Raw genomic sequence first — 56,211 nt, 5'->3', positions numbered from 1 at the left:
GGTGAACTGGGGCGGCTTCTCCGGGCTCACCACCGTGCCGCTGCGTGGCGACGCGACCATGATCTCCGGCGCCTCCGGGGTGGGGAAGTCGACCATCCTCGACGCCTACACCGCCCTGATGATGCCCTCGGACACCAAGTTCAACGGCGCCTCCAACGACGCTGTCGCCGGGCGTGCCCGCAGTGCCGGCCAGCGCAACCTGCTGAGCTACCTGCGCGGTGCCGTCGACGTGATCGACGACCCGAAGACCGGGCGTCCGGTGGAGAAGCTGCTGCGCGGCAAGGGCACCGACACCTGGGGCGCGGTGGCGATGACGTTCGTCAACGACCAGGGCGGCCGGTTCACCGCGGTGCGGACCTACTACGTCCCGCGCCGGGCCTCGCGCTCGGCCGACGTCCAGATGCAGCTGGCGACCCACGAGGGGGCGCTCGCCCTGGACAGCCTCGAGGTGGCCGTCGCCGACCGGTTCCACGCCAACACCCTGAAGAAGCTCTACCCGGGCCTGCGGGTGCACCGCACGTACGCGGAGTTCTCCGCGGTGCTGCATGCTCGGCTCGGGATCGGCGCCAACGGTGACGGCGCCAAGGCACTGCGCCTGCTGGCCCGGATCCAGGCCGGCAACCAGGTCCGCAGTGTCGATGAGCTCTACAAGGAGATGGTGCTGGAGCGGCCCGCGACGTACGCGGCCGCCGACCGGGCTGTCGCCCACTTCGATGACCTCGACTCGGCCTACTCCGCGATGCGGACCGAGGAGGCCAAGCTCGACCTGCTGGAGCCGATCACCGACCTCCAGGAGCGCAAGATCACCGCCCAGCGCCGGCTGGGGGAGTTCGACGCGTTCGGGGTCACCGCCGGGGGTAACACCCCGCTGCGGCTGTGGCTGCTCAAGGCCCACCTGCGGCTGCTCGCCGGTGCCGTCACCGGCAACCGCGATGACCGCAAGGCCACCGCCGACGCGCTGGCGGCCACCACCGCGGCCGAGGCCGCCCTGCTGGGCGACCTGGAGGCGGCCAAGGACGCTCACCGTGCCGCCGGTGGCTCCACGTTGCAGTCGCTGGCCCTGGCGCTCGAGCAGGAGGCGGTGGTTCGCGAGGACCGTGCGGGTCGGCGTACGGCCTTGACCGAACGGCTGCTGCCGCTGATCGACGCCGCGGCCCATGCCGAGGGCGACGACGGCGTCGACGTCGAGACCGTGATGAGCTCGGCCGGGGAGTTCGCCGAGCTCCAGGGCCGCGCCCGGCGCTGGCTGGGCGAGTGGGCCGAGACCCGTGCCGCCCTGTCCGCCGAGCGCGACCAGGTCCGCGACACCCTGGTCCCGGCCAAGCAGCGCCAGGCCGAGCTGCGCGCGGAGCGGGACTCCCTGGAGTCGCGCGCGGGCCGGATGCCCTCGCGGATGCACGAGCTGCGTGCCGAGGTCGCCGCGGCCAGCGGACTGACCGTCGAGGAGCTGCCGTACGTGGCCGAGCTGATCGACATCGCCCCCGACGAGTCGCGCTGGCGGATCGCGGTGGAGACGGTGCTGGGCGCCTCGGCCCGGATGATGCTGGTGCCGCTGGACCGGCTCGAGGAGTTCTCCGCCGCCATCGACGGCCTGCACCTGCGCAGCCGTCTGGTCTTCGAGGGCGCCGAGCTGGACCTGCCCGGCCTGGGGGTCCAGGACCCCGAGACCATCGCCGGCAAGCTGGTGATCAAGGAGACGCCGTTCGCCGGCTGGGTGGCCGAGCACGTCACCGACCCGGGCCGCAACGCGCTCTGTGTCGAGGACGCCGCCGGGCTGGCCGGTGAGGGCTTCCGGGTGACGCTGTCGGGTCAGACCCGTAACGGTCGCCGTGGCGCCCACGGCCGCAACGAGCTGCGCAACATCATCGGCTTCTCCAACGAGGAGGCGCTGGCCGAGATCGACACCGAGCTGGCCGCGATCGAGGAGCAGCTGCTCGGCATCGACGCGGCCCTGGCCGAGATCGACCGGCGCTCCAGTGTGGTCGACCGGCTGCGCACGGCGTACGACGCCGTCGCGACCGCCCGGTTCGACGACGTCGACGTGGCGGGCTCGGACCAGCGGATCGCCGACCTGGAGCGGCGCCGGGGCGAGATCCTCGACTCCGACGACCAGCTGCAGGTGCTGGAGGAGCAGATCCGCGAGCTCACGGTGCGTCTCGACGACGCCCGCAAGCAGCGCTTCGAGCTGGACCGGCGTCAGCGTGAGCTGAACAACGCCCACGCCGAGCTGGTCGACTCCGAGGACGTGGTCAAGGACCGCCTGGACGCGATGGAGCGCTCGGGCAAGCTGGTGCTGAGCCCCGAGCAGGACGCGGCGCTGAGCGCCGAGTTCGCTGCCGCGGCGGCGCCGGCCGACCCCGAGGACCTCGACCGGTTCAACGAGAACTCCCAGCGTCTGGCCGACCGGCTGCGTGGCGCGGTCGGCGAGGCCGAGTCCGAGATCAGCAGGGTCGACGACGAGCTCGCGGGGATCTTCAGGGTCTACAAGCTGCAGTGGGACTCGCCCAACCTCGGCTCCGGGGCGGAGTCGTACGCCGACTACGCCCGGATCCTCGAGGAGATTAAGGCGACCGGGCTGGCCGCCCGCCGTTCGGAGTGGCGGCGTCGCCTCACCGAGTGGAGCGGCCAGGACCTGGTCCCGCTGGTCAGTGCGATGGCGGCCTCGATCGAGGAGATCGAGGACCGGCTCGAGCCGATCAACGCGATCCTGCGGCGACTGGAGTTCGGCTCCTCGGGCGACCGGCTGCGGATCCGGCTGCGCCGACTCGCCCCGGCGCACGTGCAGGTCTTCCTTCGCGACCTGCGGGCACTGTCGCGTGGTGGCACTGCCGAGCTGGACGAGGCGGCCCTGGAGGAGCGGTTCACCCAGCTGAGCCGGTTCATGAAACAGCTGCGGCGTCCCTCGCAGAACGGTGACGCTGCGGCCGGACCGTCCGATCGTGACCGTCTGCTCGACGTACGTCGGCACGTGGAGATCAGCGCGGAGCGCTACGACTTCCTCACCGGCGAGCTGCGTGCCACCTACCGGACGCTGGGGGAGAAGTCCGGTGGTGAGTCCCAGGAGCTGGTGGCGTTCATCGTCGGCTCGGCGCTGCGGTTCCGGCTCGGGGACGAGATGCGCTCGCGGCCGCGCTTCGCCCCGGTCTTCCTCGACGAGGGCTTCGTGAAGGCCGACTCGGAGTTCGCAGGCCGAGCGGTGCAGGCCTGGCGCGGGCTGGGCTTCCAGCTCATCATCGGCGTACCGCTGGACAAGGTCACCGGCCTGGAGCCGCACATGGACGACCTGCTGGCGATCACGAAGAACGCCAGCACGCACCAGTCCTGGATCACACCGATCACCGACGCCTCCCGCTGACGCGGGGACACCTCACCCCACCGGGGGTCTCCGGGTGGGGTGAGGTGTCGAGGGGCACTCAGGAGCGGCGCACCCGGCGGCTCGCGATCAGGCAGACCACGGCCGCCACCACCAGCAGCACGACGTTGGTGAGCATCGCGGAGCCGAACGCGTCGGCGGGGGTGGCCCCGGAGCCGAGCCGGCCGGCGTACACCGCACCGAGGATCGCCGGGCCGAGCGCGCTGCCGGTCTGACGGATCGCGGTGTTGGTCGCTGCGGCCATCCCGGCGTGGTGCAGCGGCGCGGAGCCGATCGCGGCGACGGTCACCGAGCTCAGCATCATCGCGGTGCCGACGCCGAAGATCGCCAGCCGCCAGCCGACGCTCCAGAGGCCAGAGCCGTCGTCGACGAAGCTGAGCGCGAGCATCCCGATCGCGCAGATCGCCAGGCCGGCGGTGAGCACGGGGACCGGGGTGTGGCGGTGGATCAGGCGGGCCACGATCGGCCCGATCACGGCGCTCACGCCGGTGCCGAACAGGAGCCGGACACCGATCTCGAGGGTGTCGAGGTGCTGCACGGTGCCGAGGTAGAGGCTGAGCAGGAACATCCCGCCCACGACCGAGAACATCGCCATCATGCCGGCGAAGTTGGCCGCCGAGAACGCCACCGACCGGAACAGGCTGAGGTCCATCAGCGGTGAGGCCGAGCGGGCCTCGGCGACCAGGAACGCGATCAGCGACAGGGCGCCGAGGACGAGGCCGATGATCGCGCGGGCCGAGGTCCACCCGACGGCGCTGCCCTCGATGATGCCGAAGATCAGGGCGGCGATGGCGACGGTGGCGGTGAGCTGGCCGGTCCAGTCCAGGGAGCGGCCGGCGACCGGTGCGGACTCGGGCAGCAGTCGGGCCGCGCCGAGGGCGGCGAGGAGGGCCAGCAGGGTCGGGAACGCGAAGATCCACGGCCAGTCGACCCCGCGCAGCACGGTGCCCGACACGATCGGGCCGAGTGCGAGGCCGCCGGTGAGGCCGGTGGACCACAGCCCGATGTACTTCCCGCGGGCGCGCAGGTCCGGCACCGCCTGGGCGATCAGGGCCAGGGTGGTGGGGATCAGCAGGCCGGCGCCGATGCCGGCGGCCGCCTGCCCGGTCCACAGCCAGTGCAAGGCGTTGGCGTCGTCCAGACCGCCGAGGACGCCCGACACGAGGCCGCCGAGGACGGTCAGCACCATGCCGAGCAGGTAGACCTTGCGGCGACCGTAGAGATCGCCGAAGACCCCTGCGGAGAGTACGGCGGCCGCCATCGGGATGACGTACGCGTCCGAGACCCACTGCAGGCCCGAGGTGCCGGCGTGGGTCGAGGCTCCGATGGTGGCCAGCGCGGCGCTGACCGAGGTGATCGGCACGTAGGTGACGAAGATGCCCAGGATCGCCAGTCCGATGGTGGCGGCAGCGCGGTCCGGGGAGGGGCCGGTCGAGGTGCCGGTCGAGGTGCCCGGGGTGGCGCCGGTCGGGGCGGGTGCTGCGGCGCTGGCCGCAGGCGGAGATGATGTCATCGAGAAGCCTTCCAAACTATTTGAGGGCTAAAGTAACAACAGCACTAAGATAAATGAAAGGCGGACCCCTGTGGGCGATGTTCAGCGCGACCGGGTCGACCCGATCCTCGACCACGTGCGGAGCTACCGCGACGACGTGGTCGACGCGGCGGCGGTGCACATCCGGCTGCGCCGACTCGCGCACCGGGTCGAGACCGAGACCCGCCGCCGGCTCGCCCCGCAGGGACTGGAGTTCTGGGAGATCCCGCTGCTCTCGGGGCTGATCCGGAACGACGGCACTCTCGGCATCGCGGTCCTCCAGGACATCGCCCAGGTGACCTCGGGGGCGATCACGCAGCGGATCGCGAAGATGGAGGAGGCTGGATCCGTGCGTCGCACCTTCGGCCTCCAGGACCGACGGCAGGTCAACGTCGAGATCACCGAGGCTGGTCGGGAACGGTTCGACCGCCTGGCGCGGGCGATGCAGGAGGCCGAGGCGGCGATCTACGGTGACGTCGACCCGGCCCTGCTCGCGTCACTGGCGCGGGATCTGCGGGTGCTGATGATCGCGATCGAGGGGCCGGAGCCGAGCGAGGACTGAGTCTGGGTGCCACCGTCGCGGCGGCGGTGCGTTCCTGAGCGCGTTGTTCACCTGATCGAGGGTGACAGGTCGTTTGCTGCCCACTAGAGTCTATTGCGATCTGATCGCAATAACGCCTGGGAGGCGAGCAGGGTGCACGTGCCCGACGGATTCTTCAACGCGCCGACCTCGGTGGCCACCGGAGTGGTGGCCGTGGCAGGGGTGGGCCTGGCGCTGCGTGGCGCCCGCAAGGAGCTCGACGAGCGGACCGCCCCGCTGGCCGGCCTCGTCGCCGCCTTCGTCTTCGCGACCCAGATGGTGAACTTCCCGGTCGGGGCCGGCACCAGCGGACACCTGCTCGGCGGCGCTCTGGCCGCGGCCCTGGTCGGACCGTGGACGGGCATCCTGGTGATCGCCTGCGTGCTGCTGGTCCAGGGGCTGCTCTTCGCCGACGGCGGACTGACCGCACTCGGCACCAACATCACCCTGATGGGTCTGGTCGGCGTCGGTGTCGGCTGGGTCGTCCTGGTCGGCGTCAGGACGCTGCTGCCCAAGCGGCCCTCGTCGATCCCGCTGGCCGCCGCGATCGGAGCCCTGGTCTCGGTGCCGATGGCGGCGCTCGCCTTCAGCCTGCTCTTCTCCGTCGGCAGCGTCGCCGACATCGCCACCGGCAAGGTCGTGGCCGCGATGGTCGGCTGGCACTGCCTGATCGGGGTCGGCGAGGCGCTGATCACCGGCCTGGTGATCAGCTCGGTGATCGCCACCCGCCCCGACCTCGTCTACGCCGCCCGCCCGGTGCTGGGCGAGCGCACCCTCACCGTCAGGACCGCAGGAGCCAACGTATGAGCTGGACCGCCCTGCGGCGTGACCGCCGCTTCTACCTCGCCCTCTTCGTGGTCGCCCTGGTGATCGCGGGCGTCGTCTCCTACTACGCCTCGGGCAGCCCCGACGGCCTGGAGCACGTCGCCTCCACCACCGGCTTCGCCGACTCCGCCGGCACCCACGCCAGCGACGGCAGCCCGCTGGCCGACTACGGCGTCAAGGGTGTCGACAACGCGCGCCTGTCCGGTGGCCTGGCCGGCATCATCGGCGTCCTGGTCACCCTGGCGCTGGCCAGCGGCGTGACCTTCGTGGTGCGTCGCCGCGCCCGCAGCAACGCCGCCGCCTGACGTGAGCGCCGAGAGGGTGCGCTGAGATGGGCGCCGGTCACGCACACGCCCTGCACTTCCACGGGCACTCACCCCTGCACCGGATGCAGGCGCACCACAAGGTGCTGGGGCTGCTCGGGTTCGTGCTGATCGTGGTCGCCACCCCGAGCCGGTGGTGGCCGGCGTACGTCGTCGAGGCGGTCGTCCTGCTCGGACTGGTCGTGCTCGCCCGGCTCCCGCTGGGCTATGTGCTCAAGCGGATGGTGGTGGAGGTCCCGTTCGTCGTCTTCGCGCTGCTGATGCCGTTCATCGCCCAGGGCCCCACGACGGAGTTCCTCGGCCTCACCGTCAGCGAGTCCGGGCTCACGGCGGCCTGGACGCTGCTGGTCAAGGCCACGCTCGGCGTCGTCGCCGGGATCTGCCTGGCCGCGACCACGGAGGCGCCCGACCTGCTCCGCGGACTGGCCCGGCTGCGGCTGCCGAACACGATGGTGCAGATCATGAGCTTCATGCTGCGCTACCTCGAGGTGGTGGTCGAGGAGTTCCGGCGCCAGCAGATCGCGCTGGCCTCACGTGGCTTCGTGGCGCGCAATCCGCGACACTGGCCTGTGCTGGCCACGTCGGCCGGCGCACTCTTCATCCGCTCCTACGAGCGCGGCGAGCGGGTCCACCTGGCGATGCTCTCGCGCGGCTACACCGGAAGGCTCCCATGAGCGTCCCCGTCCTCGACGTGCAGGGCCTGGCCTACGCCTACCCCGACGGCCATCAGGCGCTGTACGGCGTCAACCTGCACGTCCATGCCGGTGAGCGGGTCGCGCTGCTCGGGCCCAACGGTGCGGGCAAGACCACGCTCGTGCTGCACCTCAACGGCATCCTCGCCGCCGGAGCCGGCTCGGTCGCCGTCTCCGGGCTGGCCGTGGAGAAGAGGAACCTCGCCGAGATCCGGCGCCGCGTCGGGATCGTCTTCCAGGACCCCGACGACCAGCTCTTCATGCCGCGGGTGCGCGAGGACGTCGCCTTCGGCCCGGCCAACCTCGGGATGAAGGGTGCTGAGCTCGACCGCCGCGTGATGGAGGCCCTGGACAAGGTCGGGATGGCCGACTTCGCCGACCGGCCGCCGCACCACCTGAGCTTCGGCCAGCGGCGCCGTGTCGCGGTCGCGACGGTGCTGGCGATGGAGCCGGAGATCCTGGTGCTCGACGAGCCGTCGTCGAACCTCGACCCCGCCTCGCGCCGCGAGCTGGCCGACATCCTGCGCTCCCTGGACGTCACCGTGCTGATGGTCACCCACGACCTGCCCTACGCCCTGGAGCTCTGTGAGCGCTCGGTGGTGCTCTCCGACGGCGTGATCGTCGCCGACGGATCGACGTACGACGTGCTCACCGACGACGCCACGATGGCCGCCCACCGGCTTGAGTTGCCGTTCGGCTTCGACCCCCGGAGCCTGCGCGACAGGGCGTGAGTGAGGCCGTTTCGGCCTGAGGGCCCGTGGTTACGCTGACAGAGGCCTGTCCTGGCGACACCGAGGAGTGCACGTGCCTCAGTTCGATACTCCCGTCCACGACGGGGTCCTCACCACGCCGCTGATCCGGCTCGACCGACTCTGGGAGCCTCCCGCGCCGCAGGTGTGGGCGAAGCTGGAGAACCTCCAGCTCTCGGGCAGCATCAAGGAACGCTCGGCAGCATCCATGCTCGACGGACTGGTTGCCTCGGGGCGGTTGCGGCCCGGTGCGGTGGTGGTCGCCTCGACGTCAGGAAACCTCGGCGTCGGCCTGGCCCGGCAGTGCACGGTGCGTGGGTTCGCGCTGATCGCAGTCGTCGACGAACTCACCAACGTCGCCACGCGGCGCAGCATGGAGGCCTTCGGCGCCCGGATCGACGTGGTTGCACCGCCCGTGGGCGGCAACCGGCTGGCGGCACGGATCGCTCGCGTGGCGACCCTCGTGCGCCAGATCCCCGAGGCGGTCGAGATCGATCAGTACGCCAATCCCGACAATCCTGCCGCACACGCCAAGACCACGCTGCCCGAGCTCGTCGCGCAGCTCGGTCGGGTGCCGACCGATCTCTACGTCGCCACCAGCACCGCCGGCACCCTGCTGGGATGCCAGGACGCGCTCGCCGCGCACGGGTGGGGGACCCGGTTGGTGGCTGTCGATGCGGTCGGCTCAGCGCTCTTCGGGGGCACGCCGGGCGAGCGCACGCTTCCCGGGGTCGGCGCCGGCGTGGAGTCAGCCCACGCCCGCCGGGCTCACCCCGACGACGTCCGCCGCATCGACGAGGCCGACATGGTGCGCGGCGCGCGTGCTCTGGCCCGCCGCGAGGGGTTGCTGGCCGGAGCGTCCACCGGCGCCGTGATCGCCGCCATCGAGGCCGACCTGCCCCGGCTGGGCCCCGACCGCCTGGTCGCGATGCTGGTCCACGACGGAGGGATGCCGTATCTCGACACGCTCTACGACGACGACTGGGTGCTCCGCGAGATTGCTGATCCTGAACGGGCGCTCGGGCGCTCGAGCGGAGGGTCTGACATCGACGAGCCGACGCCCCGGGCGGTGGGGTGGTGAGCCGCGCCGATCTGGTCGTGGTCGGCGGGGGACCGCGGGCCTTGATGGCGCTGGTCGCCCTCGACGATGCGCTCGTCGGCCAGCAGGGCGGACCGGACACCCACCCGGGGGTGCTGCGCCGACCGCGGGTCGCGGTGGTTGAGCCCGGCTCGCCGGGCCCCGGTGCCGTCTGGGAGACCGGCCAACCCGACCATAGGCGGCTCAACGTCGATGCCGGGCTGCTCGATCTCCGTGGGGCAGCGGTGGCGTGCTCCTACGCCGAGTGGGCTCGCCGCGAAGGGGAACAGTCGGCCGGCTATCCGCCGCGGGCGGTGATCGGCCGCTACCTGGCCTGGGCCTGGCGCCAGCTGACAGCCTCGCCACGGCTGCAGCTGCGGCACCACCGTGCCCGTGCCGACGGCATCGAACGGACCGGAGACGACTGGACCGTGACGACCTCGGCCGGGGACCTGATCGCCCCTGAGGTGCTGCTCTGCACAGGGCACGCCGGTGGGATCGGGATCGACCATCGGGCGGTGTCGACGCGCACCGCCGGCCAGGTGGTGACGGTGCGCGGTGCTGCCTTGACCGCGATGGACGTCGCCTTCGACCTCACCGCGGGACGTGGCGGTGTCTGGACGACGACCCCGGCGACGCGCAGCGGGCTGACCTATCACCGCTCCGGTACCGAGCCGGAGTCGATGGTGTGGGTCTCTCGATCGGGTGCGTTGTTGGCGCCGAAGCCCCTGGTACGCGACGATGCGGCCGCTGCCGCCGTGCGTGCCCACACTGCTGCCCTGGGCGCCGGCTCCGACCCTGACGATGAGTGGTGGCAGGTGCTCATCGATGCGGCCTGCGCCGCCGCCGACCTGGCGGGGCGGCGACTTGATCCGGCGGCAGCGATCGCTGTGCTCGACGACGACGGGGGCCCCGCAGACCCGTGGCAGCGCTGGGCCGACGACCTCGCGCGCGCCTCAGGGCAGGTCGACGACGATCCGGCGTGGTGGCTGGGGCGGGCCTGGTCCTACGGCTACGCCGACGTCGTCGCGAGCCTGGAGCGTGCGCCTCGACACCGTGCGACGTGGGAGCGGTTCCGGGCGAGGGCAGCTCGGTTGGAACGGTGGTCCTTCGGCCCGCCGGCCATCTCGGTACGTCGTCTCCTGGCGCTCCGTGACGCTGGGATGCTCGATCTGGTGACCGACGGGCGACCTTCCCAGGTCGATGCCGTCACCATCGGCCCCGGGATCCTGACCGCCGCCCGGCCGTGGGATGTGGAGGCCCCGCTTCCACCGGCCCACGATGCGCTGTGGCAGGGCCTCCTGGACCGTGGCCTGGTGACGGTCCGCCCCGGCGAACGCGGAGTGTTCACCACACCCGCGGGCCTGTGCGTCGGTGCCGACGGTGTGGCGGGTGAGGGCCTGGCGGCACTGGGGCGGCCGACCGAGGACCCCGTGATCGGGCACGACACCCTCAGCCGCACGCTGCACCGCGACGCGGACCGATGGGCGGCTCGGGTCGCGGCGACGGTGTCGTCCGACCGGTCCGGTAACGGCACCAGCGATCCCGTGCTGGCGGTGACGCCATGACCATGCCCGACCCGAGGAGCGGGTCCGGCGCCCAGGTTCGGTGCGCCGGGGTGGCGCCGCTGCGGGGGCGCACCGAGCCCTGGATGGAGGAGGTTCTGGCGGCGCCCGATGCGCTGGCTGCGCTGGTGGCCGAGCACGGCTCGGCGTTGAACCTGCACGACTTCACCCCACTGGCCCGCAACGCGGCCGAGCTCGTCGACGCAGCAGCGGCACACGGCGTTGAGGCACGCGTCTTCGTGGCCCGCAAGGCGAACAAGACGTTCGGCCTGGTCGAGGCCGCCCGCGCGGCAGGCCTCGGTATCGACGTCGCCTCCTTCGCGGAGCTGGACCAGTGTCTCGACGCCGGGATGGCCGCGCGGGATCTGATCGTCTCGGCGGCGGTGAAGAGCGAGGCGCTGGCGCGTCGGGCGATCCGTGCCGACGTACCGCTCAGTCTGGACAACGCTGACGAGGCGGCAACGGCGGTCGGCATCGCCCGCGACGAGGGCCGGGTCGCACGCGTCGCGTTGCGGCTAGCGGTGGTGGCCGAGGGCATCGCGCCGACCCGCTTCGGGCTCACCCCGGCGGCCTGGCTGGCCCTGCTCGACACCGAGCTCGCGGCCGGCGGGCTCAGGATCGAGGGCGTGCACTTCCACCTCAACGGCTACAGCCCCGACGAGCGGGCCGAGGCGCTGCGACAGGCCTGCGGGATGGTCGACGCCCTGCGAGCGCGGAACATCGACGTCGCGTACATCGACATGGGCGGCGGCGTACCGATGCGCTACCTCGACGACCCGTCCCAGTGGCGGGCGTTCTGGGAGGGTGTGGCCGCCGGCGACGACCTCACCTGGCGTGGGGATCGGCTCGGCCTGGTCGATCCCGCCGCGCCACGGCCTTCGCCCGCGGTGTACCCGTACTGGCAGGCCGAAGTCCGGGCAGGGTGGCTGGGGCGGATACTGACCGCCCCTGGCTCCGACGGTGGCACCGTCGCGCAGATGCTGAACCGTCGCGGGCTGCGACTGCACTGCGAGCCGGGCCGGGCCGTCGTGGACGGCTGCGGGATGACGGTGGCGCGGGTGGCGTTCCGCAAGCAGACCAGCGACGGGATTGGGCTGGTGGGCCTGGAGATGAACCGAACCCAGGTGCGCTCCACCTCGGCTGACTTCCTGGTCGATCCGCGGTGGGTGCGGCCGCGCGTCAGCGGCGTACCGGGTCCGCCGACCACGGCCTTCGTCGTCGGCGCCTACTGCATCGAGGAGGAGCTGATCCTGCGTCGGCGTCTCTCCTTCCCCGACGGCGTGGCGGTGGGCGATCTGGCGGTCTTTCCGAACACCGGCGGCTACCTGATGCACATCCTGGAGAGCGCCTCCCACCAGCTGCCGTTGGCCCGCAATCTGGTCCGTGACCCTCGGACGGCGACGGGCTGGCGTCTGGACCGGATCGACGACCCCGGCCGCGCTCACCCGAGGTCTGGCTAGGCTCCTGGGGTGAGCAGGATCTTCACCACCTCGGTTGCCTCGGTCTACCCGCACTACGTCCGCAAGGTCACCTCCAAAGGCCGCACCGAGGCCGAGCTCGACCAGGTGATCTGCTGGCTGACCGGCTTCTCCAGCGAGGAGCTGCACGCCCACCTGGCCGCCGAGACCACCTTCGAGGAGTTCTTCGCCGCCGCCCACCTGACGCCGTACGCCGACCAGATCACGGGCGTCGTGTGCGGTGTCCGGGTAGAGAACGTCGAGGACCCGCTGATGCGGCGGATCAGGTACCTCGACAAGCTCGTCGAGGAGCTGGCCCGGGGCAAGGCGATGGAGAAGGTCCTGCGCGGACCAGCGGCCTGACTCAGGCCAGCCCCAGATAGCCCCCGAGGATCCGGCGCAGTCGCCCCAGCACCAGCTCCTCGTTGGAGTGGACGTGGCTGCCCGGGCCCTCGGCCGCCCCGGGCGCGGGGTCCGTGCCGCGCGAGGCCTGAACGATCATCGAATCGATCATGGCGGCCATCGCGTCGACCTCGGGCTCCCCGAAGTCGGCGAGCGCGGAGCGCAAGGGGATCTGCAGGTGAACGTGGAACTCCGAGACGGCGCCCTGGAGCACGGCGGGGTCGACGGCCCGCATCACGATGTTCGTCACCGTCTGCTCGGGGCTGCCCATCAGCTCCACGTTGGCGCGGACGTAGGCCCAGACCTGCTCGGCCGGGGTGGGGGCCGCGGCGACCGCATCGGCCACGTAGCCGCTCCACTCCGGCAGCACCTCTGCGAGCACCGCACGGACGAGGTCGTCGGCGCTCTCGACGTACTGGTAGAGGCTGGTCCGGGCCAGCCCGGCGCGGCGTCCGACCGCCGACATCGACGGGATCGCCCCGGTCTCGACGATCAGCTCGCGGACGGCCGAGAGGAGCGCCCGGCGTTGCTGGGCGTGGTGCTCGGCCACCGTGTCGGCGGCGATGCGCGGCATGGCGCTCCTCTCGCTCTGGTGGGTCGGGTAATCGGATCGGTCAGGCCTCGAAGAGGCTCAGCCGCCCGTCGACCATCTCATAGACCCGGTCGCAGTGGTGCAGCACCTCGTGGTCGTGGGTGACCATGATGGTGGCCACGCCGTGCTGGTGTGCCTCGGCGGCCAGCAGTCCGACGACCTCCTGGCTGCGCTGGCGGTCCAGCGCCGCGGTGGGCTCGTCGACCAGCAGCAGCTCGGGGTGGCTGGCCAGCGCCCGGGCGATGCCGATCCGCTGACGCTCGCCGCCGGAGAGCTGGTGCGGGCGCCGGTCGGCCTTGTGCTCCATCCCGACCTCGGCCAGCAGGGTGAGCGGGTCGCGCCGGTCGGCGCCGCGGCTGAACGTCGCCGGCAGCCGGATCTGGTCGGCCGCGGTCAGCGACGGGATCAGATTGGTGCTCTGGAAGACGAAGCCGACCCGGTCGCGGCGGATCGTCGTGCGCTGGCGGGGCGAGGCGGCCAGCAGGTCGGTCTCACCGAGCCGCACCGCACCCGAGGTCGGCGTGGTCAGGGCACCGGCGACGGCGAGCAGGCTGGACTTGCCCGATCCCGACGGGCCGACGATGCCGACCAGCTCGCCCGGCGCGACGCTCAGCGAGACGTGGTCGAGGGCGGTGACGGTCTCGTCGCCGTCGCCCAGGCTGAGGCAGACATCGGTGAAGGTGAGTGCGGCGGTCATCGGCTTCCTCCCAGGGCGGTGAGCGGGTCGACCCGGGTGATGCGCACCACCGCCGCGGCGGCGCCGAGCATGCCCAGCACGATCAGCAGGATGGCGGCGGCGAGCACGGGGCCCGCGGCCAGGGCGAACGGCATCGGGGTGGTGCTCAGCAGGGCGCCGAGCCCGACGCCGATCCCGATCCCGATCGCGGTCGAGGCCAGCAGCAGGGCGAAGGACTGCAGCAGGCTGTCGCGCAGCACGTAGCCGGTGCTGGCGCCGAGGGCCCGGAGCACGGCGATCTCGCCCTTGCGCTGGATGGTGAGGACGGTGAAGAAGGCGCCCACGACGAGTGCGGAGATGGCGTACAGGAACGCCTGGATCAGGGTCAGGGTGCTGGTCTCGGCGGTGAACCCGGGGGAGGCGCCGAAGGACTTCTTCAGGGTCATCGAGGTGGTGTGCGCGGCCTTGTCACCGGCGGCCAGGTCGACGGATGCGCCCTTGTCGGCCTTGACCGCGACGGAGGTGAACTCCTGGTACACCCGGGGAGCGACGGTGTCGCCACTGCGGACGCCGGCCTTGGCGTCTTGCCAGCTGTGCAAGGAGATGTAGCCGACGTCGACGTGTCCGAAGGTGGACTGGCTACCGAGCACGCCGACCACCTTCAGGGCCAGGCCGCTGGGTTCGAGGGTGACGGTGTCGCCGAGCTTCACCCCGGCCTCGACGGCGGTGGGGGAGATCACGATCTGGTCGTTGCCGCTCAGCGGCTGGCCCTCGGCGACACTCGGGTCGAGGAAGGAGTGCAGCTCGACACCGAAGAGCGCGAGGTCGACCTCGACCCCGTTGTTCGTCCGCCCGTTGACCAGGGTGTTGCCGAACGGCGTCGCCTCGGCCACGCCGGGCTGCTTCTGCCAGGCGGTGACGGCGTCGGGGCCGACGGTGCTGCGGGAGTACGCCGAGCTCTCCTGGACGTCGGCTTGGAATGCCATCGAGGTGACGTCGAGCCGCTTGAGGCCGGAGACACCGTCGTTGACCAGGCCCTCGGACAGGCCGCTGAGCAGCACCATCAGGACCGAGATGAGGGCGACGACAGCGCCCATCAATGCGAACCGGCCGCGCGCGAACGAGAGCTCGCGGGCGGCGAGGAAGGACGGCTTCACTGCCGTCCCCAGTTAATCGACACCATGTCGGCAAAGATACCGACATGGTGTCGGCTATTCCAAGTCGGGAGCTGACGCACCCTGCTCGGTCGCGGGCACGTGCGGGTCGCGTCGGTGACGTCCGACCGGCTCCAGGGTCGGGCTCCCGACCAGGAGTCGCCACGCGATCCGGCCGAACTCGGTGCGCTCATCGGCATCGAGGGTGGTGTCGTACTGCTGCTCGACCTCGTGCACCAGGCTGGCGTGGATCGCCCCGATCAGCTGACGCATCGACTCCTTGCCTGCCGCAGTGAGCTGGTACGCCTCGTCGGACTGGGTGATCAGCCCGGCGCCGACGGCCTCGTCGAACGCGGGCTGGAGCACCTCGCGCGGCACGGCGTGCTGGTGGGCGACCTCCGTCAGGCGTACGTCGACACCGTGCCGATATCGATGCACCCCGACCTCGGCGCACGCCCAGACCTGCGGCACGCTCGCGATCTGGTCCCCGGCCAGGATCCGCTCCACGATCCCGCGTGCCCGGGTGCTGTGCAGCACCCGCATCAGCTGGTCCTCCAGCTGCCCCCCGCTGCTGCGGGCATCGGGGATGCCGAAGCCGCGCCCGACATCGGCCGCCGCCGGCGAGGCCAGGCCCCGTAGCGGCACCTGCTTGAGGAACAGGGCCAGGACGAGCGCCAGCAGCGCGAGCGGTATCCCGCTGGCGAAGACGTGGCTGAAGGAGTCGGCGTACGCGTGCCGCAGGATCTGCTGTGCAGCGGCGGGCAGGCCGTCGAGCGCCTCGGGGGTGGAGACCGCCGACGGGCTCACCTGGGCCTTGGTCAGGGCTGGAGGCAGGGTGTCGCTGAGCGAGTTCGCGTACACGCTGCCCATCACCGCAGCGCCGAACGTGCTGCCCATCGTGCGGAAGAAGCTGACCGCGCTGGTCGCGGTGCCCAGATCGCGGTAGTGCACCGAGCTCTGCACCACCAGCACCAGGATCTGCATCGCCAGGCCGATCCCGATGCCGAGCACGAACATCGCGATCGAGGTGTCGACGAAGCCGGAGCCTTCGTCGAGGCGGGAGAGCAGGAACGCGCCGACGGCCATCACGCCGCCGCCGATGATCGGGAAGATCTTGTAGCGCCCGGTGGTGCTCACCACGTTGCCCGCCACCACCGAGGCGATCAGCAGGCTGATCACCATCGGCAGCGTCCGGGCGCCCGAGCCGGTCGCCGAGACCCCGAGGCAGAACTGCAGGAACGTCGGCAGGTACGTCATCGTGCCCATCAGTGCGAAGCCGACCACGAAGCTCAGCAGGCAGCACACGGTGAAGACGTTCTGCCGGAACAGCCGCAGCGGCAGGATCGGGCTCGCCGCCCGCGACTCGGCCCAGATGAAGAGCGCGATCACCACCACGGCGGCGGCGAAGAGGCCGATGATCATCGTCGAGCCCCAGGCGTACTCGCTGCCACCCCAGGTGGTGGCCAGGATCAGCAGGGTCGCTGCGGCGGAGATGAACGCGATCCCCAGGTAGTCGATCACCGGCCGCTCGTCGCCCTTGGTGCTGGGCAGCAGCCGGACGGCGAGGATCAGGATCACCGCAGCGATCGGGACGTTGATGTAGAACACCCAGCGCCACGACAGGTGGTCGGTGAAGAGGCCGCCGAGGAAGGGTCCGATCACCGTGGTGACACCGAAGACCGCGCCCATCGCGCCCTGGTACTTGCCCCGCGAGCGCATCGGGATGATGTCGGCGATCATGGCGGTCGCCGTCACCGTCAGGCCACCGCCGCCGATGCCCTGGAGGGCCCGACTGCCGATCAGCCACGGCATCGAGGTCGCCGCGCCGGCCAGGGCCGAGGCGCCGACGAAGATGACGATGGCGATCAGGAAGAGGGTCTTGCGCCCGAAGATGTCGCCCAGCTTGCCGCCCAGCGCGGTCGCGATCGTCTGGGTGAGCATGTAGGCGGTGATCACCCAGGACAGGTGGGAGGCCCCGCCGAGGTCACCGACGATCGTCGGCAGGGCGGTGGAGACGATCGTTCCGTCCAGGGCCGCCAGCAGCATGCCACCGGCGATCAGGGCGAAGGCCGCGTTGCGGGCGGCGGGGCTGAGCTCTGGCCTGGCGTTCTCGTCCGGGCCGGCGACGCTGTCGAGGGTGGCGGTGCTCAACGGTGGAACCTCCTGCTGGTGGGGTCCTGCGGTCTTCGCACACTAACCCGCTGTTGGCCCTGAATGGGGCTGGCGACGTGTGTTCTCTGCACTCGTGGGCAGGGCGGGCGCCGGAACTGTCGGTGGCCTCTGCGAGGGTTCTGGGGTGCGGTGGCGTGGGGGAGTGGGACTGGTCGGGTCGCTGGTCGGAGTGCTGGTCGGGGTGCTGCTGGCGGGCGGTCTCGGCGGGTGCTCGCTCGACGATCTGGACGCGGTGCGCTCGGCCGCCGACCAGGCCACGGCGATTCCGGGAGCCGCCTCCACCGGGCTCGCGGCCGACGCCGCCGACCAGCTCGCGGGGTTGGCCCTCGCCTCACGTCGTACGCCGTCCTCGGCCGGCTACAGACGCGCCGAGTTCGGCTCGGCCTGGTCCGACGTGGACCACAACGGCTGCAACCAGCGCGACGACGTGCTGCTGCGTGACGCGGTGCCCGGCTCGACCACCGTCGCCGTCCAGGGCCGGTGCGACCACGACGTGCTCGCGGGCACCTGGGTGGATCCCTACACCGAGCGGCGGGTGGTGCTCAGCGACCTCAAGGACCCACGCCAGGCGCAGGCGGTCCAGATCGACCACATCGTGCCGCTGGCCGAGGCCTGGGTGTCCGGAGCCGACACCTGGGACGCCGAGCGTCGCCGGGCCTACGCCAACGACCTGGCGGTGCTGCTCGCCGTGGACGGCCCGACCAACGCCAGCAAGGGCAGCGGCGACCCGGCCGCCTGGCGCCCCCGCAAGGCCTACCAGTGCGTGTACGCCGAGCGGTGGATCACGATCAAGGCGACCTGGTCGCTGAGCGTTGACGCCAGTGAGCGGCGGGCGTTGGAGGAGATGCTCGGCTACTGCTGACGCGTCGAGCTCTCCCGGACCAGCAGCCGACTCGACAGTCGCACGGGGACCTCGGGGTGACGTCCGTCGATCAGGTCGACCAGCATCGCCACCGCCGCCTCGGTCTGCCGGATCGGATCGAGGTCGATCGCCGTCACCGGCGGGTTGCTCTCCCGAGTGGCGCGGCCGTCGTTGCCGCTGACCAGGAGCAGGTCCTCGGGTACCCGGAGACCGCGGTCGCGGCAGGCGCGCAGCACGCCGCCGGCGTACCCCTCGGCAGGGGCGTAGATCGCATCGGGCGGAGTGGCGGAGTCGAGCAGCTGGCCGGTGACCAGGGCGGCGTCGCGGTGTGCGAGCTCGGCGGGGACCGGAGTGCGCAGGTTCGGCAGGCCGTGGGACGTGCACCAGTCGGCGTACGCCGTATCGATCTCGGTCGACCAGGCGCGGGCCCAGTCGGTCGACAGCAGCGCGATCCGGGTAGCGCCCTGGGCCAGCAGGTGGTCGAGCACCATCGTGGTGTTGGTGGCGTTGTCGCCGGCGACGTAGTGCACCCAGTCGGGGCGGGCCTCGTCGCGCTCGATCGTCACCACCGGGGTGTTGAGCTCGGCGAGCAGGTCGATCGTCGGGTCCTGGGCCTCGGGGTCGACCAGGATCACCCCGTCGGCGTTGATCAGGCGCCAGTCGTCGGCGGTGCGCAGCAGCGGTGGCAGCACCAGCGGACGCTCGGCGGCGAAGGCGGCCGCAGCCGCGGAGCTCGCCACCGCCATGTAGTAGTCCAGCGCCAGGATCTCCCGGGAGATCTCGTGGCTCTCGTCGCGGGGGATGACCAGCGCGATCGAGCCCAGCCCGCCGCGCTGCAGCGCCCGCGCCGTGCTGCTCGGCCGGTAGCCGAGCTCGGTCGCGATCGCGCGCACCCGCTCCGCCGTCGTGACACTGGCGTCGCCCTTGCCGTTGAGGGCGTGCGAGACGGTGGTGACCGAGACGCCGGCGGCCCTGGCGACGTCCTTGATGGTGATCCGAGATGAGGTCACGAGGGTCAGCCTAGCGACGGGCGTGGTCGGACCCTGTGGATGCGCGCCGACTTCCTCAAGTTCTGCCACCGGGTGCCGAAGACGGAGGTGGAGGGGTGTGGAGGTACGCACTCCACAGGAGGGAAGCAACGTGTCTAGAACCGCCGTCCGGCCGACCGGACTTGCGCGGACGTTCGGCGTCGACGAGGTGATCGTCACCAAGACCGACACCAAGGGACGCATCACCTACGCCAACGACGTCTTCTGCCGGGTCTCGGCGTTCGTCGAGCGCGACGTCGTGGGCCAGCCGCACAACATCATCCGGCACCCGTCGATGCCCCGTGGCGTCTTCCGCCTGATGTGGTCGACGCTCCAGCAGCGTCGCGAGCTCTTCGCGTACGTCGTCAACCTCGCAGCCGACGGCGCCCACTACTGGGTGCTGGCCCACATCACGCCCAGCTACGACTCCACCGCGAACGTGGTCGGCTACCACTCCAACCGGCGACTGCCCGCCCCCGAGGCGGTCCGCCAGATCGAGCCGATCTACCGCGAGATGCTGGCCGAGGAGGCCCGGCACAGCAACGCCGACGAGGCCGCGGCCGCAGGTCTGCGACTGCTGGAGGCCAAGCTGGCACAGCTCGGGACGACGTACGACGAGTTCGTCTGGGCACTGACGAATGAGAGCAACGCATGAGCGAGACCGACGCGCCGACGATCGCGAACGCTCCGCTGGCCCGGGCGGCGTCCGACGACGCGGTCGGCGGGCACGACGCGCTGTACGGCTCGGCGATCCAGGACTGGCTGGCGGTGATGAGCCGCGCTGCCGAGGGTGACCTCGAGGCCCGCGCGATGAACATCCCCGGCACCGAGGAGATGGCCGACGTCCAGGCCATGCGCTCGGCGATCAACCTGCTGCTCGACCGCACCGACGCCTACGTCCGGGAGTCGGTGGCCTCGCTGGAGGCGGCCAGCGACGGGCGCTACTACCGGCGCTTCCTGCTGCGCGGCACGATGGGTGTCTTCCGCTACGGCGCCGAGATGATCAACCAGGCCTCGACGTCGATGGCCGAGGTCAGCGCCGGGCTGGAGGAGCAGGCGCGGCGTCGGCTCGCGCTGGCCGACCGACTGGAGCAGACCGTCGCGGCGGTCGCCGAGCAGATGGCCTCGGCCTCGATCGAGCTCGGTGCCACAGCGTCCAGCCTCAACCAGGCCGCCCACGTCGCCGAGGGCAAGACCGAGTCGGCCTCGGCCACGGTCAAGCAGATGGAGACCACCGCCCGCGAGATCCAGGACGTGGTCGGGATGATCTCCCGGATCGCCGCGCAGACCCGGATGCTCGCCCTCAACGCCACCATCGAGGCCGCCCGTGCCGGTGAGGCAGGCCGCGGCTTCGCGGTGGTCGCCTCGGAGGTCAAGCAGCTGGCCGACTCGACCGCGAAGTCGACCGAGCAGATCACGGCCCAGGTCGACGCACTCCAGTCCTCGGCGCGCGAGACCACCACCGTGATCGAGGGCGTGGCCTCCAACGTCCAGGAGATCGCGCCGATGGTCGAGGCGGTCGGAATCGCTGTCAGCGGTCGTCCGGCGAGCATCGACTTCGGTGGTGCGCAGGGGCTGGAGCAGATGGCGACGTTGCTGCGTGCTGAGGTCGGGCAGTTCGTCGAGGAGCTGCGTAGCAACTGAGCGCGGCTGCGGCTTCGGCCGTGGTGGTGGGTGTGGGCGTCGGCGTCGGCGTCGGCGTCGGCGTCAAGGTGCCTGATCTGCGGATCGGTCGAGGCGCTGAAAGTTGGCACCCCGGTAGCAACGTCCGGCCGTGCTGCGGTGCGGTCGGCCTACACTGCCCACACAGGTATTCACTCGCTGTCAGAGTTGCTCGCGATGAGGAACCCCGGCCGCGCGTCCCTAGTCAAGCGGGGGCGGGGTCATCACCAGGCCCGTGTGCGTGGCGTACTCCCGAAACGACGCCACGCACACGGTGCACCCCTCCCGGTCGGCACGCGGTTGAGCCTCCTCTCGACCGCGTGCCGATTGCCGACTTCCGGGTTCACCACCGCCGAGATCCGGGTTCGCCACGGTCGAGTTCCGGGTTCGCCACGGTCGAGTTCCGGGTTCAGCACCGCAAGGCTGTCAGGGTCGTGCGGACGCCACAGTCGCCGTGCGTGACCCCGCGACTCCCGCTGAACTGGTCCTGCGAGCTGTCCACCCAGATCTCGAAGTGCTGGTGTGGCGTCACCCGGTAGTACGTCGTGACCGGATCGCCTTCGGTGGTCAGCTCGGTGACGACGTACTCGCCACCGGTGTGCGCCGCGAGATGCCGGTTGAGGCAGGCCAGGCCTGGGTCCTGGAGCGGCTTGACGCCCTGGGAGGGTGCCTGCGTGCCGCACGAGGCGTACCGGGGACGAGCGTCGAGCTCGGCGCGCCCCGGGACCGGCACCACGGAGCGCGGCACGGTCGGGGTGACGCTCGGCGTCGCCGAGGGAGTCGCAGGTGCTGTCCGGCTCGGCGTCGGAGTGGGCGTCGGAGCATCGGAGGAGTCCGAGCAGGCAGCGAGCACTGCGGTGGTGAGGGCAGCCGACGCGAGTACGGCGACCTGGCACGCTCGACGGATGGTGGGAGGCGTCACGCCCTCATCGGACCACGCGGGCACCCGTTGCGCGGCGGGTTCGGCGAAACCTCCCTAAGGTGGAGGTGATCCGGGTATCGGGCTCGGCCGGCGCAGGGAGTGACGATGATCAAGGACTGGCTCAGCCTCTCGTGGAAGCTGTTGATGGTACGTGGCGCGATCGGGATCGTCTTCGGCATCGTCGCGATGGTGTGGCCGATCAGCACCATCTGGGCGCTCGTCGTGCTGTGGGGGATCTGGGCCCTGATCGACGGGATCGGCTCGCTCGCGCACGCTCTCGAGCCGGGCACCAGCGGTGCCGGTCGAATCTTCTTCGTGCTGTTCGGGATCATCGGCCTGGCCGCCGCGGTGATCGCGATCACCCGCCCGGGGCTGACGGCGGTGACGCTCACCTGGGTGCTCGGCATCTGGCTGATCGCGCGGGGCGTGATGGAGGTGATCGGCTCGTTCGGCGCCGGTCAGGTGGTGCCACGGGCGCTGCTGTGGCTCTCGGCGGCGATCGACATCCTGCTGGGAATCCTGTTCGCCGCGAACCCGGGCCGCAGCGCGGTCAGCATCGCCTTCGTCCTCGGCCTGGTCGCCCTGGCCTGGGGGCTGGTGTTCCTGGTGGTCGGGTTCCTTCTGCGCTCGGAGCTGAAGGCAGCCGACTCCCGGGTCTGATCCGTGGTGAACCCGGATCTCGGGGGTGGTGAACCCGGAAGTCGGCGGTGGTGAACCCGGAAGTCGGCGGTGGTGAAGCCGGAAGTCGGCTAGTGGGCGCGGACCCGCACCCTCCCGACGATCCGGCAGACCACGTAGATCGCGAACGACACCGTGGTGACGTACGGGCTGATCGGGATCGTCGTGCCCAGCGCCAGCAGGATGCCCCCGACCATCGAGGTCAGGGCGAAGACCACCGACAGGATCGGTACGACGGTGGGCGAGGAGCTCACCTGCAGTGCGGCGGCCGCCGGCGTGCACAGCAGGGTCAGGATCAGCAGCGCCCCGATCACCTGGATCGAGACCGCGACCGTGCAGCCCAGCAGCAGCAGGAAGAGCGGGCCGAGCAGCCGCACCGGCACCCCGCGCGCGGCGGCGACGTCGGGGTCGACGCTGGCGAACATGAGCGGGCGCCAGATCGCGATCAGCACCACCAGGACGGCCAGGGAGGTGGCGACCAGGACCGTCAGCGAGGTGTTGTCGATCGCCACGATCTGCCCGGTGAGCAGGCCGAACTTGTTGGCCGCGCGTCCCTTGTAGAGCGCCAGGAACAGGATGCCGAGGCCGAGTCCGAACGGCATCAGCACGCCGATGATGGAGTTGCGGTCCCGGGCGCGGGCGCCAAGCACGCCGAGGGCGAGCGCCGCCAGCAGGGAGCCGACGAACGACCCCGTCACCACGCTCGCCCCCAGCAGCAGGGCTCCGGAGGCGCCCGCGAACGACAGCTCGCTGACGCCGTGCACCGCGAACGGCAGGTCGCGGGTCATCACGAAGACGCTCACCAGGCCGCCGACCAGGCCGAGCACCGCCCCGGCGATCAGGCTGTTGCGCACCAGGGGGAGCAGCTCGCTGTAGTTGCTGAAGTTCACGATCTGACTCCAGTCGACCGTGGCCATCATGCGGGCTCCTCCTCGTCGTGCGGGTGGGTGTGGCCGGCGTCGTCGGCGCCCAGGACGATCAGCTGGTCGCCACGCCGGATCACCTCGATCGGGGACTGGTACAGCTCGGAGAGCACCTCGCTTGTCATCACGTCTTGCGGGCTACCGATCCGGAAGCGGCCGTCGTGGAGGTACAGCACCCGGTCGGTCACCGGCAGCACCGGATTGATCTCGTGGGTGACGAAGACGACCGACGTGCCGTGCTCGCGGCGCTGCTGGTCGATCAGGGCCACGACCTGACGCTGGTGGCGCAGGTCGAGGGAGAGCAGTGGCTCGTCGCACAGCAGCACCGCCGGGTCGGTCGCCAGTGCCTGCGCGATCCGCAGCCGTTGCTGCTCGCCACCGGAGAGCTGGCCGAGCGGCCGATGCGCGTACGACGTCGCCCCGACCCGCTCGACCAGCTCGGCCACCCGGTTCCGGGCGGCGCTGCGCCACGGCAGGGGCAGTCCCCAGCGGTTCCCGTCGATGCCGAGTCGAACCAGATCCTTGCCCCGCAGCGGTACGTCGACGGCGTACCCACGCTGCTGGGGGATGTAGCCGATCCGCCGGCTTCCGCGTCGTGCCGGCTCCCCGTCGACCATGACGGATCCCGCCGAGAGCGGGACCAGGCCGAGGATCGCCTTGAGCAGGCTCGACTTGCCGGTGCCGTTGGAGCCCAGCACGGTGATGAACTCCCCGGGGGCGACATCGAGGTCGAGGCCTGACCAGAGCGTGCGCTGCCCGTAGGCGAGCGTGGCGTGGTCGATGCGGAGGACGGGCGTCATCGTCGGCCTCAGCGCAGGGCTGCGCTGAGCGCGTCGAGGTTGTGCTGCATCCATGACTCGTAAGTCTGGCCCTCCGGCATCGTCTCGGTCACCGACACGACGGGGATGTTTGCGGCCTTCGCAGCCTTCTCGACCTGGGAGGTGATCGGTCCACTGGTCTGCGCGTTGGTCACCAGCACTGCTACCTGGTGGTTGCGGTAGAGGTCGAGGGTCTGGTTGAGGGTGCCGACGGCGACGTCGTCGCCCTCCTCGATCGCGGCGCTGAAGGCGGCCGGGGTCTTGTCGACCAGGCCGATGGCCTCGGTCATGTAGAGCGGCACCGGCTCGGTGATCCCGACGCCCTTGCCGGTCGCGGTGGCCTTGAGCTTCTGCTCGTCGGCGATCAGGGTGTCGACCTTGCCGGCGAACGTCTTCGCGTTGGCGGTGAAGGTGGCGGCCTGGCTGGGGTCGAGCTTGCCGAGCTCGGTGGCGATCGCGTCGGCGACCTTCTGGGCGGTCGGCAGGTCGTACCAGACGTGCTCGTTGAGGTCGTCGCCCGCGGCGGTGGTCTTGCCGGAGACGGTGACAGCGTCGACGACGACCGCCTTCGAGGCATGGGTGCCGAGGAGCTGGGTGACGAAGTCGTCGTAGCCGCCGCCGTTCTCGATCACGAGGCCGGCCTTCTTGATCTCCAGGGCGGTGGTGGCGCTGGCCTCGAAGGAGTGCGGGTCCTGGCTCGGGTCGGAGATCAGGGAGGTGACCTTCACGGCGTCACCGCCGACCTGGGAGGCGATGTCGCCCCAGACGTTGGTGGAGGCGACGACCGAGATCGGGGTGTCGCCCTTCGAGGAGGACGCGTCCTTCGTCGCTGTGCCGGAGTCGGAGGAGCCGCATGCGGTGAGGGTCAGGGCGACGGCGGCGACCGCTGCCGCGGCGAGGGTGGTCTTGAGTGTCATGAGGTCCCACTTCCGAGTCTCGGGCGCGCTGGCAGGGACGCCAGCGACGACGTGTCATTGGCAATGATAATCGTTCTCATTCTCAATGGCGAACCGGGGTGAACCCGGAAGTGGGCGGTGGTGAACCCGGAAGTCGGCGGTGGTGAACCCGGAAGTGGGCGGTGGTGAACCCGGAAGTCGGCTAGAGGTGGAAGAGCCGGCGGGCGTTCCCCTCGACCACCCCGCGCGTCCAGTCGTCGCCGAGCCCGAGGTCCACGACGGCGTCGAGGGCGGAGAGGTAGCTGTACGGGATGTTGGGGAAGTCGCTGCCGAACAGGATCCGGTCGCCGAGGTCGACCAGCATCGGTCGCAGGTCGGGCGGGAACGGGGTGAGCGCCTCGGTGAACGCCGTGAACGCCATCGTGGTGTCCAGGTGCACGCCGGGGTAGCGAGCCGCTAGGTCCAGGAAGTCCCCGTAGTCCGGCAAGCCCATGTGGGCGACGATCAGGACCAGGTCCGGGAAGCGGGCCAGCAGCGTCCGCATCGCCGCCGGACCGGTGTGGGTGCCCGGCGCGGGGCCGTGCCCGCAGTGGATGACGACCGGGGTGCGGGCCTCGGCGAGCGTGCCCCAGACCGGGTTCAGCAGCGGATCGTTCGGGTCGTAGTCACCGACCTGGACGTGGGCCTTGAAGACGTGGGCGCCGGCCGCGATCGCCTCGGGCACATACGTCGCCGCCGAGGCCTCGGGGTAGAACGTCGCCGAGGTCAGGCACCCCGGCGTCGCGGCAGCGAACTCGCGCCCCCAGGCGTTGAGCCAGGCCGCCATCTCGGGCTTGTGCGGATAGTTCAGGGCGGTGAAGTGCGAGACCCCGAAGTCCTGCAGCCGCTGCACCCGCTCGGCCTCGCTCAGCCGGTAGGCGATCGGCCACGGCCGCCCGGTCATCGGCCCGACCGCGTCGAAGTAGCCCCACACCTTGCGCAGCACGGAGTCGGGCATGAAGTGCGTGTGGACGTCGATCAGGCCGTCCACCCCGAGGGCGGTCAGGCGACGACGTACGAGCGCTGCTTCGTCGGGTGGGAGCGGGACCGTGGCAGAGGGGGACACAGACGAGGACACAGGGCGAGTCCATCACAACCGGGTCGACTCCAGTCGTCCCCCAGCGCGGCTCAAGCCCGCGCGTCGAGGCTCCGACCATGACTTCCGCACCCCTGCTCCGGTCGCCGTGGCGGCCACTGCTGTGGCTCCTGGCCGCAGCGCTCATCGTGCTGGTGGTGCCGCCGATGCCCCGCGCCTCGGCGGTGCCGCCCCTGACCGTGACGGTCTCCAACGTCTCCACCCCGCGGTACGGCGACGAGCTCACGTTCACCGTCCGTTCCAGCGGATCGGAGGTGGTCGCCTCGATCTCCTACGGCGACGTGGAGCTCGGCTCCCAGCCGATCGACGGAGCCACCCGTTTCTCTGTCCCGACCATCAACCGGTTCAAGCCGGGGACGGCGTACCGGCTCACCGTCGAGGCCGGCAACGAGGTCACCTCGGGGACGGCGACCTTCACCTTCTCCACCACGACCGTGCCGGTGCACGTCACCCTGGATCGGACCAGGGCCGACTACAGCGCGCCGTGGACCGGGCGCGTGGTGCCCGACGCTCCGACCGCGGTCGCGATGGACGGCACGGTCCAGCTGCGTGCCTCCGAGGCGGTCCGGGCGACGGCTCCGGTGGCCGCGGACGGCACCTTCGCGCTGCCCAACGCCACCATGCCGTGCGCCTGCTCGATGCCCGTCGAGGTGCGTCTGGTCGGAGCCACCTACCTTGCAGCGACGGGTCCCGGGGCCGGCAGCTTCGAGGGGTCGCTCCGCACCGACCTGCTCGCCACCCGGGTCGGACTGACACACCTCGACGGGCCGATCACCCAGGGCGACTTCTTCCGCGTGACGGCGCTGATCGGCGCGGTCGATCCCACCGCCCCGGCCGCGGCGTCGGGGACACTGCGGGTCACCGCCGCCCGCAGTGGTGGGGGTTCGGAGGAGCTGATCTCCGAGCGTCCCGCCGAGCGCGGCGTGGCGATCAACGTCGAGCTGACCAGCTGGCTCAGCACCAGGCCGGGACGGTGGAGCGTGCGGGCCGAGTTCGTCCCGGGCCCGCAGAGCTCCTCGACCGTGGCGGGCTCCTCCTCGACGTTCGACCTCGACGTGGCTCGGGTGCGCCCCTGGGCCACGACCACCGAGCTCAGCGTCGACCGCATCGCGGTGACGACGGCCGAGGCGGTGAGCGGCACCGTGCGCACCGTCGATGCTGAGCAGAACCCGGTGGCCGGTGCCGTGATCGAGGTGGACGGCACGGCCTGGCCCGCGACCGTCACCGGGGCGACGTACCGGCTCAGTGGCCTGAGCGCGGGGGTCCATCAGATCCGCGCGCACTTCGGCGCCACCACCGACCTGACCGAGTCCTTCAGTGCGGTGCGGACCGTCACCGTCACCGCCCCGGTGCCGAACGACCCGAACAACCCGGGCGACCCCAACAACCCCAACAACCCGAACGACCCCGGCACCCACCAGCCCGGTGGGCACGGCACCGTCAAGGCGGCCACGACGGTGAAGGTGATCGGCAAGCGGGTGCGCAAGCACCGCACGGTCCGCCTCGTCCTGGCGGTCCGGTCGGCCAGCGGCACGCCGACCGGGGTCGTCACGGTCAGGCGCGGCAGCAAGGTCGTGGCCACCGGGCGGCTCCGCGCCGGTCGGGTCACCCTCACCACCTCCCGGCTTCCTCGCGGCAAGGTCCGCCTCCGCGTCAGCTACGCCGGATCGACCACGCAACGGTCCGCCACCAGTGCGCCGATCACGGTGCGACTGCGATGAACCCGACCACCTCCACGACGACCGCGAAAGAGGACCCGATGTCCCTCAGCACCACACCCGGAACCTCCCTGCCCACGTTCAACCTGGCGCATGCCCACACGCCCCGCGCGGTCCTGGCGCCCCGCTCGACCGAGGAGGTCGCCGACGCGGTCCGGGCTGCGGCGGCCGCAGGGGAGCGGCTCACCCCGGTCGGCACCGGCCACGGGTGGACCCATCGGATCGAGGGCGGCTTCGCGCTGCTGACCGGCGCGCTGGACGACGTCACCGTCGATCCGACCACCGAGACCGTGCGGATCGGCGCCGGTGCCACCTGGGCGCAGGTGCTCAGCGCGGCGGCTCCGTACGGCCTGGCGCCCGTCGCGGGCTCGGCACCGGGGGTCGGCGTGGTGGGCTACCTGCTCGGCGGTGGCCTCAGCCCGTGGGGCCGGACGTTCGGCTGGGGCAGCGACTACCTGCGTTCGGCTCAGGTGGTCTCGGGGACCGGCGAGGTCCTCACCGTCAGCCCGACCAGCCACCCTGACCTGTTCTGGGCGCTGCGGGGCGGCAAGGAGATCCCCGCGGTGGTCACCTCGGTCGAGGTCGGCCTGGTCCGGCTCACCCGGATGTACGGCGGCGGGCTCTTCTTCGACGCCGCTGACGCCGACGCGGTCCTGGCCGGGTGGGTGGCGTGGTCGGCGGGGCTTCCCGAGGAGGTCAACACCTCGATCGCGCTGTTGCGGCTGCCCGACCTCGCGACCGTGCCCGAGCCGTTGCGGGGCCGCTGCGTGCTGCACGTCCGGATCGCGGTGCCGCTCACCGCCGCCGACTCGGCTGCCACGGCGGCGGCTGCCGTCGCCCCGGTCCGCGCCCTTGCCCCGACGGTGCTCGACACCCTCGGCGAGCTCCCGGCCACCGCGCTCGGCGCGCTGCACGCCGACCCCGAGACGCCGATGCCGGTGGTCGAAGCGGGGGCGTTGTTGGGCGCCCTGGACCGTGACGCTGTCTCCGCACTGCTCGAGGTCGTCGGTCCGGGCGCCCCGGCACCGCTGTCGGTCGTGGAAGTGCGCCGCCTCGGGGGACGGCTGGCCCACCCGCCGGCGCTGGCCGACGCGGTGATCGGCCGCGAGGCGGCGTACGGACTCTTCGTGGTCAGCGCCCCGCTCCCGGAGCTGTTCGACGGCCCTGTCGCGGCGACGGTGGCGGCGCTGGCACAGGCGATGGCGCCGTGGACCACCGGGACCTTCCAGCCCAACTTCGTCGGCTCGCTCAACCTGCCCGGAGCCGTCGACCGCAGCCGCAACGCCGAGGACCGTGCCCGGCTCCAGCGCCTGCGTGAGACCTACGACCCTGCCGGCCTGATCGGCCACTGAGGAGACCTGATGATCTCGCCACACCCGCGTCGCCCGGCGCGACGCAGCACCCGCCTGATGACCCTCGTCGGCACCGGCGCCCTGCTCGCCTCCGGCCTGACGGGGACCGGCCTCGCCGCCGATCCGGCCGGTGCCGCACCCGCACCGAGCGGGCCCGGCACGCTCGTCTACGTCAAGGGGTACGACGTCTTCGTAGCCCGTCCCGACGGCTCGGGCGAACGCCGGATCACCACCGGTGGCACCGCCGCCGCACCCTGGCACGCACCCAGCGGCGCCGACAACGGCACCATCGCCGCGGTGCGCGGCCCCCGGGTCTACCGGTTCGACCAGTGGGGCAACCTGCTGAACTCCTTCGACCCGCCCAACCTCACCGACTCCGCCGGGCAGCCGCTCGGCGGCGGGATCGACGACGCGGTGATCTCACCCGACGGCGCCCTGATCGCCTACACCTACCGCCGCTACAGCTGTCCGCCAGGGCTGGCGTGCAAGATGCGGTGGAGCACCGCGGTCAGCGCCGCCGGCACGCTCACCGACCCGAGCCGGTTCGGCACGGCGCTGTACGGCAACCCGAGCTGGGTGACCAGCACCAGGCTCGCGCTCAACGGCACCGACTTCGACGCCGTCCAGGTCTTCGACCTCGCGCTGCGCACGCGGCACTGGTTCCACGACGGCAACACCAGCAGCGAGTATCTCCAGCTCACCGCGCCGGTGGTCTCGCGCGACGCCTCCACCCTCGCCCTGATCCGGGGCGAGGGCGACCAGAGCCACATCGCGACCTACCGGATCGGAGGCAACATCCGCTCCGGGCCGGTGCCGGCACCACCCGACCCGGCGTGTGCCACCACCCGGGCCGACGGCTTCGCCTCACCGACGTTCTCGCCCGACTCCCGCGCGTTGGCGTGGGCCGAGCCCGACGGGATCTGGCTCACCACGGCCGCCCTGGACTGCCAGACGCAGCCGGTGCTGGCGGTGCGGGGTGCCCGGGAGCCGTACTGGAGCGGCGCGGCGCTGGGCGCCGGCACCCGGTTCGCGGTGGTGCGTTCGCCTCGACTCAGCGGCAGGGCCGCGGTCGGCCGGATCCTGCGTGCCGACCCGGGCGCGTGGGCACCCCGGCCCGCTCGGGTCGCCTTCCAGTGGCTGCGCAACGGTCGCCCGATCAGGGGCGTCCACGGGTCGGCGTACCGGCTGAGGAAGCGCGACCGCGGCACCCGGATCGCCCTGCGGATCACGCTGAGCAGGCCCGGCACGGCGACGAAGTCGTGGCTCGGTTCCGGAGTCAGGGTCCGGCGCTGAGGATTATCGTGACGCGGGTGAGAGTCCGTGTGCTCGGCCCCGTGGAGGTGGAGGACGGCGGACGCCTGCTCGATCTCGGGGCGCCGAAGCCGCGTCGTCTGCTGGCGGTGCTCGCGCTGCACCGGGGTCGTCCGGTCAGCCCGGAGGCGATCGTGGACGCGCTGTGGGGCGAGGACCCGCCGGCCAGTCACGCCGTCACGGTGCAGGGCTACGTGTCGGGGTTGCGCAAGGTGCTCGAACCCGAGCGCGCTCCCCGCGAGGCAGCGACGGTGATCCAGACCTCCGCCCTCGGCTACACCCTCGGACTGCCGGCCGAGGCGTTCGACGTCGCGGTGCTCGAGAACGCCGTGCGCGAGGCGAGCGCGAGCACGCGAACCGTGGCCGAGCGCCCCTGGCAGGTCGCCTCGGGCGCCGACCTCGCCCCCTGCGCCGACCGGCTGGACGAGGCTCTGGCCGGGTGGCGCGGTCAGCCGTACGCCGACCTCGGCGACGATCCGATGATCGTGGCCGAACGGGACCGGCTCGACGAGCTCCGTGCGGCGGCGGTCGAGATGCGCGAGCTGATCCGGCTGCAGAGCGGACACCTGGCCGACGCGGCCCAGGCCGCGCGGGCGCTGGAGCCGGAGACGGTCCGGCACCCGCACCGCGAACGGATCTGGCTGCTCCGGGCCGCCGCCCTGGTCCTGGCCGATCGCCAGGCCGACGCTCTGGCGGTGCTCCGTTCCTTGCGCGAGGCGTTGCGGGAGGACCTCGGGGTGGACCCGTCTGCGGCGGTCGGCGCCCTGGAGACGGCGATCCTGCAGCAGCGGGTCGGCGTGGCGGCGACGGCAGCCGCGACAGCCGCCCCGACGGCCCCTGCGGCCCTGACGGCGTCCGCGTCCGGAGCATCGGCGCGGGTGCTGCGGGTCGGCGTCGTGGACGACCATCCGGTCTTCCGGATGGGGATGACCGGCCTGCTCGGCTCCCTGGACGAGCTCGACCTCGTCGGCGCGGCGGGCGATGCCACCGAGGCGTGGGCGCTGGTCGAGCAGGGCCTCGACGTCGTGCTGATGGACCTCGACCTGGGTGGCGAGTCCGGCATCGATCTCACCCGTGACCTGCTCGTCGACCACCCCGACCTGCGGGTCCTGGTGATGACCATGCACGAGGACGACGCCTATGTCGCTGGGGCCCTCCAGGCGGGCGCGGCGGGCTACCTGCTCAAGTCCGCTGAGGCCCAGGACGTGCTGCGGGCCATCCGGGGTGTCGCTCGCGGTGAGCTGATCATCGGCTCCGCCGTCGCGGCGGCCGCCCGCTCCCGGCTGGCGGGCCGATGAGCGCGCCGTACGCGGTCGAGGTGCCGCTCGGGTCGACGTACGACGGTCTGCGACGCGCCCGGCTGGGGTGGACCGCCCTGGCCTGGACGATCGCGGCCGTGGTCTGGGCGTTCGCGGTAGCGGCGGTGGCAACGGTGGTCGCCTCGGGCACCGAGCCCGCCGAGCTCGCGAACTGGGTGATGGACGTCGTCACCGCGGTGGTCTACGGGGCAGTGGTCACGCTGATGCTGCCACGCACCCGGCACCCGGTGGTGTGGCTGTTAGCCCTCACCGCGGTCGGCTGCGCTGCCTCGGGCTTCGCCACCGCTGCCGCGCTCCTCGACCACACCCTGCCGGGCAACGGCGTGCTCTTCTACCTGCCGTACTGGGCCTGGGTGCCCGGTGTCTATGCGACCTGCACGGTGGTTCCGCTGCTCGCGGTCCCGGCACAGTCCGTGCGTCGACCGTGGCTGCTGATCGCGGTCTCGGCGCTGGTGATCGTGCTGGCCACGCTGCCCGGGCTCACCGCGGTGGTGCCGGGCCTGCCGGCGAACCCCTTCGGGATCCACTCCGCGACCTGGCAGCGGGTGCGCTCGGACCTCGGGATGCATCCGCACCGGGTGATCGCGGTGCTCGGTGCCGTGGTGCTGGTCTGGCTGGTGCTGCGCCGGCGCAGCGCGCCCGAGGCCCAGCGCCGGGGCCTGCTCTGGCTGATCGCCGGACAGGCCGCGATGGTGATCGCGATCGCAGCCTTCGTGGTGCCGACGCCGGCCGGCTGGGCATCCGTCGCCGCCGAGGTCAGCGGCACCCTGCTGCTGGTGGCCCAGCTCTTCCTGCCGGCGGCCCTGCTGGTGCTGGTGCTCGGCCAACAGCTGTGGGGGATGCGGACCCGGGTCGACCGGAGCCTGGTGTGGGCGGCGATGACGGTCAGCATCGCGCTGGCCACCTTGGTGCTGCTCGCGTTCGTCGCCCGCGGGCTGCCGGTCGACTCCGACGTCGCCGTGGCGTTGGTCGTGGGCGTGATCGGGCTCGGTGCGGTGCGGCTGCGTGCCTGGATCCAACGCCACGTCGACCACCTCGTCTACGGCACCGGCGCCGATCCGGCACGTCTGCTGCGCGGGGTGGGGGAGGCGGAGTTCGACCTCGACGCGCTCGCCGAGGCGTTGTGCCGCAGCCTGCGGCTCTCGGCGGTGCACCTGCTCCCGCCCGGTCCCCGGAGCGTGCGGACCGAGGACGGCGAGGTCGACATCGCGCTGGTCAGCCGGGGCCGGCAGGTCGGGCGCCTGGTCGCCCTGCCCCGCCCGGGGGAGCGCCTGGACCGGCGTACCACCCAGATGCTGAGCGAGGTCGCCGGCATGGTGGCGATGACGATCGACCTGAGTCAGTCCGTCGAGGCGCTGACCGCAGCCCGGAGTCGGGTGGCGAGCGTGCGGCATGAGGAACGACGTGCGCTGCGCCGCGATCTGCACGACGGGCTCGGCCCCGCGCTGGCCGGCATCAGGCTGGGGCTGATCGCGGCCCGCGGACAGCAGGAGAAGGACCCCGTGAACGCTGCGGAGCTGTTCGACACCGTGGAGCGGGAGCTCTCCCGGCAGGGGGAGGAGGTGCGCCGGCTGAGCCGTTCGCTGGTGCCGCTGGCCCTGGAGGACGGTGACCTGGCCTCAGCCCTGACGGCGCTCGCTGCCCGGTTCGAGACTCCCGGCTGCCGGATCGACGTCACCGTCTCAGCCGGGACCGAGCAGGCAGCCGGGGTGCAGGTAGCGCTCTACCAGCTGGTCAGTGAGGCGCTGCTCAACATGCAGCGCCATGCTCACGCGACCCGCTGCTCGGTGGTGGTGCGGCGTCGCGCCGACGGCGACCTGGTGATCGCCGTCAGCGACGACGGCATCGGCATCGCCGCGGACGCGGTCGACGGTGTCGGGTTGCGCTCGATGCGCGAGCGGGCGCTGGAGCTGGGGGCGACGCTGCGGATCGGGGCCCGACCCGGCGGGGGAACCGAGGTGGAGCTGCGGCTCCCCACGCCGTGAGTCGCCTGCTCCTCAGGCGAAGGTCTCGGCCTCCCGGCGCTCGAAGCCGCGCCGCGACGAGGCCCACAGCAGCCGCATCGGGGTGCCGCCGATCGCCGCGACCCGAGCCGTCGCGGTCGCGTCGAGCCCCTTGAAGATCCAGGGCAGGAACTGGCGGGCATGACGCACCGACGGCCGGCCGCGGAACTGCTCACGCTCGATCACCTCCCACTCGGGCCCGCCGACGTAGCGCTGCAGGATCGGCACCGCGTCGGTCTCCTCGTGCGCGAGGTGGGTGCCCAGGCAGGTGGCCAGCTCGTCGAGGTCGGAGCGCAGGTCCCGGTACGTCTCCGGGGCCGCGGCGCGGGCCAGCGCCGTGAACCCCGCGTCACAGCTGGCCAGCAGCGGGTCCAGGGTGTCGTGCTCGGCCTCCATCTCGCTCAGCACCCGCAGCCCCGCGGCGTCGGCGGCCCGTTCGGCACGTTCGGCCAGCATCGGCCACAGGATGGTGTCCTCCTTGGTGTGGTGGGTGTGCAGCTCGGAGGTGAACAGCTGCCAGCGCCCCTGCAGGCGACGCCAGGCCTCGCGATCGTCGAGCGAGACCGTCGCGACCGTGGCGCGGAAGTCGCTCAGGTCACGTCGGAACGCGTGGTGCAGGACGTACATCATCGTCATGTCGGCGGGTCCGGCCGCGGCGGCGGCCTGCCCGGGCAGCAGGATCTGGTCGGTCATCGTGGGCTCCTCGAAGTGATGGGGGCTCCACCTTCGGCGGTCGCGCTGGAGGTCGGCTGGCGCGCGACTGGGGAGATCGACCCGGTCAGTGAGAGCCGGGCCCGCGTCGACGTGTGGGCCGTGTCACATTCGCCCCGACCAGTCATGCAGACCTGAGAGGGACACGATCGATGAGCGCAGCAGGTGTGGAGAGTACGGCGGCCGGCGAGCCGATGCTGGTGAGCAACCGGTTCCAGGGGCGCCGGGTGCTGCTGACCGGGGCCGGCTCGGGGATCGGCCGGGCGACCGCGGTCCGGCTCGTCGCCGAGGGCGCCCAGGTCGTCGGTGTCGACCGCGACGCCGCCGGACTGGAGGCCACCGTGGCCGCCTGCGCCGGTGCCGGGTCGATCAGCACCGCGGTCTGCGACGTCACGGTTGAGGCCGAGGTGGTCGCCGCGGTCGCAGGTGCCGTGCAGACCCTCGGGGGCCTCGACGTCCTGGTCAACGTGGCCGGGATCCACCGCACCACTCCGATCGAGACGCTCAGCGTCGACGACCTGCGGGCGCTGTACGAGGTCAACCTGGTCGGCACCGCGCTCTTCTGCCGTGAGGCCGTCGCCAACCTGTCGCGTGGCTCGGCGATCGTCAACGTCGCCTCCCTGTCGGCCACCCAGGGGAACCCGTACATGACGGCGTACTCGGCCTCCAAGGGTGCCGTGCTGGCCTTCTCGATCAGTCTCGCCGCCGAGCTGGTCGGCCGGGGCATCCGGGTCGTGCCGATCTCGCCCGGCCAGGTCGCCACCCCGCTGACCGCGGTGGTGGGGCCCGAGGCAGCCCACCTGGACTTCTCCTACTTCGGCCGGATCCGGTCGCTGATGGGGGAGGCGCAGCCCGAGCAGATCGCCGGGGTGATCGCCTTCGCGGCGTCGGATGACGCGTCCTACCTGACCGGTGCCGAGATCCGGGTCGACGGCGGCTCCGACATCTGACCGGCCTCTGATCGGCCTCGACGGACGGCCCGGGTGTGACCAGTGGAACACCCGGGCCCGCCGTCGCCCCGGCCCGGGTCGTGCCTGCGGCGACGTTGGCTAGGGTCGAGGGTCGCTACTGGGACCGGTAGCGCCTGAACACCGGAGGCTCCCATCGACCTGTACGACGCCATCGCCCGCCGTCGCGACACCCGCGCCGAGTTCTCCGGTACGCCGCCGCGCCCCGAGGTGCTGGACCGCATCCTGGCTGCGGCGCATCAGGCGCCCAGCGTCGGCATGTCCCAGCCCTGGGTCTTCGTGACGGTCCGGGAGCCCGAGCGCCTCGACGCGTTCGCCGCCCACGTCGCAGGGGAGCGGCAGGTGTTCGCTGACTCACTCGCCGGGGAGCGTGCCGCGACCTTCGACCGGATCAAGATCGAGGGCATCCGGGAGTCGGGCCTCGGCCTGGTGGTGGGCTACGACCCGACGACCGCCGGGGAGCAGGTGCTGGGCCGTCACGCGATCGCCGACGCCGGGCTCTACTCGGTCAACCTGGCCATTGAGAACCTCTGGCTCGCCGCGACCGCCGAAGGGATCGGGGTGGGCTGGGTGAGCTTCTACCGCGAGCAGTTCCTCGCCGACCTGGTCGGCTTCCCCGCCCACATCCGCCCCGTGGCCTGGCTCTGCGTCGGTGAGCTGACCACGCTGCCCGACGTACCGGATCTGGAGCGGTTCGGCTGGCGTGGGCGTGGGCCGCTGGTGGTGCACCAGGAGCAGTACCGCCAGGGCTGAGCCACTAGTCCTCGCGGACCCGCCCACGTAGCGCCTTCGTCCGGCCGGCGAGCTTCTTGGACTCGACCCGACGCCGCTGCGAGGCCCGGCTGGGCTTCGTGGCGCGCCGCGGTGGGGGCGGCGGCATCAGTGCGGCCCGGACCAGGGCGGCGAGGCGCTCGCGGGCAGCGACCCGGTTGCGGTGCTGGGAACGGTGCTCGGAGGCGACGATCGCGATGTGGTCACCGGTCATCGAGGGGCCGAGATGGCGTAGCACCCGGACGCGCTGGGCATCGGTGAAGGCGCTCGAGGAGGCGGGGGAGAAGCGCAGCTCGACCCGGGTGTCGCTGGTGTTGACCGACTGGCCGCCGGGGCCGGGCGAGCGGGAGAACCGCTCGGAGAGCTCGTCGGCAGGGATCACGACACCGTGCGGTGCGCCAGGACCGGCGGGCACCGCCAGGTCCTTGCCCGGGTCGCTCATGGGGTGACCGTAGCGCGTTCCTCGGTCTGCGCGACACCGAGTTTCAGGCCACCCAGCCGGGTCGCGAGGCCGGGATGGTCAGCTCCGGGCCAAGCGGCGAGGACCGTGACCGCCAGGAAGACGTTGAGGATCCAGCCCGGTCCCTCCCAGGCCGACAGCGCGGCGAACGCGCCGATGCCGCAGACCCACTTCACCAGCCGGCCCGGGAGGGCCAGCCCCGGGCGGGAGGCAGTGGTCTCCACCGCGATCGCCCACTCGCCGATCGTGCGACCGGCCATCAGCACCACGACCAGCTGGACGGCCCCGGCACTGCCCCAGGCCAGCCACCGCTCCAGCGCCCCGTCCAGGTAGCGCGTGTCCCCGCCGCCGTACAGATGGAAGGCCCGCCACGACACGTCGACGGCGAACGCCAGCGCGGAGGTGGCCAGGCCGTCGCACACCATCCCCATCCAGCGCCGTCCCAACGAGACCTGGGTCGGCAGCGGACGCCGGCGTGTGTGCCGCGGTACGACGAGGGCGGAGAGCAGCGAGCCGAGGATCGCGCCCGTGGTGTTGGTGATCAGGTCGTCCACGTCGAAGACCCGGTAGGCGCAGTGATAGAACCCCCACACCCCGGTGCGCTGGGTGGTCTCGATCAGCAGCGAGACCGCCAGGCCGAGCAGCCCGGCGACGACCACGCCGCGGCGCAGGATCCGGCGCACGAAGAAGCCGAACGGCACGAACAGGGCCACGTTGAGGGCTACCTGGAGGAACGCCGGGTTGGCCAGCAGCTCCCCGGCCGAGCCCGCCCCACGGTCCAGGATGTCGTCGAGGGAGGCGAACGGCGCCGTCTGGCTTCCCACACAGCGCACGTCCGAGCGCGACGGTGCGGGCAGCAGCGTGTAGGTCCACAGCGCCACGCCGTAGATCGCCGCGGCCAGCAGGACCATCAGCGACCGGATGCCGAGACGCCCTTCGCGGCGGTACAGCACCGCGGTGACCGGGAGCAGCAGCACGATCGCCAGGCCGGTTCCGAGCAGGACGGCGAGGAGGGCGTTGGTGGCTTGATCGTGCACCTGACCACGCTAGGGCAGTTACAGGCGGCGGGCCGAGTCGTGGGCGCGATGGCCCGGGAAACCTGTTACATGCCTGTAACAAACGGGCCGTTTCGTGAAACACCGCGCCTCTAACGTCGGTGGCATCGCCTAGCAAGGATTGAGAGTTACATGACTGCCAACGAGGTCCGCAGCAACGCCATCACCGAGGTGCTCAACCGCTCCGGTGTCGACACGGCGGAGATTCGCCCCCTGAGCGAGATCTGGGCCTGTGACGTCTTCAACCTTGCCAAGATGGAGGAGGCGCTCTCCAAGAACGCCTTCAAGGCGGTCAAGAAGACCGTCAAGACCGGCGAGCCGCTGGACAAGGCCACCGCCGACATCGTCGCAGCTGCGATGAAGGCCTGGGCGATGAGCAAGGGCGCGAAGTTCTTCTCCCACGTCTTCTACCCGCTGACGAACATCACCGCGGAGAAGCACGACGGCTTCATCATCACCAACTCCGACGGTCACGCGATCACGGAGTTCACCGGCAGCCTGCTGATCAAGGGCGAGCCCGACGGCTCCTCGTTCCCCAACGGCAGCCTGCGGATGACGAACGCCGCTCGCGGCTACACCGCGTGGGACCCGACCAGCCCGGCGTACATCATGCACACCGCCAACGGCGCGACCCTGATGATCCCGTCGGTCTTCATGTCCTGGACCGGTGAGTCCCTGGACAAGAAGATCCCGCTGCTGCGCTCCAACGCTGCGATGGACAAGGCCGCCCGCCGCGTCCTGACCCTGATGGGCGAGACCGAGGTCGCGCCGCTGAACGCCTCGTGCGGCCCCGAGCAGGAGTACTTCCTGGTCGACGAGCACTTCGCCGCCGCCCGCCCCGACCTGCTGCTGGCCGGTCGCACCCTCTTCGGTGCTCCGCCGGCCAAGGGCCAGGAGTTCGACGACCACTACTTCGGGGCCATCCCCGAGCGGGTCCAGGTCTTCATGCAGGCCGTCGAGGACAAGCTCTTCCGCCTCGGCATCCCGGCCAAGACCCACCACAACGAGGTCGCGCCCGGCCAGTTCGAGCTGGCGCCGTTCCACGAGAACGCCAACATCGCTGCCGACCACCAGCAGCTCGTGATGACGATCCTCAAGGCCACCGCGGCCGAGCACGGCTTCCTGCTGCTGCTCCACGAGAAGCCGTTCGCCGGCATCAACGGCTCGGGCAAGCACGTCAACTGGTCGGTCGGCAACGAGACCCAGGGCAACCTGCTCGACCCGGGCACCTCGCCCGAGCACAACCTCAACTTCCTGCTCTTCTGCGGCGCCGTGATCCGCGGCGTGCACAAGTTCGGTCCGCTGCTGCGCGCCGTCATCGCGACCGCGTCCAACGACCACCGCCTGGGCGCCAACGAGGCCCCGCCGGCGATCCTGTCGGTCTACCTCGGCGACCAGCTCGAGGGCGTCTACAACGACATCAAGGACGGCAAGATCGCCGTCTCCACCGACGGCGGCGTGATGGACCTGGGCCTGACCCAGATCCTCAACTTCAAGCGCGACCCGGGCGACCGCAACCGCACCTCGCCGTTCGCCTTCACCGGCAACCGCTTCGAGTTCCGTGCCGTCGGCTCCTCGCAGTCGGTCTCGGGGCCGCTGGTCGCGATGAACACGATGCTGGCCGACTCCCTGGAGTGGGTCGCCGACCAGCTCGAGGCCCAGCTCGGTGCCGGCAAGACCCGCCCCGAGGCCGTCCAGGCCGTGCTCAAGGAGCTCATGGAGCTGCACGGTGCCGCCGTCTTCGGTGGCGACGGCTACTCCGAGGAGTGGCACAAGGCCGCCGTCGAGGAGCGCGGTCTGCGCAACCTGCCGACCAGCGCCGAGGCGCTCCCGGTGTTCACCGAGCCCGAGGTCGTCGAGCTGTTCGAGAAGACCGGCGTGCTGTCGGCCGTCGAGCTCAACGCCCGCTACGAGGTCTACGCCGAGCAGTACATCAACTCGATCAACGTCGAGGCGAAGCTGGTCGTCGACCTGGCCAAGACCGTGATCTACCCGGCTGCGATGCGGTACGCCGCTGACCTGGCCGCCACGTTCGCGACCGCCGAGACCCTGGGCGTGAAGTTCGCCCCGGTCCAGATCGAGAAGATCGCCGAGAACGCCAACGCGCTCCTGGAGACCGTCGGCCAGCTGTCGGAGGCACTGGAGCAGCACGACTTCGCCGACACGGTCGACCACATGAAGCACTCCGCGACCACGATCCGTGGCCTGATGGACACCGCTCGGGGCTACGCCGACGCGCTCGAGACCGAGGTCGACGACGCTGCCTGGCCGCTGCCGAAGTACCGCGAGATGCTCTTCATCAAGTAGGTCCCACCGGGCCTGACACGAGGGCACCGATCCGCTGACGCGGATCGGTGCCCTCGTCGTCTCCGCCGCCGGTCCCCGGCGTCGGAATAGCGTCCCGGCAGGGTGGGTTGGCACCACTATGAGTGCTCGGGCACGACACGAGGAGCTGTTCGAGACCTACCTGGCCGATCTCGCCGGTGTGCGCTGGCGGGTCGACGGCGCGCGCCGGGTCACGCTCGGCGCCGGCCAGCGACACCGGCTGTGCACCGGGACCGTGTCGATGGTCTACGTCCACTCTGGGGAGCTGCGCCAGCCCGGCAGTGGCGGCGGCGGTAGCGGCACGGTGGTGGGCGCCGGGGACATCATGATCCACACCGGTACCCGGCCGTGCGAGCTGGAGGCTGCTACTGCGGCGGCTGCCCTTGCTGCCGCCGACGGCCCCGCCGGGGCGATCGTGGTCGCCCTGCGCAGCGACCGGGCCCTGCCCGGCTTCGCGGGCCTGCCGACTCCGGTGGTGATCCACGACTTCGCCGAGCGCGAGCCGGTGATCAGCCAGCTCGCGCTCAGCATGGGCTGCGCGGGCAACGTCGAGCGCGCCGGTGACTCGGTGGTCTGCTCGCAGATCGCCACCACGGTGATGTCGGCGGCGATGCGGAGCTGGCTCGAGCACGGCTGCGCCCCCGCGGGCTGGCTGACCCAGTTCTCTGATGCCTCGGTGGCCGAGGCGATCAGGGCGATCCACGACCAGCCGGGGCGGCAGTGGACCGTCGGCGACCTCGCCCAGGTCGCGGCCATGAGTCGCTCGGTGTTCGCTGACCGGTTCCGCGCTGTGATCGGCTCCTCCCCGGCGGCGTACGTGGCCGACGTACGGATGACGGAGGCGACGACGCGGCTGGGACGCAGTGCGGTGACGGTCGCGGCGCTGGCGCACGACCTCGGCTATGGCTCGGAGGAGGGCTTCCGGCGGGCGTTCCGGCGCCACACCGGCACCACACCCGCGCTGTGGCGTCGCACTCAGACCGAGCAGGAGGTCGCCTCCTGAGCGAGGTCGGCCGGGCAGCGGGTCGGCGCGGCTGTGGCGGGGTAGCGGGCCGGGGCCCGCCAGAACAGCACCCCGCCGATCAGGGCCACGGCTGCCGCGACCAGCAGGGTGGTGGTGATCCCCGCGGAGTCGACCAGGATGCCGCCGACGGCCGCACCGGCCGCGATGGCGAGCTGGAACCCGGCCACCGAGAGGCTGGCGCCGGTCTCGAGCCGGTCGGGGACGTGATGGGCGACCCAGGTGTTGAGCACCACCAGCCAGCCCCCGAAGGCGCTGCCCCACAGTGCGACGGCGAGCACGATCACCGGCATCTGGGGCCACAGCGCCACCGCCGTCACGGCGACGGCGATCGCGGTCGGCACCGCCAGGCTCAGCACACCCAGCATCCGGTCGGCGAGCCAGCCGAGCACGAGATTGCCGACGAACCCGCCGAGTCCGTAGACCAGCAGCAGCGTCGCGACACCGCCCCCGTCGAGATCCGGCACCTTCTCTAGGGCGACCCTGATGAAGGCGTACGCCGCCATCTGGCCGAACACCACGAGCACGTGGCCCACCAGCGCCGGACGCATGCCCCGGATCCGTAGCGTCTCTCCCAGGGCCGCCAGCCCGACGATCCCCTCGGCCGGGACCGAGGGCAGCAGGGCCCGCAGCCCGACGGCGACCAGCAGTGTCAGCGCGCTGATCAGGGCGAACACCACCCGCCAGTCCAGCCATCCGGCCAGCAGCACCCCGGCCGGGACGCCCAGCACGGTGGCCAGCATCGTGCCCGCGTTGACCATCATCATCCCGCGACCCACCCGGTCCGCGCCGACGATGCTGGCGGCCACGGTCAGCGACATCGACCAGAAGCCGCTCAGCGCCGCGCCGAGCAGCAGACGCGCCACCAGCAGCAGCGGCAGCGAGGGTGCCAGCGCGACCGCGGCGTTGGAGACCGCGGCGGCGATGGCCATCGCGACCAGCAGTCGCCGCCGGTCCAGCCCCGGGGCGAGCGGCCCGACGAAGAGCGCACCGAAGAACCCGGCCACCGCGGTGGCCGTCACGGCCTGCCCGGCCAGGCCGGGGCTGACGCCCAGGTCCGCGGCCATCGAGGTCAGCAGTCCGCCGGGCAGGAACTCGGCCGAGACCAGCACGAAGCTGGTCGTCGTCATCGACAGCAGCGCGATCCAGGTGCGCAGCGCTGTCGCTGTGCCCTGGCTCGTGGGCGTCGTCGGGGTCGCGGTGGCGGGGGTGCCGGGCTGTGTCGCAGTCACCCCTCCAGCGTGCCGCCGTCCGCCCCGCCCGCGCCCGACCGATCGTCCGGTCTGGGCGACCGAACGTCCGGACCTGACCTGATCGGTGTAGCGCCACCGTCACCAGGTGACGGTGGCACTACAACGATCGGCAGAGGAACGGCAGCTCAGGGGCGGGCGTCTGCGCTTTCGTGCTACATCGGCGGGGCGATCATCCCGATCACGTTGTGGTCCGGGTCCAGCACGTACGCCAGCCGCCCGACGCCGGGCATGTCGTCGGGCTCGGAGGCGACCGTGGCGCCCGACGTGATCGCCTTGGTGAACAGGGCGTCGACGTCGTCGGTGGCCACGACCAGGTTCGCTCCGGTGATGGGGGCGCCGACGGCGGGGGCGGGGCCGATCCGTTGGGTCAGGCCGCCGTTGATGCCGAAGCCGGGCCGGTCGGGCTGCTCGACGGCGCCTTCTCCGGTGTTGATCACCCAGTACGGCACGTCGCCGAAGCGGGTGAACGTCCAGCCGAAGACCGTCTCGTAGAACGTGATCAGGCGCTCGGGGTCGCTCGCGTGGATCTCGAAGTGCACGACAAGACTCATTCGCTGAGCGTAGGTCTCCTGCGCCCGGATGGGAACGGCTAGGATGCGAACATGCGTTCGATCAGCCGCGACGATCCGGGCCAGCTCGGCCTGTGGGACGAGCCCGCCGTCGCCGACGTACGCCGGGCGCGGGATCGTCAGCGGGTGGAGCTGCTGGCCTACGAGGTGACCGGGGTGGAGTTCGCCAGCCGCGGCTGGCATCCCGGCGCGATCCTGTACTACGCCCCGGCCCGACGCAGCGAGCGCGGCCAGGTGGTCGTGATGCAGCGCGGCGAGCAACTCCGGGTGGGGGAGTACGACCTGGTCTGGGGCAGGCCGGTGCTGCGCACCGACCGTGGCTCGTTCTGGGTCAGCCCGGACTGGACGCTGGCCGGCGTCGTGCGGATGGTCGAGCCGCCCCTGATCGCGATGTGACTCAGGCGGCCCCGCCGGCCGGCAGCTCCTCGAGCAGCACGTCGGGGTTCTCCCGGGTCACGGTCTTGGCCCGCCAGGCGTCGGTGAAGAGCGCCAGGTGGGTGCCGTCGGAGCGCTGCAGCACCTCGACGCCGCGGATCCCGGCCAGTGCCTCGGCGCCCTCGGCGTCCGTGCGGCGGGCGACCTGGTAGTCGAGGCGGGAGAACTTGATCGGCGAGTTGAACTCGTGGACCATCCGGTCCTCCACGACCTCGAACTGCATCGGGCCGACGGCGGCGAGCACCGGGCTCTGGTCACCACGCAGGTCCGAGCGCAGCACCTGCACCACACCCTCGTGGTCGAGCTGGTCGATGCCCTTGCGGAACTGCTTGTACCGGCTGATGTCGCCGGCCTTGGCGGTCATGAAGTGCTCCGGGGCGAACGACGGCACTGGCGGGAACTCGACCTTGTCACCGGTGAAGAGGGTGTCGCCGACCCGCAGCGCCTGGGCGTTGACGAAGCCGATGATGTCGCCCGGCTCGGCGGTCTCCACAGCCTTGGTGTCGCGGCCGAAGACGGACTGGGCGAACTTGGTCGCGAACGGCTTGCCGGTGGCGGCGTGGGTGACCACCATGCCGCGCTCGAACTGACCCGAGACCACGCGGGCGTAGGCCAGCCGGTCGCGGTGGGCGTTGTTCATCCCGGACTGGACCTTGAACACGAAGGCACTGAACTCGTCCTCGGGTTTGCGGACCACGCCGTGCACGTCGGTGGTCGCGCTGGGCGGGGGAGCGATGTCGAGCAGCAGGTCGAGCAGTTGGGCGACACCGAAGTTCTGCAGCGCCGAGGCGAACATCACCGGGGTGGTCTCGCCGGCCAGGAAGCGGGCCTGGTCGTGGTCTGCCTCGTCCAGGGAGAGCAGCTCGTGCTCCTCGACGGCGGTCTCCCAGACCTGCCGGTCGTTCTCGTCGACGTCGGCGGCCCCCATCCGTCGCTCCGGAGCACGGGTGGCGCCGCCGGCGGTGCGGGTGTACTTGATGAACTCGTCGGTACGCCGGTCCAGGACGCCTCGGAAGTCGCCAGCCTCACCGACCGGCCAGGTCAGCGGCGTCGGGCGGAGCTTGATCTTGTCGGCGATCAGGTCCATCAGCTCCAGGGCCGATAGGCCGGGGCGGTCCCACTTGTTGATCACCGTGATGACCGGGATCCCGCGCAGTGCGCAGACCCGGAAGAGCTTGAGGGTCTGCGGCTCCAGGCCCTTGGCGGCGTCGACCAGCATCACGGCCGCGTCCACGGCGGAGAGCACCCGGTAGGTGTCCTCGGAGAAGTCGGAGTGACCGGGGGTGTCGACCATGTTGATCACGTGGTCGCGGTAGGTGAACTGCAGCGCGGCCGACGTGATCGAGATGCCGCGGGCCTTCTCCATCGCCATCCAGTCCGACACGGTCGCGCGCCGGTCGCCCTTGCCGTGCACGGCGCCGGCCTCGTTGATCACCCGGGCGTGGAGCGCCAGGGCCTCGGTCAGCGTCGACTTACCGGCGTCGGGGTGGCTGATGATGGCGAACGTACGGCGCGGCAGCGTGTTGGACACTGGCCAGATTCTACCGCCACGGCGGGTGGGGTCGTAGCCAGCGAGCCGATAGGACAGACTGAGCACCTCGGGTGACCGAACCTGCATGAGGCTGCACAAGGAATAGAGTCAATGGAACGCGACGTCGACGCCGCCCCCCGATCGCTGCGACTGCGGCGTCTGATCGGCAGGGCGGGCATCCCCGGCATCGCGACCGGGATCGCCTCGCTGCTGGTCATCGTCAGCATGCTGACCTTCCTCACCCGCGGCCTGCAGCCCGAGCTCGACGACCTGCGACGCGCTCAGCGGGCGATGCGGGACGCGCACGACGCGATGCTCGACCAGGAGACCGGCGTACGCGGCTATCTGGCCAGCAGCGACGAGGACTTCCTCGAGCCCTATCACGCGGGTGTCGCCACCAGCATCGAACTCGAGCGCACCCTGGTCACCGCACTCAGCGGGCAGCCGGCGCTGGTGGCGAAGGCGATCGACGTGATCACCGCTGAACACGCTTGGCAGACCGAGTGGGCGGTGCCCGCAACCAGCAGCAACGTCACCGCCCTGGTCGACACCAACCACAACGGCGTCGCCAGCGAGGCCGAACTGGCGGCGTACATGAAGAAGGGCAAAGCCCTCTTCGACACCTACCGGACCGCCGACGACACGCTGCAGAACGCTGTCCGGGCCAAGGTCAAGCAGGTCGAGGGCCGGTTCGCCACCACCCTCACCGTGGCCGGCACCGGCCTCGTCCTGCTCGGCCTGCTCTCACTCGGACTGCTGTTCCGGTCACGACGCAGCCTCCAGCAGCTGGTCGCTGCGCCCGTCGAGCAGCTCACGGACCGCGTCGACCGGGTCCGCCAGGGCGACCTCGACGCGGTCGCTGTGCCCGCCCCGCGGGTGGCCGAGCTCGCCGACCTCGTCGACGGTGTGACGGCGATGACCGCCTCCCTGGCCGAGCGACGTGACGCCGCCGACCAGCGCGAGCTGTACCTGCGGCACAAGAGCGAGCGGCTCGAGCGGGTGCTCGACCTCAGCCGGGACCTGACCGAGTCCCTCAGCCTGCGCTACACCACGCTGCGCCTGGTCAACGCCGTGTGCGAGCTGACCGGCAGCGATTCTGCCGACCTCTGGCTGCACGGCAGCGCCGAGGAGATGGTGCTCTTCGCCAGCGCCCACGACGATGCCGTCGGCGAGGACCGCGACGGCGACGGTGCCCGTCAGGTGATCGACATCGGCGTCGGCGCGATCGGCCGGGCCGCCCGCTACGGCCGCGCTCTGCCCCTGGACGAGACCGGCAGCGTGGTCGACGAGCACACCACCGGCGTCGCGATCCCGATGGTCGTCGGTGCCCGCGTCGTGGCAGTGATCGCGGTCAGCTCGCACGACACCGCCCTGGACCTCTCCTTGATCGACGGCCTGCTGCTCCAGGGCGCCTCGGCGATCCAGGCCGCCCAGCTGCACGCCGAGGTCGAGGAGATCTCACACAAGGACGCGCTCACCGGCCTGGCCAACCGGCGTCAGTTCGACGCCGACCTCAGTGCCGAGGTCGAGCGTGCGCACCGCTACGACCGGCCGCTGACGCTGATCATGCTCGACCTGGACCACTTCAAGCGGGTCAACGACGTCTACGGCCACCAGCGCGGCGACGAGGTCCTCCAGGACGTCGCCGGGATGCTGACCACCGACCTGCGCGAGATCGACACCGCCTACCGCTACGGCGGCGAGGAGCTGTGCGTGCTGATGCCTGAGTGCACCGTGCAGGAGGGCCGCGAGGCCGCCGAGCGGATCCGCGCCCGGGTCGGCGCCAGCTTCGGCTGGGCCACCACGGCCGCAGTCAGCATCTCCGCCGGGGTCGCCCAGCTGCGCCCCGACGCCGAGCCGCCGGTCCTGGTCGGTGCCGCCGATCAGGCGCTGTACGCCGCCAAGCACGGCGGTCGCAACCAGGTCGTCGTCGCCTCCTGAGCCCCGGGGCCTAGAGGGCCAGGGGCCCGGCTCACGGCTGTCCGAGGACCAGGTCGATCAGCGCCCGACTCAGCACCGAGTCGGGCTCAGCCAGGTCGAGGAACACGTCGAAGTGGTGCCGGTCGGGCACCACCAGGCGTCGACTCGGCGCTCGGGGGGACCAGTGCGCGGCGAAGGCGTCGGCGACCTCGTGGAACCCCGAGGCCTCGTGCTCGGCCTCGGCGACGATCGCCCGCGCCGTGGATGGGGTGGCCAGCAGCGGGCTGAGGGCTGCGGCCCGGGGGCGGTCGAGTGCGAGCCACTCGTTGGCGAAGGAGTCGACCAGCGGACGCACGTCGTAGAGCCCGCTGAGACCAAGGAAGCCGCGTACGACGTCGTCGGGCAGCCCCACGCCGCCCTGCCACCCCGCCACGGCCGCCATCGCGGCCAGGTGGCCGCCGGCCGAGCTGCCGACCAGGTGGATCCGGGAGTGGTCGAGCCCGTACAGGGGCCCCTCGCGCCACACCCAGGCCACCGCGGCCCGGACCTGGCGCACGATCTCCTCCAGGGTCGCCGCCGGGGCCAGGGTGTAGTCGGGCACCACGGTGGCGATGCCCGCCTCGGCCAGCACGCCGGCCATGAAGGCGGTGTCGTGGCGCGAGAGCATCCGCCAGTAGCCGCCGTGCAGGGCGATCACCACCGGACGCAGGTGCGGGCCGGTGCCCCACACGTCGAGGCGCTCGTCCGAGCCCGGGTCGAAGGCGATGTCGGCGGTGCCTGACAGGGTGCGGACCGCCTCGGCCGAGCGGTCGCGGTAGGCCGTCATCACCCGTTCGAACTCGGCGGGGCTGACGGTCGCGCGGGCGCCGAAAGCGGCGTCGATGGCCGGATCGCTCACGCCAGGCTCGCCGCGGCGACGTTCTCCCGCACGATGGTGGCGATCTTCTCCGGGGAGTCCAGGGTGGGGAAGTGGGTCGGGCCGCCCAGCGTCCGGTAGTCGAACCACGGGTGGCCGGCACGGAAGTCGACCTGGGCCTGCTCGTAGGCGGGGTCGGTGGGCTGGGAGTACAGGTGCGTGATCGGCCGCGCCTCGCGCATCTGCGCCATCCGCTGCATCGGGGAGCCGAAGGCTGCGTAGGCGTCAGCGATGACGCGGCACGAGCGCGCCCACATCTCGAAGTCGAAGCCCGACATCTCCTCACTCAGGTGGCGCTCGACCCGCTCCTGGTGCTGGCCGTTCAGCCAGACGTCGTACAGGCCCTGACGGCCCTCGATCCAGGTGGCCGGGTCCTGGATGGCGGCCAGGCCGGCGGCGAAGTCGGCGGCCGGCGGCGTCATCAGCCAGTCCACGACCAGCACCCGCGGGGCACGCTCGGTGCCGACCCGGTCGGCGATCTCCAGGTTGGCCCAGCCGCCGTGGGAGTGCGAGAGCGGCAGGAACCGGTCGACGCCGAGGTGGTCGAGGACCGTGATGACGTCGTCGGCCTGCTCGGCGTAGCCGAAGTCGGGGATCGGGGTGCGGTCGGCACCGTGGCCGCGCCAGTCGATGCACAGCACCCGCAGGTCGGACTCGAGGTGGGGGACCAGCTGGTCGAAGAGGCGATGGTCATGGCACCAGCCACTCATCAGCACGACCACCGGGGCGTCCCGGGGACCGTTGTCCTGGTAGGAGATCGGGTAGCCGTTGGCCTCGATGGTGTGCAGCGCGGTGTCCATGCCAGGCATCATGAACGGCCACGGTATGACCACGCCAATACCCATTTCGGCCCCTGGAATGCCGTCTGGGCATGGCGCCTCGCCATGTGCAATAGGCATGGGAAGTGACGTAAGAGGTATTGGCTGGGCAATATCTCTTCTTCCTACGCTCACCTCATGACATCAGTCGAGCTGCGCAACGTCGTCGCCGGGAAGCCTGTCGCCGGGCGACGTACTTTCTCCAAGGTCAGTCCCGTCGACGGATCGATCGTCGCCACCGTGCACGAGGCCGGCCCCGACGTGGTCGACGCCGCCGTGAACGCGGCCCGCTCGGCCCTCGAGGGCCCCTGGGGTGCGATGACGGTCGGGGAGCGGGTCGCAGTGCTGCGCCGGGTCGCCGACCGGATCGATGCCCGCTTCGACGACTTCGTCGAGGCCGAGATGCGCGACACCGGCAAGCCCGAGCACCTGGTCCGCGAACTCGACGTGGCCCGGGCGGCCCTCAACTTCCGCTCCTTCGCCGACACCGTCGCCGCGCAGGGCCTCGACTCCTTCCTGACCGACCTGGCCGACGGTCGCCGGGCACTCAACTACGCGGTGCCCAAGCCGCTCGGCGTGGTCGCCATCATCGTGCCCTGGAACCTGCCGCTGCTGCTGCTGACCTGGAAGGTCGCCCCGGCCCTGGCGTGCGGCAACACGGTCGTGGTCAAGCCTTCGGAGGAGACCCCGTCCACGGCCACTCTGCTGGCCGAGGTGATCGCCGAGGCCGGCGTGCCCGACGGCGTCTACAACGTGATCCACGGGTTCGGTCCCGACTCCGCCGGTGAGCTGCTCACCACCCACGACGGCATCGACGGCGTCACCTTCACCGGTGAGTCCCGGACCGGCTCGGCGATCATGCGCGCGGTCTCCCCGAAGGTGCGCCCAGTCTCCTTCGAGCTCGGCGGCAAGAACGCGGCCGTGGTCTTCGCCGACTGCGACCTGGAGCGCACCATCGACGGCCTGACCCGCTCGATCTTCCTCAACACCGGTCAGGTCTGCCTGTGCACCGAACGGGTGTACATCGAGCGCCCGATCTTCGATGAGGTCGTCGCCCGCCTCGCCGAGCGGGCCCGCGGACTGCGCCTGGGCGACCCGGCCGTCGAGGGCACCACGACCGGCCCCCTGATCTCGCTCCAGCACCGGGCCAAGGTGCAGAGCTATCTCGACCTCGCTGTCGCGGAGGGGGCGACAGTGGTGACGGGAGGCTCTGTGCCCGACCTCGGCGACGACCTCGCCGGCGGTGCCTGGATCGAGCCCACCTTGTGGACAGGACTCGACAACTCCAGCAGGGTCGTGCGCGAGGAGGTGTTCGGCCCGGTCGCCGCCCTCATCCCGTTCGACACCGAGGAGGAGGCGATCCGGTTGGCCAACGACACCGAGTACGGCCTGGCCGCAGCGGTCTGGACGACCAACCTGGAGCGCGGCCACCGTGTCGCCCAGCAGATGCGGGTCGGGATGGCCTGGGTCAACACCTGGTACCTGCGTGACCTGCGCTCGCCCTTCGGCGGCGTCGGCCTGTCCGGCATCGGTCGTGAGGGCGGCACCCACTCGCTGCACTTCTACACCGAGCCGACCAACGTCTGCGTGCAGCTGTGAGCCGCCTCACCGACGCCGCCGTCGCACTCGACGAGGCCCGCCGCCAGGGCGCGGCGATCCCGCAGCTGACCAGCACCGCCGAGCTCCCGCTCTCCGACGCGTACGCCGTCCAGGCAGCCGGCATCGACCTGCGCGTGACGCGCGGCGAGGCCGTGTCAGGGGCCAAGCTCGGGTTCACCAGCAAGGCCAAGGCGCTCCAGATGGGGGTCGACGACGTCATCATCGGCGTCCTCACCGACGCGATGGAGGTCGCCGACGGCGGCACCGTCGACCTGGGCCACGGCGTCCACCCGCGGGTGGAGCCCGAGGTGGCCTTCCTGCTGGGCAGCGACGTCGATCCGCATGCCGGACCCGACGCGGTAGCCGCGGCGGTGACGCACGTGGCCGCGGCCCTGGAGATCATCGACAGCCGCTACCTGGACTTCCGGTTCAGTCTGGCTGACGTGGTCGCCGACAACACCTCGGCCTCGCACTACGTGGTCGGACCGTGGCGTCCGGTCGGCGAGGTCCGCGACGGTCTCGACCTGGCCGCCCTCGAGGTGGCGCTGAGCATCGACGGCACCCAGGTCGCTGCCGGCTCGACCGCCGACATCCTCGGCGACCCGTGGCTGGCCCTGCCCGCGCTCGGCCGGATGGCGGCCCAGTACGGCCAGGTCCTGCGCGCCGGAGCGGTGCTGCTGGCGGGGGCTGCCACGGCCGCCGTACCGCTGCCGCACGGGTCGCAGGTGAGTGCGAGCGTCGCCGGACTCGGCACTGTCGGGGTCAGCAGCGCGGCCGTGACGGGGGAGCAGTGATGAGCGGCGCCCAGGTCGTGGCCGGCAAGGCCACCCCGCGCGGACGGTTCCCGCACCTGAAGGTGGTCGGTGACCTGGTCTTCGTCTCGGGCACCAGCAGCCGCCGCCCCGACAACACCTTCGAGGGGGTCAGCGTCGACGAGCTCGGCGTCACCGACCTCGACATCCGGGCCCAGACCCGGGCCGTGATCGAGAACATCCGCGACCTGCTCGCCGCGGTCGGCGCCGACCTGGGTGATCTGGCCCAGGTGACGACGTACCTGGTGAACATGAACGACTTCGGCGGCTACAACGAGGTCTACGGGGAGTTCTTCGACGAGAACGGCCCCACCCGCACCACGGTGGCCGTGCACCAGCTGCCCCACCCCCACCTACTGATCGAGATCCAGGCGATCGCCTGCCTACCCCAGGAGAAGCAGTCATGACGTATCTGCCACCGGTGATGAACTTCGAGAAGTGGATCGCCGAGCACGAGGACCAGCTCAAGCCGCCGGTGAACAACCGCCAGATGTGGGAGCCGATGGGGGACTTCATCGTGCAGATCGTGGGCGGTCCCAACCAGCGCACCGACTACCACCTCGACCCGTACGAGGAGTGGTTCTACCAGCACCGCGGCGATATGTACGTCGACCTGATGACCGAGGACGGCCCGCAGCGGATCGAGATCAAGGAGGGCGAGATGTGGATGCTGCCGCGTCTGGTCCACCACTCGCCGCAGCGCCCCGACCCGGACTCGATCGGGATCGTGATCGAGCGGATCCGTGAGGAGGGCGTGCTGGAGAAGTTCGTCTGGTTCTGCCTGGAGTGCCACCACCAGGTGCACGAGGTCGAGCTCCAGGTGCGCGACATCGTCGCCGACCTGCCGCCCGTCTTCGAGCAGTTCTACGCGTCCACCGAGGCCCGCACCTGCGGCAACTGCGGTGCCCTCCACCCCGGCAAGGGGTGAGGTGACGGTGGCACGACCCGACGGGATCATCGACGTCCACACCCACTACATCCCGCACGGCTGGCCGGATCTCGGGCCCGGCCAGCCGTGGCTGCGGGTGGAGTCGGAGGCTGAGGCGATGGTGATGGTGGGCTCCCAGGAGTTCCGCCGGATCCAGGCCGACTGCTGGGACGCCGACGTCCGCCTAGAGCAGATGGAGGCCGACGGCGTCGCCGTCCAGGCGGTCTCGCCGACCCCGGTCTTCTTCGGCTACGACCAGCCGGTCGGCGAGGCGGAGAAGGTCGCTCGGATCTTCAACGACCTCGCCCTGGAGATCTGCGCGCCCTCGGAGCGGCTGGTGCCGTTCTGCCAGGTGCCGTTGCAGGACACCGACGCGGCCTGCCGTGAGCTCGAACGCGCGGTGGCCTCGGGTCACCGGGGCGTCGAGATCGGCAACCACGTCGGTGACCGCGACCTCGACGACGACGGCATCGTCACGTTCCTCCAGCACGCCGCCTCGCTCGACGTACCGGTCTTCGTGCACCCCTGGGACATGGCCGAGTCGCCGCGCCTGTCGCGCTGGATGGCGCAGTGGCTCACCGGGATGCCGGCTGAGACCCACCTGTCGATCATCGCGATGATCCTTGGCGGGGTCTTCGACCGGGTGCCCGAGAGCCTGCGGATCTGCTTCGCCCACGGCGGCGGGTCGTTCGCCTTCTGGCTGGGTCGGTTCGAGAACGCCTGGCACCAGCGCCATGACGTGATCGCGATGTCGGAGCAGCCGCCCTCGGCGTACGTCGGCCGGTTCTCGGTCGACTCGGTCGTCTTCGAGCCCGCAGCGCTGCGGACGCTGGTCGACGTGCTCGGTGCCGAGCACGTGATGGTCGGCAGCGACTTCCCCTACCCGCTCGGCGAGCGTCCGGTCGGCACCGTGGTGCACCGTTCGGACTTCCTCACCGAGCCCCAGCGTCGGCAGATCCTGTCCGAGAACGCCGTACGGTTCCTGAGGCAGCCATGCCCTCGATGACAGACCCTGGCGGCTTCCCATGCCGTGGCTTAGCGTGCAGGCATGGACACCGTTCGCCTGCTTGACGGCCGGCTGAAGCTCCGTCACCTCCTCTTCGTCGACGCTCTGTCGGAGCAGGGGAGCGTGGTCGGGGCCTCGGCTGCGTTGCGGGTCACCCAGCCGGTGGTGACCCGTGGCCTGCACGAGCTCGAGGAGATCCTCGGGGTCAAGCTCTACGAGCGCGGGCCGCGCGGGATCACCCCGACCGAGTTCGGCGAGGCGTTCACCGCCCATGCCCGGGCCGTGCTGGCCCAGCTCACGCAGGCGGCCCGGCACGTCGAGGAGTTGGCCGACGCCGGGCGCGGCCAGGTGGTCGTGGGGACCCACCTGGCCGGTTCCAACCTCCTCATCCCGCGCGCGATCGCCCGCCTCAAGCAGTCCCGTCCGGGGCTGACGGTGATCGTGCGCGAAGGCGGCTCGGACTCACTCCTGGTCGATCTCACCGCCGGTCGCGTCGACCTGATCGTCGGCCGCCTGACCGGCCCCGCCGTCGAGGGCACCCGACGTCGGGCGCTCTACGACGAGTCGATCCAGTTCGTGGTCGGGCACCACCACCCGATGGCGGGGCGCGCCACGGTCGGGCTCTCCGAGCTGGAGGCGTTCCCGTGGATCCTGCCCGGCACCGACACCGTGCTGCGCCAGGAGCTGGAGGCGTTCTTCCTCACCCGTGGCTTCGTGGTGCCCTCCAACACGGTCGAGACCACCTCGTACCTGACCGTGCGCCAGCTCCTGATCGAGACCGACATGATCGCGGCGATGCCGAGCCTGATCGGCAGCGACGACCCGCGCCTGGAGCCGCTCCCGCTCGGCGTGGACGTCGGCCACAGCGTCGGCGTCACCCTGGCCGCCGAACGTCGTCTCAGCCCCGCCACGCAGGCGTTCGTCACGGCGTTGTTGGAGACGGCGAAGGCGATGCCGAAGCGGTACGTCGTCTCCGCCGAAGCCGACATGTTGAACGGGCATTGAGGCTGGCCAAAAAGGCATTGGTGCGGCATAGGTGTGACCGGGAACACTGCTGAGCACTGACCTGACCCGATGCCTGAGGAGGCCCCAGGTGACTGCAACGTCCGACGTCAAGGAGCGGGTGCGCCAGCTGCTCCCGAACTTCCGGGAGCGCGCCGCCGAGCTCGAGAAGACCCGCCGGGTCTCTGATGAGTCGATCCAGGAGTTGCGCGAGGCCGGCTTCTTCCGCATGCTGCAGCCGGCCGTGTTCGGCGGCCTGGAGGGCGACCCCGTCGACTTCTACGAGACCGTCAAGCTGATCTCGTCGGCGTGTGGCTCGACCGGCCCGGCTCAGCGGCCGGTGGGGCTTCTCCTCGGGCAGTGCCCACGCCCGCGGCGCCCTGCTCGGCGGCCTGATCCTCGGTGAGGACGGCAACCCGACCGACTACGCCTGCTTCCTGGTCCTGTCCGAGGACTACACGATCGACGACCTCTGGGACACGATGGGCCTGCGCGGCACCGGCAGCAACGACATCATCGTCGAGGACGCCTTCGTCCCGGCCCACCGGATGCTGAGCATGAACGACTCGTTCCACTGCACCGTGCCGGGGGCGTCGTTCCACGCCAACCCGCTCTACCGGATCCCGCTGTTCTCGATCATGGCGACCACGATCACCACCCCGCTGATGGGGATGGCGACCGGCGCGTACGACGCCCACGTCGCCCAGCAGCGTGACCGGGTCCGCGTCTACGGCGGCGACGCCGTCCGCGACGACCCGTTCGCCAAGGTCCGCATCGCCGAGGCGGGCAGCGACATCGAGGCCGGCTGGCAGCAGATGATGGCCAACGTCCGTGCGATCGCGTCCACGGCCCAGGCCGGGGAGCCGATCACGATCGAACAGCGCATCCAGCTGCGTCGCGACCAGGTCCGGGCCGGGCAGCGCGCCACGCAGGCGATCGACAAGCTCTTCGAGAGCGCGGGTGCCAAGGCGATCGCGTCCAGCTCGCCGCTGCAGCGGTTCTGGCGTGATGCGCACGCGGCCCGGGTGCACGTGGCCAACGACCCCGACCTGCCGCTGAAGATCTACGGCGACGTCACCTTCGGCGGCACTGTCGACGGCGGCATGCTCTGATGGGCGCCGTGACGCCCGCCGCCGTCACCTCCGAGCAGTTCCGGCGGACGCTGGGGGAGTTCTGCACGGGCGTCACGGTGATCACCACCCTGGCCGACGGTGAGCCGGTCGGCTTCGCCTGCAGTCGTTCAGCGCGCTCTCCCTGGACCCGCCGATGGTGCTGTTCTGTCCGGCCCGGACCTCCCGGACCTGGGCGGTGATCGAGCAGCAGGGGCGCTTCTGCGTCAACGTGCTCGCGCTGGAGCAGGAGGAGCTGTGCCAGCGCTTCGGCAGGTCGGCGCCGGACAAGTTCTCCGCCGTCGACTGGACCGACTCGACCACCGGTCTGCCCGCGCTCAGCGGGGCGGCCGCCTGGATCGACTGCGAGATCGCGGAGATCCATGAGGCCGGCGACCACCTGATCGTCACCGGCCGGGTGCTCCACCTGGAGCCAGGAGCCGACGGCCCCCGCCCGCTGCTCTTCCACCGAGGTCGCTACGCCGCCACCGAGGCACCGGTGGTGCGCCGTGCCGTGCACCCGGACCTGACCTCGGCGCCGTTGGCCGAGTCCTGGTTCTAGCTGCCGACCCTGACCACGGTCAGCTGGACGTCGCGGAAGGTCGCCTGCGGGCCGCTGACGTAGCGCGGCCTGAAGACCGCATCGGCCGGCACGGTGGTCAGGAACGTGACCGACGTCGTGACCGCCGCCGACGGGCTCGCGGCGGCAGGGAAGGAGATCTGGCTGCCGGCGTAGGGCGTGTAGTCGCTGGCGGTGTCGACCCACCAGGCGGCCGTGGAGGTCGACTCGCTGCGCAGCGAGAACGTGACCTGATAGGTGCCGGCCTCGGTGACGTGCACGGCGGTGGTGGAGACGGCCACGCCGCCGTTGGTGATGCTGTTGACGAACGACACGGTGTTGGTGCCGCCGGGGCTGACGTTGCTGGCGTTGGGGGCGAGGGCGTAGGCGTAGCTGGACACGACCGCTCCTGTGGCCCCGGTCGCGCCGGTGGCTCCCGTCGCCCCGACGGGCCCGGCGACGCCGTCAGCGCCGGTCGGGCCGGTGGGGCCGGTCGCTCCCGCCGGGCCTGCTGCACCTGCTGCGCCGGCGGGTCCTGCGACGCCTGCTGCGCCGACCGTGCCGGCCGCCCCGGTGGCACCGGTCGCTCCGGTGGCCCCGACCGGGCCGGCCGGACCGATCGCGCCACCGGCGCCGTCGGCGCACGC

54 protein-coding genes (1 of these 54 only partly in view) are annotated in these 56,211 nt (G+C 71.4%); 34 read left to right on the top strand and 20 right to left on the bottom strand.

The features are described from left to right. A protein-coding gene (locus tag Q1V88_RS18375; RefSeq protein ID WP_300683168.1) for an SbcC/MukB-like Walker B domain-containing protein crosses the window boundary here: on the top strand, nt 1–3,355 show its 3' portion. 185 nt of this gene lie to the left of the window's left edge; only the last 3,355 of its 3,540 coding nucleotides appear in the window; the start codon falls outside the window, past its left edge; its stop codon occupies nt 3,353–3,355. Between the two features lie 58 nt (nt 3,356–3,413). Here the strand turns inward: Q1V88_RS18375 and Q1V88_RS18370 are convergent, their stop codons facing one another. Continuing rightward, nucleotides 3,414–4,886 (bottom strand): MFS transporter, encoded by a 1,473-nt coding sequence (locus Q1V88_RS18370; RefSeq protein ID WP_300683167.1) that lies wholly within the window; start codon nt 4,884–4,886, stop codon nt 3,414–3,416. 70 nt (nt 4,887–4,956) lie between these two features. Between Q1V88_RS18370 and Q1V88_RS18365 the strand changes: the two genes are divergently transcribed. The 9 genes from Q1V88_RS18365 (at nt 4,957) to Q1V88_RS18325 (ending at nt 12,536) form a co-directional block, all read left to right on the top strand. Further along, entirely contained in the window at nt 4,957–5,466 is a 510-nt protein-coding gene (locus Q1V88_RS18365) for a transcriptional regulator (protein WP_300683165.1), read from the top strand. A gap of 138 nt (nt 5,467–5,604) precedes the next feature. Beyond that, nucleotides 5,605–6,291, top strand: a complete 687-nt coding sequence (locus Q1V88_RS18360; protein ID WP_300683163.1) for an energy-coupling factor ABC transporter permease — start codon at nt 5,605–5,607, stop codon at nt 6,289–6,291. Then, nucleotides 6,288–6,614 carry a PDGLE domain-containing protein gene (locus tag Q1V88_RS18355; protein ID WP_300683161.1) on the top strand — a complete coding sequence of 109 codons (327 nt, stop codon included), beginning with the start codon at nt 6,288–6,290 and terminating at the stop codon, nt 6,612–6,614. The genes Q1V88_RS18360 and Q1V88_RS18355 overlap by 4 nt, the downstream gene beginning before the upstream one ends. A gap of 26 nt (nt 6,615–6,640) precedes the next feature. Next, nucleotides 6,641–7,306: a cobalt ECF transporter T component CbiQ gene (gene cbiQ, locus Q1V88_RS18350; RefSeq protein ID WP_300683160.1), complete on the top strand. Its 666-nt coding sequence runs from the start codon at nt 6,641–6,643 to the stop codon at nt 7,304–7,306. Continuing rightward, nucleotides 7,303–8,055: an ABC transporter ATP-binding protein gene (locus tag Q1V88_RS18345; RefSeq protein ID WP_300683158.1), complete on the top strand. Its 753-nt coding sequence runs from the start codon at nt 7,303–7,305 to the stop codon at nt 8,053–8,055. Before cbiQ ends, Q1V88_RS18345 begins: the two co-directional genes overlap by 4 nt. A 73-nt stretch (nt 8,056–8,128) precedes the next feature. Next, entirely contained in the window at nt 8,129–9,154 is a 1,026-nt protein-coding gene (locus Q1V88_RS18340) for a pyridoxal-phosphate dependent enzyme (protein WP_300683156.1), read from the top strand. Next, a complete protein-coding gene (locus Q1V88_RS18335; protein WP_300683155.1) occupies nt 9,151–10,719 on the top strand; it encodes an FAD/NAD(P)-binding protein in 1,569 nt (522 codons plus the stop codon). The genes Q1V88_RS18340 and Q1V88_RS18335 overlap by 4 nt, the downstream gene beginning before the upstream one ends. 83 nt (nt 10,720–10,802) lie before the next feature. Beyond that, on the top strand, nt 10,803–12,176 hold the full coding sequence (locus Q1V88_RS18330; RefSeq protein WP_300683154.1) for an alanine racemase: 1,374 nt from the start codon (nt 10,803–10,805) through the stop codon (nt 12,174–12,176). 9 nt (nt 12,177–12,185) lie between these two features. After that, nucleotides 12,186–12,536 carry a DUF2200 domain-containing protein gene (locus tag Q1V88_RS18325; RefSeq protein ID WP_300683153.1) on the top strand — a complete coding sequence of 117 codons (351 nt, stop codon included), beginning with the start codon at nt 12,186–12,188 and terminating at the stop codon, nt 12,534–12,536. A gap of 1 nt (nt 12,537) precedes the next feature. Here the strand turns inward: Q1V88_RS18325 and Q1V88_RS18320 are convergent, their stop codons facing one another. The 4 genes from Q1V88_RS18320 to Q1V88_RS18305 are packed head-to-tail and all read right to left on the bottom strand — an operon-like array spanning nt 12,538 to nt 17,148. Further along, on the bottom strand, nt 12,538–13,149 hold the full coding sequence (locus Q1V88_RS18320) for a TetR/AcrR family transcriptional regulator (protein ID WP_300683152.1): 612 nt from the start codon (nt 13,147–13,149) through the stop codon (nt 12,538–12,540). Nucleotides 13,150–13,189: 40 nt separating this feature from the next. Then, a complete protein-coding gene (locus Q1V88_RS18315; protein WP_300683151.1) occupies nt 13,190–13,864 on the bottom strand; it encodes an ABC transporter ATP-binding protein in 675 nt (224 codons plus the stop codon). Continuing rightward, a complete protein-coding gene (locus Q1V88_RS18310; protein ID WP_300683149.1) occupies nt 13,861–15,000 on the bottom strand; it encodes an FtsX-like permease family protein in 1,140 nt (379 codons plus the stop codon). The genes Q1V88_RS18315 and Q1V88_RS18310 overlap by 4 nt, the downstream gene beginning before the upstream one ends. A gap of 54 nt (nt 15,001–15,054) precedes the next feature. Continuing rightward, entirely contained in the window at nt 15,055–17,148 is a 2,094-nt protein-coding gene (locus Q1V88_RS18305; protein WP_300683147.1) for an MDR family MFS transporter, read from the bottom strand. A gap of 145 nt (nt 17,149–17,293) precedes the next feature. On the opposite strand from Q1V88_RS18305, the gene Q1V88_RS18300 reads away from it, so the two are divergent. Continuing rightward, the gene (locus tag Q1V88_RS18300; protein WP_300683145.1) at nt 17,294–18,031 is read left to right on the top strand and encodes an HNH endonuclease family protein; all 738 of its coding nucleotides are present in this window, start codon (nt 17,294–17,296) and stop codon (nt 18,029–18,031) included. Here Q1V88_RS18300 and Q1V88_RS18295 read toward each other — a convergent pair. Beyond that, on the bottom strand, nt 18,022–19,041 hold the full coding sequence (locus Q1V88_RS18295) for a LacI family DNA-binding transcriptional regulator (protein ID WP_300683143.1): 1,020 nt from the start codon (nt 19,039–19,041) through the stop codon (nt 18,022–18,024). The genes Q1V88_RS18300 and Q1V88_RS18295 overlap by 10 nt on opposite strands. Nucleotides 19,042–19,171: 130 nt before the next feature. Here Q1V88_RS18295 and Q1V88_RS18290 point away from each other — a divergent pair, with 130 nt between their 5' ends. Together Q1V88_RS18290 and Q1V88_RS18285 are read left to right on the top strand one after the other, a co-directional pair. Continuing rightward, nucleotides 19,172–19,714, top strand: a complete 543-nt coding sequence (locus Q1V88_RS18290) for a PAS domain-containing protein (RefSeq protein WP_300683141.1) — start codon at nt 19,172–19,174, stop codon at nt 19,712–19,714. Then, nucleotides 19,711–20,703 carry a methyl-accepting chemotaxis protein gene (locus Q1V88_RS18285; protein ID WP_300683140.1) on the top strand — a complete coding sequence of 331 codons (993 nt, stop codon included), beginning with the start codon at nt 19,711–19,713 and terminating at the stop codon, nt 20,701–20,703. The genes Q1V88_RS18290 and Q1V88_RS18285 overlap by 4 nt, the downstream gene beginning before the upstream one ends. Nucleotides 20,704–21,130: 427 nt before the next feature. Here Q1V88_RS18285 and Q1V88_RS18280 read toward each other — a convergent pair whose 3' ends face one another. Continuing rightward, on the bottom strand, nt 21,131–21,643 hold the full coding sequence (locus Q1V88_RS18280) for a hypothetical protein (protein WP_300683139.1): 513 nt from the start codon (nt 21,641–21,643) through the stop codon (nt 21,131–21,133). A gap of 105 nt (nt 21,644–21,748) precedes the next feature. Between Q1V88_RS18280 and Q1V88_RS18275 the strand changes: the two genes are divergently transcribed. Beyond that, nucleotides 21,749–22,303: a DUF308 domain-containing protein gene (locus Q1V88_RS18275; protein ID WP_300683138.1), complete on the top strand. Its 555-nt coding sequence runs from the start codon at nt 21,749–21,751 to the stop codon at nt 22,301–22,303. Between the two features lie 89 nt (nt 22,304–22,392). Here the strand turns inward: Q1V88_RS18275 and Q1V88_RS18270 are convergent, their stop codons facing one another. The 4 genes from Q1V88_RS18270 to Q1V88_RS18255 form a co-directional block, all read right to left on the bottom strand. After that, nucleotides 22,393–23,238 carry a metal ABC transporter permease gene (locus Q1V88_RS18270; RefSeq protein WP_300683308.1) on the bottom strand — a complete coding sequence of 282 codons (846 nt, stop codon included), beginning with the start codon at nt 23,236–23,238 and terminating at the stop codon, nt 22,393–22,395. Continuing rightward, nucleotides 23,238–24,044 (bottom strand): ABC transporter ATP-binding protein, encoded by an 807-nt coding sequence (locus Q1V88_RS18265; protein WP_300683137.1) that lies wholly within the window; start codon nt 24,042–24,044, stop codon nt 23,238–23,240. Before Q1V88_RS18265 ends, Q1V88_RS18270 begins: the two co-directional genes overlap by 1 nt. Before the next feature lie 8 nt (nt 24,045–24,052). After that, on the bottom strand, nt 24,053–24,979 hold the full coding sequence (locus Q1V88_RS18260) for a zinc ABC transporter substrate-binding protein (protein WP_300683136.1): 927 nt from the start codon (nt 24,977–24,979) through the stop codon (nt 24,053–24,055). A 181-nt stretch (nt 24,980–25,160) separates the two neighbouring features. Beyond that, a complete protein-coding gene (locus tag Q1V88_RS18255; RefSeq protein ID WP_300683135.1) occupies nt 25,161–26,075 on the bottom strand; it encodes an amidohydrolase family protein in 915 nt (304 codons plus the stop codon). Between the two features lie 77 nt (nt 26,076–26,152). On the opposite strand from Q1V88_RS18255, the gene Q1V88_RS18250 reads away from it, so the two are divergent. Genes Q1V88_RS18250 through Q1V88_RS18230 form a run of 5 tightly spaced genes read left to right on the top strand, consistent with a single transcriptional unit; the run spans nt 26,153 to nt 33,778 of the window. Next, the gene (locus tag Q1V88_RS18250; protein ID WP_300683134.1) at nt 26,153–27,814 is read left to right on the top strand and encodes an Ig-like domain repeat protein; all 1,662 of its coding nucleotides are present in this window, start codon (nt 26,153–26,155) and stop codon (nt 27,812–27,814) included. Between the two features lie 38 nt (nt 27,815–27,852). Next, complete coding sequence (locus tag Q1V88_RS18245; RefSeq protein WP_300683133.1) at nt 27,853–29,163, top strand: FAD-binding protein; 1,311 nt, start codon at nt 27,853–27,855, stop codon at nt 29,161–29,163. A 9-nt stretch (nt 29,164–29,172) separates the two neighbouring features. Further along, nucleotides 29,173–30,456: a hypothetical protein gene (locus Q1V88_RS18240; RefSeq protein WP_300683132.1), complete on the top strand. Its 1,284-nt coding sequence runs from the start codon at nt 29,173–29,175 to the stop codon at nt 30,454–30,456. 17 nt (nt 30,457–30,473) lie between these two features. Further along, a complete protein-coding gene (locus tag Q1V88_RS18235; protein WP_300683131.1) occupies nt 30,474–31,772 on the top strand; it encodes a BTAD domain-containing putative transcriptional regulator in 1,299 nt (432 codons plus the stop codon). Further along, nucleotides 31,769–33,778 carry an ATP-binding protein gene (locus Q1V88_RS18230; RefSeq protein WP_300683130.1) on the top strand — a complete coding sequence of 670 codons (2,010 nt, stop codon included), beginning with the start codon at nt 31,769–31,771 and terminating at the stop codon, nt 33,776–33,778. Before Q1V88_RS18235 ends, Q1V88_RS18230 begins: the two co-directional genes overlap by 4 nt. A 12-nt stretch (nt 33,779–33,790) precedes the next feature. On the opposite strand, the gene Q1V88_RS18225 is transcribed toward Q1V88_RS18230, so the two are convergent. After that, complete coding sequence (locus tag Q1V88_RS18225; RefSeq protein ID WP_300683129.1) at nt 33,791–34,489, bottom strand: hemerythrin domain-containing protein; 699 nt, start codon at nt 34,487–34,489, stop codon at nt 33,791–33,793. Nucleotides 34,490–34,659: 170 nt separating this feature from the next. On the opposite strand from Q1V88_RS18225, the gene Q1V88_RS18220 reads away from it, so the two are divergent. Continuing rightward, entirely contained in the window at nt 34,660–35,457 is a 798-nt protein-coding gene (locus Q1V88_RS18220; protein ID WP_300683128.1) for an SDR family NAD(P)-dependent oxidoreductase, read from the top strand. 153 nt (nt 35,458–35,610) lie between these two features. Then, nucleotides 35,611–36,228: a 5,6-dimethylbenzimidazole synthase gene (bluB, locus tag Q1V88_RS18215; RefSeq protein ID WP_300683307.1), complete on the top strand. Its 618-nt coding sequence runs from the start codon at nt 35,611–35,613 to the stop codon at nt 36,226–36,228. Between the two features lie 4 nt (nt 36,229–36,232). On the opposite strand, the gene arfB is transcribed toward bluB, so the two are convergent. Then, nucleotides 36,233–36,688: an alternative ribosome rescue aminoacyl-tRNA hydrolase ArfB gene (gene arfB / locus Q1V88_RS18210; protein WP_300683125.1), complete on the bottom strand. Its 456-nt coding sequence runs from the start codon at nt 36,686–36,688 to the stop codon at nt 36,233–36,235. Beyond that, on the bottom strand, nt 36,685–37,743 hold the full coding sequence (locus Q1V88_RS18205) for a VanZ family protein (protein WP_300683123.1): 1,059 nt from the start codon (nt 37,741–37,743) through the stop codon (nt 36,685–36,687). Before Q1V88_RS18205 ends, arfB begins: the two co-directional genes overlap by 4 nt. Before the next feature lie 150 nt (nt 37,744–37,893). Between Q1V88_RS18205 and Q1V88_RS18200 the strand changes: the two genes are divergently transcribed. Further along, nucleotides 37,894–40,068 carry a glutamine synthetase III gene (locus tag Q1V88_RS18200; RefSeq protein WP_300683094.1) on the top strand — a complete coding sequence of 725 codons (2,175 nt, stop codon included), beginning with the start codon at nt 37,894–37,896 and terminating at the stop codon, nt 40,066–40,068. Between the two features lie 118 nt (nt 40,069–40,186). Continuing rightward, on the top strand, nt 40,187–41,089 hold the full coding sequence (locus Q1V88_RS18195; RefSeq protein WP_300683091.1) for an AraC family transcriptional regulator: 903 nt from the start codon (nt 40,187–40,189) through the stop codon (nt 41,087–41,089). On the opposite strand, the gene Q1V88_RS18190 is transcribed toward Q1V88_RS18195, so the two are convergent. Next, a complete protein-coding gene (locus Q1V88_RS18190) occupies nt 41,062–42,339 on the bottom strand; it encodes an MFS transporter (RefSeq protein WP_300683088.1) in 1,278 nt (425 codons plus the stop codon). The two genes, Q1V88_RS18195 and Q1V88_RS18190, sit on opposite strands and share 28 nt — an antisense overlap. 173 nt (nt 42,340–42,512) lie before the next feature. Then, nucleotides 42,513–42,911, bottom strand: a complete 399-nt coding sequence (locus Q1V88_RS18185) for a VOC family protein (RefSeq protein ID WP_300683085.1) — start codon at nt 42,909–42,911, stop codon at nt 42,513–42,515. Nucleotides 42,912–42,962: 51 nt separating this feature from the next. Here Q1V88_RS18185 and Q1V88_RS18180 point away from each other — a divergent pair, with 51 nt between their 5' ends. After that, nucleotides 42,963–43,325, top strand: coding sequence for a hypothetical protein (locus tag Q1V88_RS18180; RefSeq protein ID WP_300683081.1), 363 nt, complete (start codon nt 42,963–42,965; stop codon nt 43,323–43,325). Between the two features lies 1 nt (nt 43,326). Here Q1V88_RS18180 and Q1V88_RS18175 read toward each other — a convergent pair whose 3' ends face one another. Beyond that, nucleotides 43,327–44,895 (bottom strand): peptide chain release factor 3, encoded by a 1,569-nt coding sequence (locus tag Q1V88_RS18175; RefSeq protein WP_300683079.1) that lies wholly within the window; start codon nt 44,893–44,895, stop codon nt 43,327–43,329. 111 nt (nt 44,896–45,006) lie between these two features. Between Q1V88_RS18175 and Q1V88_RS18170 the strand changes: the two genes are divergently transcribed. Continuing rightward, nucleotides 45,007–46,836 (top strand): diguanylate cyclase, encoded by a 1,830-nt coding sequence (locus Q1V88_RS18170; protein ID WP_300683077.1) that lies wholly within the window; start codon nt 45,007–45,009, stop codon nt 46,834–46,836. 31 nt (nt 46,837–46,867) lie between these two features. Here Q1V88_RS18170 and Q1V88_RS18165 read toward each other — a convergent pair whose 3' ends face one another. Further along, complete coding sequence (locus tag Q1V88_RS18165) at nt 46,868–47,713, bottom strand: alpha/beta hydrolase (protein ID WP_300683076.1); 846 nt, start codon at nt 47,711–47,713, stop codon at nt 46,868–46,870. Beyond that, nucleotides 47,710–48,531 (bottom strand): alpha/beta hydrolase, encoded by an 822-nt coding sequence (locus Q1V88_RS18160; RefSeq protein WP_300683075.1) that lies wholly within the window; start codon nt 48,529–48,531, stop codon nt 47,710–47,712. Before Q1V88_RS18160 ends, Q1V88_RS18165 begins: the two co-directional genes overlap by 4 nt. Nucleotides 48,532–48,687: 156 nt before the next feature. Here Q1V88_RS18160 and Q1V88_RS18155 point away from each other — a divergent pair, with 156 nt between their 5' ends. The 9 genes from Q1V88_RS18155 to Q1V88_RS18115 all read left to right on the top strand — a co-directional run bounded on the left by Q1V88_RS18155 (nt 48,688) and on the right by Q1V88_RS18115 (nt 55,567). Then, complete coding sequence (locus Q1V88_RS18155; protein WP_300683072.1) at nt 48,688–50,148, top strand: 2-hydroxymuconic semialdehyde dehydrogenase; 1,461 nt, start codon at nt 48,688–48,690, stop codon at nt 50,146–50,148. Beyond that, the gene (locus Q1V88_RS18150; RefSeq protein ID WP_300683069.1) at nt 50,145–50,942 is read left to right on the top strand and encodes a fumarylacetoacetate hydrolase family protein; all 798 of its coding nucleotides are present in this window, start codon (nt 50,145–50,147) and stop codon (nt 50,940–50,942) included. Before Q1V88_RS18155 ends, Q1V88_RS18150 begins: the two co-directional genes overlap by 4 nt. Next, complete coding sequence (locus tag Q1V88_RS18145; RefSeq protein ID WP_300683065.1) at nt 50,942–51,367, top strand: RidA family protein; 426 nt, start codon at nt 50,942–50,944, stop codon at nt 51,365–51,367. The genes Q1V88_RS18150 and Q1V88_RS18145 overlap by 1 nt, the downstream gene beginning before the upstream one ends. Next, nucleotides 51,364–51,888 carry a 3-hydroxyanthranilate 3,4-dioxygenase gene (locus Q1V88_RS18140; protein ID WP_300683062.1) on the top strand — a complete coding sequence of 175 codons (525 nt, stop codon included), beginning with the start codon at nt 51,364–51,366 and terminating at the stop codon, nt 51,886–51,888. Before Q1V88_RS18145 ends, Q1V88_RS18140 begins: the two co-directional genes overlap by 4 nt. 7 nt (nt 51,889–51,895) lie before the next feature. Then, on the top strand, nt 51,896–52,894 hold the full coding sequence (locus Q1V88_RS18135; RefSeq protein WP_300683058.1) for an amidohydrolase family protein: 999 nt from the start codon (nt 51,896–51,898) through the stop codon (nt 52,892–52,894). Between the two features lie 42 nt (nt 52,895–52,936). After that, complete coding sequence (locus tag Q1V88_RS18130; RefSeq protein ID WP_300683055.1) at nt 52,937–53,899, top strand: LysR substrate-binding domain-containing protein; 963 nt, start codon at nt 52,937–52,939, stop codon at nt 53,897–53,899. An 88-nt stretch (nt 53,900–53,987) separates the two neighbouring features. After that, the gene (locus Q1V88_RS18125; protein ID WP_300683052.1) at nt 53,988–54,302 is read left to right on the top strand and encodes an acyl-CoA dehydrogenase family protein; all 315 of its coding nucleotides are present in this window, start codon (nt 53,988–53,990) and stop codon (nt 54,300–54,302) included. Then, a complete protein-coding gene (locus Q1V88_RS18120) occupies nt 54,208–55,008 on the top strand; it encodes a hypothetical protein (RefSeq protein ID WP_300683049.1) in 801 nt (266 codons plus the stop codon). Before Q1V88_RS18125 ends, Q1V88_RS18120 begins: the two co-directional genes overlap by 95 nt. A gap of 154 nt (nt 55,009–55,162) precedes the next feature. After that, nucleotides 55,163–55,567 (top strand): flavin reductase family protein, encoded by a 405-nt coding sequence (locus Q1V88_RS18115; RefSeq protein ID WP_300683046.1) that lies wholly within the window; start codon nt 55,163–55,165, stop codon nt 55,565–55,567. On the opposite strand, the gene Q1V88_RS18110 is transcribed toward Q1V88_RS18115, so the two are convergent. Then, on the bottom strand, nt 55,564–56,211 hold a 648-nt coding region (locus Q1V88_RS18110; RefSeq protein WP_300683043.1), incomplete at its 5' end, for a hypothetical protein. The genes Q1V88_RS18115 and Q1V88_RS18110 overlap by 4 nt on opposite strands.

Origin of the sequence: Nocardioides sp. (assembly GCF_030150155.1) — a bacterium.
Lineage (GTDB): Bacteria > Actinomycetota > Actinomycetes > Propionibacteriales > Nocardioidaceae > Nocardioides.
This window is presented reverse-complemented; position numbering and strand designations above follow the sequence as displayed.

Excerpts from the sequence above, each read along its gene's own strand:
- Q1V88_RS18370 (WP_300683167.1), bottom strand. The coding sequence starts at position 4,886 with ATGACATCATCTCCGCCTGCGGCCAGCGCCGCAGCACCCGCCCCGACC.
- Q1V88_RS18355 (WP_300683161.1), top strand. The coding sequence starts at position 6,288 with ATGAGCTGGACCGCCCTGCGGCGTGACCGCCGCTTCTACCTCGCCCTC.
- cbiQ (WP_300683160.1), top strand. The coding sequence starts at position 6,641 with ATGGGCGCCGGTCACGCACACGCCCTGCACTTCCACGGGCACTCACCC.
- Q1V88_RS18345 (WP_300683158.1), top strand. The coding sequence starts at position 7,303 with ATGAGCGTCCCCGTCCTCGACGTGCAGGGCCTGGCCTACGCCTACCCC.
- Q1V88_RS18330 (WP_300683154.1), top strand. The coding sequence starts at position 10,803 with ATGGAGGAGGTTCTGGCGGCGCCCGATGCGCTGGCTGCGCTGGTGGCC.
- Q1V88_RS18320 (WP_300683152.1), bottom strand. The coding sequence starts at position 13,149 with ATGCCGCGCATCGCCGCCGACACGGTGGCCGAGCACCACGCCCAGCAA.
- Q1V88_RS18315 (WP_300683151.1), bottom strand. The coding sequence starts at position 13,864 with ATGACCGCCGCACTCACCTTCACCGATGTCTGCCTCAGCCTGGGCGAC.
- Q1V88_RS18285 (WP_300683140.1), top strand. The coding sequence starts at position 19,711 with ATGAGCGAGACCGACGCGCCGACGATCGCGAACGCTCCGCTGGCCCGG.
- Q1V88_RS18275 (WP_300683138.1), top strand. The coding sequence starts at position 21,749 with ATGATCAAGGACTGGCTCAGCCTCTCGTGGAAGCTGTTGATGGTACGT.
- Q1V88_RS18270 (WP_300683308.1), bottom strand. The coding sequence starts at position 23,238 with ATGGCCACGGTCGACTGGAGTCAGATCGTGAACTTCAGCAACTACAGC.
- Q1V88_RS18265 (WP_300683137.1), bottom strand. The coding sequence starts at position 24,044 with ATGACGCCCGTCCTCCGCATCGACCACGCCACGCTCGCCTACGGGCAG.
- Q1V88_RS18260 (WP_300683136.1), bottom strand. The coding sequence starts at position 24,979 with ATGACACTCAAGACCACCCTCGCCGCGGCAGCGGTCGCCGCCGTCGCC.
- Q1V88_RS18250 (WP_300683134.1), top strand. The coding sequence starts at position 26,153 with ATGACTTCCGCACCCCTGCTCCGGTCGCCGTGGCGGCCACTGCTGTGG.
- Q1V88_RS18245 (WP_300683133.1), top strand. The coding sequence starts at position 27,853 with ATGTCCCTCAGCACCACACCCGGAACCTCCCTGCCCACGTTCAACCTG.
- Q1V88_RS18240 (WP_300683132.1), top strand. The coding sequence starts at position 29,173 with ATGATCTCGCCACACCCGCGTCGCCCGGCGCGACGCAGCACCCGCCTG.
- Q1V88_RS18230 (WP_300683130.1), top strand. The coding sequence starts at position 31,769 with ATGAGCGCGCCGTACGCGGTCGAGGTGCCGCTCGGGTCGACGTACGAC.
- Q1V88_RS18225 (WP_300683129.1), bottom strand. The coding sequence starts at position 34,489 with ATGACCGACCAGATCCTGCTGCCCGGGCAGGCCGCCGCCGCGGCCGGA.
- Q1V88_RS18220 (WP_300683128.1), top strand. The coding sequence starts at position 34,660 with ATGAGCGCAGCAGGTGTGGAGAGTACGGCGGCCGGCGAGCCGATGCTG.
- arfB (WP_300683125.1), bottom strand. The coding sequence starts at position 36,688 with ATGAGCGACCCGGGCAAGGACCTGGCGGTGCCCGCCGGTCCTGGCGCA.
- Q1V88_RS18200 (WP_300683094.1), top strand. The coding sequence starts at position 37,894 with ATGACTGCCAACGAGGTCCGCAGCAACGCCATCACCGAGGTGCTCAAC.
- Q1V88_RS18195 (WP_300683091.1), top strand. The coding sequence starts at position 40,187 with ATGAGTGCTCGGGCACGACACGAGGAGCTGTTCGAGACCTACCTGGCC.
- Q1V88_RS18185 (WP_300683085.1), bottom strand. The coding sequence starts at position 42,911 with ATGAGTCTTGTCGTGCACTTCGAGATCCACGCGAGCGACCCCGAGCGC.
- Q1V88_RS18180 (WP_300683081.1), top strand. The coding sequence starts at position 42,963 with ATGCGTTCGATCAGCCGCGACGATCCGGGCCAGCTCGGCCTGTGGGAC.
- Q1V88_RS18170 (WP_300683077.1), top strand. The coding sequence starts at position 45,007 with ATGGAACGCGACGTCGACGCCGCCCCCCGATCGCTGCGACTGCGGCGT.
- Q1V88_RS18160 (WP_300683075.1), bottom strand. The coding sequence starts at position 48,531 with ATGGACACCGCGCTGCACACCATCGAGGCCAACGGCTACCCGATCTCC.
- Q1V88_RS18155 (WP_300683072.1), top strand. The coding sequence starts at position 48,688 with ATGACATCAGTCGAGCTGCGCAACGTCGTCGCCGGGAAGCCTGTCGCC.
- Q1V88_RS18145 (WP_300683065.1), top strand. The coding sequence starts at position 50,942 with ATGAGCGGCGCCCAGGTCGTGGCCGGCAAGGCCACCCCGCGCGGACGG.
- Q1V88_RS18140 (WP_300683062.1), top strand. The coding sequence starts at position 51,364 with ATGACGTATCTGCCACCGGTGATGAACTTCGAGAAGTGGATCGCCGAG.
- Q1V88_RS18130 (WP_300683055.1), top strand. The coding sequence starts at position 52,937 with ATGGACACCGTTCGCCTGCTTGACGGCCGGCTGAAGCTCCGTCACCTC.
- Q1V88_RS18115 (WP_300683046.1), top strand. The coding sequence starts at position 55,163 with ATGGTGCTGTTCTGTCCGGCCCGGACCTCCCGGACCTGGGCGGTGATC.